This is a genomic window from Brachybacterium sp. AG952 (assembly GCF_004362645.1).
GTDB lineage: Bacteria > Actinomycetota > Actinomycetes > Actinomycetales > Dermabacteraceae > Brachybacterium > Brachybacterium conglomeratum.
In genome coordinates this window covers 1-56,566 of the sequence record NZ_SNXV01000003.1, presented here as the reverse complement: position 1 = coordinate 56,566, position 56,566 = coordinate 1, and the positions used below count along the sequence as shown (strand labels likewise).

50 protein-coding genes (1 of these 50 cut by a window edge) are annotated in these 56,566 nt (G+C 72.6%); 15 read left to right on the top strand and 35 right to left on the bottom strand.

Annotation, left to right across the window (positions count from 1 at the left end):
• From DEU31_RS08490 to DEU31_RS08480, 3 genes are all read right to left on the bottom strand, one after another.
• Positions 1-577, bottom strand: the 5' portion of a protein-coding gene (locus DEU31_RS08490; RefSeq protein ID WP_133676816.1) for an ATP-dependent Clp protease proteolytic subunit. 89 nt of this gene lie to the left of the window's left edge; 577 of the gene's 666 nt are visible here — the first part of the coding sequence; it begins with the start codon at positions 575-577; the stop codon falls past the left edge of the window.
• Between the two features lie 153 nt (positions 578-730).
• Positions 731-1,771, bottom strand: a complete 1,041-nt coding sequence (locus tag DEU31_RS08485; RefSeq protein WP_243733786.1) for a DUF4037 domain-containing protein — start codon at positions 1,769-1,771, stop codon at positions 731-733.
• Positions 1,772-2,016: 245 nt separating this feature from the next.
• Positions 2,017-3,408, bottom strand: coding sequence for a glycine--tRNA ligase (locus tag DEU31_RS08480; protein ID WP_133676814.1), 1,392 nt, complete (start codon positions 3,406-3,408; stop codon positions 2,017-2,019).
• Positions 3,409-3,558: 150 nt separating this feature from the next.
• Here DEU31_RS08480 and DEU31_RS08475 point away from each other — a divergent pair, with 150 nt between their 5' ends.
• The 5 genes from DEU31_RS08475 to DEU31_RS08455 are packed head-to-tail and all read left to right on the top strand — an operon-like array spanning position 3,559 to position 7,368.
• The gene (locus DEU31_RS08475; RefSeq protein ID WP_133676813.1) at positions 3,559-4,548 is read left to right on the top strand and encodes a metal ABC transporter substrate-binding protein; all 990 of its coding nucleotides are present in this window, start codon (positions 3,559-3,561) and stop codon (positions 4,546-4,548) included.
• A complete protein-coding gene (locus tag DEU31_RS08470; protein ID WP_166649447.1) occupies positions 4,545-5,321 on the top strand; it encodes a metal ABC transporter ATP-binding protein in 777 nt (258 codons plus the stop codon). Before DEU31_RS08475 ends, DEU31_RS08470 begins: the two co-directional genes overlap by 4 nt.
• Positions 5,318-6,241 (top strand): metal ABC transporter permease, encoded by a 924-nt coding sequence (locus DEU31_RS08465; RefSeq protein ID WP_133676812.1) that lies wholly within the window; start codon positions 5,318-5,320, stop codon positions 6,239-6,241. The genes DEU31_RS08470 and DEU31_RS08465 overlap by 4 nt, the downstream gene beginning before the upstream one ends.
• A 57-nt stretch (positions 6,242-6,298) precedes the next feature.
• Positions 6,299-6,745 (top strand): transcriptional repressor, encoded by a 447-nt coding sequence (locus tag DEU31_RS08460; protein WP_133676811.1) that lies wholly within the window; start codon positions 6,299-6,301, stop codon positions 6,743-6,745.
• Positions 6,742-7,368: a VTT domain-containing protein gene (locus DEU31_RS08455; RefSeq protein ID WP_133676810.1), complete on the top strand. Its 627-nt coding sequence runs from the start codon at positions 6,742-6,744 to the stop codon at positions 7,366-7,368. The genes DEU31_RS08460 and DEU31_RS08455 overlap by 4 nt, the downstream gene beginning before the upstream one ends.
• Here DEU31_RS08455 and DEU31_RS08450 read toward each other — a convergent pair.
• Positions 7,350-8,168 (bottom strand): isoprenyl transferase, encoded by an 819-nt coding sequence (locus DEU31_RS08450; protein WP_133676809.1) that lies wholly within the window; start codon positions 8,166-8,168, stop codon positions 7,350-7,352. The genes DEU31_RS08455 and DEU31_RS08450 overlap by 19 nt on opposite strands.
• Before the next feature lie 59 nt (positions 8,169-8,227).
• Complete coding sequence (recO, locus tag DEU31_RS08445) at positions 8,228-8,962, bottom strand: DNA repair protein RecO (protein ID WP_053915678.1); 735 nt, start codon at positions 8,960-8,962, stop codon at positions 8,228-8,230.
• 275 nt (positions 8,963-9,237) lie between these two features.
• Between recO and DEU31_RS08440 the strand changes: the two genes are divergently transcribed.
• Positions 9,238-9,957, top strand: coding sequence for an EcsC family protein (locus DEU31_RS08440; protein WP_133676808.1), 720 nt, complete (start codon positions 9,238-9,240; stop codon positions 9,955-9,957).
• Positions 9,958-10,035: 78 nt separating this feature from the next.
• Here the strand turns inward: DEU31_RS08440 and DEU31_RS08435 are convergent, their stop codons facing one another.
• The 3 genes from DEU31_RS08435 to DEU31_RS08425 all read right to left on the bottom strand — a co-directional run bounded on the left by DEU31_RS08435 (position 10,036) and on the right by DEU31_RS08425 (position 14,140).
• Positions 10,036-10,800: a methyltransferase domain-containing protein gene (locus tag DEU31_RS08435; protein WP_133676807.1), complete on the bottom strand. Its 765-nt coding sequence runs from the start codon at positions 10,798-10,800 to the stop codon at positions 10,036-10,038.
• Positions 10,801-10,844: 44 nt separating this feature from the next.
• The gene (locus DEU31_RS08430; protein ID WP_133676806.1) at positions 10,845-13,100 is read right to left on the bottom strand and encodes a M28 family peptidase; all 2,256 of its coding nucleotides are present in this window, start codon (positions 13,098-13,100) and stop codon (positions 10,845-10,847) included.
• 113 nt (positions 13,101-13,213) lie between these two features.
• Positions 13,214-14,140 (bottom strand): LysR family transcriptional regulator, encoded by a 927-nt coding sequence (locus DEU31_RS08425; protein ID WP_010551684.1) that lies wholly within the window; start codon positions 14,138-14,140, stop codon positions 13,214-13,216.
• Positions 14,141-14,231: 91 nt separating this feature from the next.
• Between DEU31_RS08425 and DEU31_RS08420 the strand changes: the two genes are divergently transcribed.
• Positions 14,232-15,278: an EamA family transporter gene (locus DEU31_RS08420; RefSeq protein WP_133676805.1), complete on the top strand. Its 1,047-nt coding sequence runs from the start codon at positions 14,232-14,234 to the stop codon at positions 15,276-15,278.
• Between the two features lie 195 nt (positions 15,279-15,473).
• Here the strand turns inward: DEU31_RS08420 and leuA are convergent, their stop codons facing one another.
• From leuA to DEU31_RS08380, 8 genes are all read right to left on the bottom strand, one after another.
• Positions 15,474-17,291, bottom strand: a complete 1,818-nt coding sequence (leuA, locus tag DEU31_RS08415) for a 2-isopropylmalate synthase (RefSeq protein WP_133676804.1) — start codon at positions 17,289-17,291, stop codon at positions 15,474-15,476.
• A 272-nt stretch (positions 17,292-17,563) separates the two neighbouring features.
• Positions 17,564-18,001: a PKD domain-containing protein gene (locus DEU31_RS08410; RefSeq protein ID WP_243733785.1), complete on the bottom strand. Its 438-nt coding sequence runs from the start codon at positions 17,999-18,001 to the stop codon at positions 17,564-17,566.
• A 673-nt stretch (positions 18,002-18,674) separates the two neighbouring features.
• Positions 18,675-19,226, bottom strand: coding sequence for a DUF6318 family protein (locus DEU31_RS08405; protein ID WP_243733784.1), 552 nt, complete (start codon positions 19,224-19,226; stop codon positions 18,675-18,677).
• Positions 19,227-19,407: 181 nt separating this feature from the next.
• Complete coding sequence (era, locus tag DEU31_RS08400; RefSeq protein ID WP_166649446.1) at positions 19,408-20,397, bottom strand: GTPase Era; 990 nt, start codon at positions 20,395-20,397, stop codon at positions 19,408-19,410.
• The gene (locus DEU31_RS08395; protein WP_133676802.1) at positions 20,387-21,727 is read right to left on the bottom strand and encodes a hemolysin family protein; all 1,341 of its coding nucleotides are present in this window, start codon (positions 21,725-21,727) and stop codon (positions 20,387-20,389) included. The genes era and DEU31_RS08395 overlap by 11 nt, the downstream gene beginning before the upstream one ends.
• Positions 21,728-21,843: 116 nt before the next feature.
• Complete coding sequence (gene ybeY / locus DEU31_RS08390; protein WP_053915668.1) at positions 21,844-22,305, bottom strand: rRNA maturation RNase YbeY; 462 nt, start codon at positions 22,303-22,305, stop codon at positions 21,844-21,846.
• 2 nt (positions 22,306-22,307) lie between these two features.
• Positions 22,308-23,354 (bottom strand): PhoH family protein, encoded by a 1,047-nt coding sequence (locus DEU31_RS08385; protein WP_133676801.1) that lies wholly within the window; start codon positions 23,352-23,354, stop codon positions 22,308-22,310.
• Positions 23,351-23,725: a histidine triad nucleotide-binding protein gene (locus DEU31_RS08380; protein ID WP_010551692.1), complete on the bottom strand. Its 375-nt coding sequence runs from the start codon at positions 23,723-23,725 to the stop codon at positions 23,351-23,353. Before DEU31_RS08380 ends, DEU31_RS08385 begins: the two co-directional genes overlap by 4 nt.
• Positions 23,726-23,802: 77 nt before the next feature.
• Here DEU31_RS08380 and DEU31_RS08375 point away from each other — a divergent pair, with 77 nt between their 5' ends.
• Complete coding sequence (locus DEU31_RS08375) at positions 23,803-24,345, top strand: NAD(P)H-dependent oxidoreductase (RefSeq protein WP_133676800.1); 543 nt, start codon at positions 23,803-23,805, stop codon at positions 24,343-24,345.
• A gap of 81 nt (positions 24,346-24,426) precedes the next feature.
• Here DEU31_RS08375 and DEU31_RS08370 read toward each other — a convergent pair whose 3' ends face one another.
• From DEU31_RS08370 to hrcA, 3 genes are all read right to left on the bottom strand, one after another.
• Complete coding sequence (locus DEU31_RS08370) at positions 24,427-25,215, bottom strand: 16S rRNA (uracil(1498)-N(3))-methyltransferase (RefSeq protein ID WP_133676799.1); 789 nt, start codon at positions 25,213-25,215, stop codon at positions 24,427-24,429.
• A gap of 13 nt (positions 25,216-25,228) precedes the next feature.
• Positions 25,229-26,350, bottom strand: coding sequence for a molecular chaperone DnaJ (gene dnaJ / locus DEU31_RS08365; protein ID WP_126985360.1), 1,122 nt, complete (start codon positions 26,348-26,350; stop codon positions 25,229-25,231).
• Positions 26,351-26,420: 70 nt separating this feature from the next.
• The gene (hrcA, locus tag DEU31_RS08360; protein ID WP_166649445.1) at positions 26,421-27,422 is read right to left on the bottom strand and encodes a heat-inducible transcriptional repressor HrcA; all 1,002 of its coding nucleotides are present in this window, start codon (positions 27,420-27,422) and stop codon (positions 26,421-26,423) included.
• A 143-nt stretch (positions 27,423-27,565) separates the two neighbouring features.
• On the opposite strand from hrcA, the gene DEU31_RS08355 reads away from it, so the two are divergent.
• Positions 27,566-28,462 (top strand): DUF3097 domain-containing protein, encoded by an 897-nt coding sequence (locus DEU31_RS08355; RefSeq protein WP_166649444.1) that lies wholly within the window; start codon positions 27,566-27,568, stop codon positions 28,460-28,462.
• A 215-nt stretch (positions 28,463-28,677) separates the two neighbouring features.
• Positions 28,678-29,601, top strand: a complete 924-nt coding sequence (locus DEU31_RS08350) for a DUF4870 domain-containing protein (RefSeq protein ID WP_010551698.1) — start codon at positions 28,678-28,680, stop codon at positions 29,599-29,601.
• 198 nt (positions 29,602-29,799) lie between these two features.
• Here DEU31_RS08350 and DEU31_RS08345 read toward each other — a convergent pair whose 3' ends face one another.
• The 7 genes from DEU31_RS08345 to DEU31_RS08315 form a co-directional block, all read right to left on the bottom strand.
• Positions 29,800-30,186, bottom strand: a complete 387-nt coding sequence (locus DEU31_RS08345; protein ID WP_133676796.1) for a DUF1801 domain-containing protein — start codon at positions 30,184-30,186, stop codon at positions 29,800-29,802.
• Positions 30,187-30,313: 127 nt separating this feature from the next.
• Positions 30,314-31,471, bottom strand: coding sequence for a radical SAM family heme chaperone HemW (gene hemW, locus DEU31_RS08340; RefSeq protein ID WP_133676795.1), 1,158 nt, complete (start codon positions 31,469-31,471; stop codon positions 30,314-30,316).
• Entirely contained in the window at positions 31,468-32,253 is a 786-nt protein-coding gene (locus tag DEU31_RS08335; RefSeq protein ID WP_010551701.1) for an MOSC domain-containing protein, read from the bottom strand. Before DEU31_RS08335 ends, hemW begins: the two co-directional genes overlap by 4 nt.
• Positions 32,250-34,136 (bottom strand): translation elongation factor 4, encoded by a 1,887-nt coding sequence (gene lepA, locus DEU31_RS08330; protein WP_133676794.1) that lies wholly within the window; start codon positions 34,134-34,136, stop codon positions 32,250-32,252. Before lepA ends, DEU31_RS08335 begins: the two co-directional genes overlap by 4 nt.
• Before the next feature lie 175 nt (positions 34,137-34,311).
• Positions 34,312-34,974: a M23 family metallopeptidase gene (locus DEU31_RS08325; RefSeq protein ID WP_239639375.1), complete on the bottom strand. Its 663-nt coding sequence runs from the start codon at positions 34,972-34,974 to the stop codon at positions 34,312-34,314.
• 18 nt (positions 34,975-34,992) lie between these two features.
• On the bottom strand, positions 34,993-35,910 hold the full coding sequence (locus tag DEU31_RS08320; protein ID WP_243733783.1) for an alpha-E domain-containing protein: 918 nt from the start codon (positions 35,908-35,910) through the stop codon (positions 34,993-34,995).
• On the bottom strand, positions 35,897-37,483 hold the full coding sequence (locus DEU31_RS08315) for a circularly permuted type 2 ATP-grasp protein (RefSeq protein WP_239639382.1): 1,587 nt from the start codon (positions 37,481-37,483) through the stop codon (positions 35,897-35,899). The genes DEU31_RS08320 and DEU31_RS08315 overlap by 14 nt, the downstream gene beginning before the upstream one ends.
• A 116-nt stretch (positions 37,484-37,599) precedes the next feature.
• Here DEU31_RS08315 and DEU31_RS08310 point away from each other — a divergent pair, with 116 nt between their 5' ends.
• On the top strand, positions 37,600-38,235 hold the full coding sequence (locus DEU31_RS08310; RefSeq protein ID WP_133676793.1) for a type II toxin-antitoxin system PemK/MazF family toxin: 636 nt from the start codon (positions 37,600-37,602) through the stop codon (positions 38,233-38,235).
• A 361-nt stretch (positions 38,236-38,596) separates the two neighbouring features.
• Entirely contained in the window at positions 38,597-38,863 is a 267-nt protein-coding gene (rpsT, locus tag DEU31_RS08305) for a 30S ribosomal protein S20 (protein WP_010551707.1), read from the top strand.
• A 190-nt stretch (positions 38,864-39,053) separates the two neighbouring features.
• Here rpsT and holA read toward each other — a convergent pair whose 3' ends face one another.
• The 8 genes from holA to DEU31_RS08265 all read right to left on the bottom strand — a co-directional run bounded on the left by holA (position 39,054) and on the right by DEU31_RS08265 (position 50,005).
• On the bottom strand, positions 39,054-40,040 hold the full coding sequence (holA, locus tag DEU31_RS08300; protein WP_126985344.1) for a DNA polymerase III subunit delta: 987 nt from the start codon (positions 40,038-40,040) through the stop codon (positions 39,054-39,056).
• A gap of 64 nt (positions 40,041-40,104) precedes the next feature.
• The gene (locus DEU31_RS08295) at positions 40,105-42,471 is read right to left on the bottom strand and encodes a ComEC/Rec2 family competence protein (RefSeq protein ID WP_133676792.1); all 2,367 of its coding nucleotides are present in this window, start codon (positions 42,469-42,471) and stop codon (positions 40,105-40,107) included.
• 28 nt (positions 42,472-42,499) lie between these two features.
• Positions 42,500-43,387: a ComEA family DNA-binding protein gene (locus DEU31_RS08290; protein ID WP_133676791.1), complete on the bottom strand. Its 888-nt coding sequence runs from the start codon at positions 43,385-43,387 to the stop codon at positions 42,500-42,502.
• 102 nt (positions 43,388-43,489) lie between these two features.
• Positions 43,490-44,203 (bottom strand): vitamin K epoxide reductase family protein, encoded by a 714-nt coding sequence (locus tag DEU31_RS08285; RefSeq protein WP_166649443.1) that lies wholly within the window; start codon positions 44,201-44,203, stop codon positions 43,490-43,492.
• A 37-nt stretch (positions 44,204-44,240) separates the two neighbouring features.
• On the bottom strand, positions 44,241-45,233 hold the full coding sequence (locus tag DEU31_RS08280) for an NAD-dependent epimerase/dehydratase family protein (protein ID WP_133676790.1): 993 nt from the start codon (positions 45,231-45,233) through the stop codon (positions 44,241-44,243).
• Complete coding sequence (locus tag DEU31_RS08275; protein WP_133676789.1) at positions 45,230-47,899, bottom strand: alpha/beta fold hydrolase; 2,670 nt, start codon at positions 47,897-47,899, stop codon at positions 45,230-45,232. Before DEU31_RS08275 ends, DEU31_RS08280 begins: the two co-directional genes overlap by 4 nt.
• Positions 47,893-48,924: a 3-oxoacyl-ACP synthase III gene (locus DEU31_RS08270; protein ID WP_010551714.1), complete on the bottom strand. Its 1,032-nt coding sequence runs from the start codon at positions 48,922-48,924 to the stop codon at positions 47,893-47,895. Before DEU31_RS08270 ends, DEU31_RS08275 begins: the two co-directional genes overlap by 7 nt.
• Before the next feature lie 115 nt (positions 48,925-49,039).
• The gene (locus DEU31_RS08265; protein WP_133676788.1) at positions 49,040-50,005 is read right to left on the bottom strand and encodes a sugar phosphate isomerase/epimerase; all 966 of its coding nucleotides are present in this window, start codon (positions 50,003-50,005) and stop codon (positions 49,040-49,042) included.
• Positions 50,006-50,068: 63 nt separating this feature from the next.
• Here DEU31_RS08265 and DEU31_RS08260 point away from each other — a divergent pair, with 63 nt between their 5' ends.
• Together DEU31_RS08260 and DEU31_RS08255 are read left to right on the top strand one after the other, a co-directional pair.
• The gene (locus DEU31_RS08260) at positions 50,069-51,343 is read left to right on the top strand and encodes a GNAT family N-acetyltransferase (protein WP_133676787.1); all 1,275 of its coding nucleotides are present in this window, start codon (positions 50,069-50,071) and stop codon (positions 51,341-51,343) included.
• A gap of 77 nt (positions 51,344-51,420) precedes the next feature.
• Positions 51,421-52,038, top strand: a complete 618-nt coding sequence (locus tag DEU31_RS08255) for a thymidine kinase (protein ID WP_133676786.1) — start codon at positions 51,421-51,423, stop codon at positions 52,036-52,038.
• A 51-nt stretch (positions 52,039-52,089) separates the two neighbouring features.
• On the opposite strand, the gene DEU31_RS08250 is transcribed toward DEU31_RS08255, so the two are convergent.
• Positions 52,090-52,494 carry a hypothetical protein gene (locus DEU31_RS08250; RefSeq protein WP_133676785.1) on the bottom strand — a complete coding sequence of 135 codons (405 nt, stop codon included), beginning with the start codon at positions 52,492-52,494 and terminating at the stop codon, positions 52,090-52,092.
• Positions 52,495-52,777: 283 nt separating this feature from the next.
• Between DEU31_RS08250 and DEU31_RS08245 the strand changes: the two genes are divergently transcribed.
• A complete protein-coding gene (locus DEU31_RS08245) occupies positions 52,778-56,368 on the top strand; it encodes a proline dehydrogenase family protein (RefSeq protein ID WP_133677039.1) in 3,591 nt (1,196 codons plus the stop codon).
• Positions 56,369-56,566: the final 198 nt, after the last annotated feature.

Here is a 56,566-nt window from a genome sequence, read left to right as displayed (position 1 = left end):
CGGCGAAGCCGTAGTCCACGGCGCCCTCGGCGTCCCAGATGCGGTCGCGCTCGGAGTCACGGGCGATCCGCTCCTCGCTCTGCCCGGTCCGCTCCGCGGTGAGGCGGATCAGCAGGTCGCGGTTGCGGCGCAGGTCCTCGGCCTGCAGCTCGATGTCGGCGGCGCTGCCGCCGAACCCGGCCGAGCCCTGGTGCATGAGCACCTGGCCGTGCGGGAGCACGTACCTCTTGCCGGGTGTGCCCTGGGTGAGGAGGTACTGCCCGGCGCTGTAGGCCATGCCGAGCGCGACTGTGCGCACGTCGCAGGGGACCAGGTCCATCAGGTCGCCGATCGCGAGCATCGCCGGGACCAGCCCGCCGGGCGAGTTGATCAGCAGGGTGATGTCGGCGGCGGGGTCCTCGGCCGCGAGCAGGAGCAGCTGGGCGGCCAGCGACGATCCGTTGTCCTGCTCGAGCTCTCGGTCCAGCAGCAGCACGCGCTGATGCAGCAGCCGGGTCGCGGTGAGGGCGGCGAGGGGCTGCGGGGCGGTGGGGTCGGAGGTGTCGAGTCGGGGCGGTGGGGCGGTGTGCGTGGTCATGGCCCCAGCCTGCGCCGCCGCGGTCCCGTCCGGGTCGTTCTCCGCCGCGTGCTGATCAGCCCGCGACTGATCAGCGCAGGACTGTTCAGCGCAGGACGGAGAAGCCGGGGTGCCCCGCGGAGGAGGGTGCGGGCGGAGCGGGGCAGCGGGTGCTCACCCGCCGACCAGCCGCCTGCGCAGCACGGGGTCGACGAGCACGCTCACGTGGTCGCTGATCTGCTCGGCGGTGCCGATGCCGGGGCGCAGCGCGCGCACCGCAGGGTCGGTGATCTCCTCGACCAGCAGCTCCGGGAGCCCGCGCAGCCCCACATGGGGGCGGTCGAAGAAGGGCTCGGTCGCGGGGTCCAGGGTGGGCAGGCCGACCTGTCCCTGCAGCGCGGCGATCTGCTCGACCAGCGCGGCGAGGGCGCCCTGCCGGGTGCGCCAGTCCTGTGCCCGCAGCACCGCGAGCACGGAGCGGCGCAGGGCATCGCCGTCCGGCAGCGCGGCCGCCGAGCGGGCGAGCCACTTCCCGTAGGGCACCCAGCGCCGGTGCAGCAGGTGGGCGAGATGGAGCAGGGTGCGCACGTGTCGCGCGGCGATCACGGCGGAGCCGTCCTCGTCGCCGCGCAGCCCGGCCCGGCCCACGTCGGCGAGCTCCTGGCCGATGCGGGTCCAGTCCGCGCCGATCGCGTACCTGCGCACGTCCTCCGGGTACGTGCGCAGCCGCTCCCGGATCGCGGTGATCGCCCCGGTGCCGTCGTGGAACACGGGCCCGGCGGTCACCTCGAGCGCCGCCTGCCCGGTCAGCTGCAGCCAGTCCACCAGGTCGAGCGGCGCGGCGCCGTCGAGGCGCTGCGGGGCGATCCCCACCCGTGAGGCGGCGAAGTCCGCGGCCGAGGCGACCTCAACGCGCTGGCGTACCACCGGCTCCCAGGTCGTCGCGAAGCGCACGGGATGGCCGCGCCACTGCGTCGGCAGCTCCCGCTCGAGGAGCGCGTCGACCTCACCCGCGGCGCCGTCCTCGACGAGCAGCGTGAGCCGGAGACCCCAGTCGTGGTCGCGCGACTGCGCGTCGTCGAACCCGAGCACGTCCGATCCCGAGCCCAGCCGCGCCGCGGCGTACGGGAGACCGGACAGCCGGCGCTCCAGCAGCGGCGCCACCACCTCCCGGTGGTAGGCGGCGGACAGCTCGAGGCCGGAGGTGCTGCTCATGCGGAGCACTCTGCCATCCCCGCGGCGCGACGTGTCACGGACGGGCGCGAGGCGGCACGACATGGCGATACAGCCATCTCATGTCGCCACGCGCCCGTCGGCGACGCTCCGCGGCCTCGGACCCGCCCGGCCCCGGACACCCGCGGTCATGGACACCCGCGGTCCCGGACACCCGCCGGCTCGCCGGGACGAGGACGGGGCCGACGGGGAGATCCCCGTCGGCCCCGTCGGCCGTGCTGTGCGGCTCAGCCGCCGATCAGGCGCGCGGCGAGGTAGGACTCGACCTGGTCGAGCGCCACGCGCTCCTGGGTCATGGTGTCGCGCTCGCGGATCGTGACGGCCTGGTCCTCGGCGGTCTCGAAGTCGACGGTGATGCAGAACGGGGTGCCGATCTCGTCCTGGCGGCGGTAGCGGCGGCCGATCGCCTGGGTCACGTCCATCTCGACGTTCCAGTGCCTGCGCAGCGTCTCGGCGAGCTTCTCGGCGCGCGGCACCAGGTCCTCGCTCTTGGACAGCGGCAGCACCGCGGCCTTGACCGGGGCGAGGCGCGGGTCCAGGCCGAGCACGGTGCGCTTGTCGACCCCGCCCTTGGCGTTGGGGGCCTCGTCCTCGCGATAGGCGTCGACGAGGAAGGCCATCATCGAGCGGGTCAGGCCGAAGCTCGGCTCGATGACGTAGGGCGTGTAGCGCTCGTTCGCGGCCTGGTCGAAGTACTGCATCTTCGTGCCGGAGGCCTCGGTGTGGCTGCTGAGGTCGAAGTCGGTGCGGTTGGCGACGCCCATCAGCTCGCCCCACTCGCTGCCCTGGAAGCCGAAGCGGTACTCGAAGTCGATGGTGCCGGCCGAGTAGTGGGCGCGCTCGTCCTCGGGCACGTCGAAGCGGCGGAGGTTCTCCTCCTTGATGCCGAGGTCCACGAACCAGTTCCAGCACGCCTCCACCCAGGCCGAGAAGTGCTCGTCGGCCTCGGCCGGCGGGGTGAAGTACTCGATCTCCATCTGCTCGAACTCGCGGGTGCGGAAGATGAAGTTGCCGGGGGTGATCTCGTTGCGGAACGCCTTGCCGATCTGGCCGATGCCGAAGGGCGGCTTCTGCCGGGTGGCGGTGACGACGTTGAGGAAGTTGACGAAGATGCCCTGCGCGGTCTCGGGGCGCAGGAAGTGCAGGCCCGCCTCGGTGGAGACGGGGCCGAGGTAGGTCTTCACCAGGCCGGAGAACTGCTGCGGCTCGGTGAACTCGCCGCGCGTGCCGCAGTTGGGGCAGGCGATCTCCGCCATGCCGCCCTCGGGTACGCGGCCCTTCTTGGCCTCGAAGGCCTCGATCAGGTGGTCCTCGCGGAAGCGGTTGTGGCAGCTGCGGCACTCCACCAGCGGGTCGACGAAGGTCGCCACGTGACCGGAGGCCTCCCACACCCGCTTGGGGAGGATGATCGAGGAGTCCAGGCCCACCATGTCCCCGCGGGACTGGACGAAGGTCCGCCACCACTGGCGCTTGATGTTCTCCTTGAGCTCCACGCCCAGGGGGCCGTAGTCCCAGGCGGAGCGGGAGCCTCCGTAGATCTCACCGGCCTGGAACACGAAGCCGCGCTTCTTGGCGAGAGCGATGACGTTGTCCAGCGTGCTGGCGGGGGCCTTGGCCACGGGGAGACTCCTGGTGACGGTGCGATCGGATCGCTCCCAGCATAGTCGTCGGCCCAGGACGCCGCTCACGTGTGAGCGTCCCCACGAGCACCGGCTCCGCACGGCCTCCCGACTTGCACCCCGGCACACCCATTGGTGAGAATGATTGTCATGTCGCATGCCTCTCCCCTTCGCCGCCGCACCCTCCTGTCCGCCCTCGGCCTCGGCGCCGGTGCGGCGCTCCTGGCCGCCTGCGGGGAGGGCACGGCCGCCGACGGAGACGGCCTGTCGGTCGTCACCTCGGCCTACGCGCTGAGCTTCCTGGTCACACGGATCGGCGGCGAGCACGTCGCCCTCACGGACCTCACCACACCGGGGGCCGACGCCCACGGCCTCGAGCTGTCCGTGAAGCAGACCATGCTCGTCGAAGAGGCCGACCTGGTGCTGCAGATCCCCGGCTTCCAGACCGCGCTCGACGACGCCATCGCCTCCCAGGACGGCGACAACGTGCTCGACGTCTCCTCCGTGATCACGCTCCTGCCCGCCGATGCCGGCAGCGCAAAGGAGGGGCACGCCGGGGAGAGCGAGGAGGAGCACGCCGAGCACGCCGAGGAGGGCGACTCCCACGAGGGCCACGACCACGGCCCGAACGACCCCCACTTCTGGCACGACCCGCTGCGGATGGCGGATCTGGGCGACGCGATCGCCGCGCGCCTGGGCGAGCTCTCCCCCGAGCACGCCGAGGAGTTCACCTCCGCCGCGGCCACGGTGCGCGAGGAGCTCGAGCAGCTCGACGCCGAGCTGACCTCCGCCTTCGAGGAGGTGACCGACGAGCGACGCACCTTCATCACCAGCCACGCCGCCTACACCTATCTCGCCGACCGCTACGACCTGCACCAGGTGGGGATCTCCGGGATCGACCCGGAGACCGAGCCGTCCCCGCAGCGGCTGCTCGCCCTCGAGACCGTGGTCCGCGACGAGGAGGTCACCACGATCTTCTTCGAGGCGACCGCCTCGCCGAAGGTCGCCCAGACCCTCGCCGACAACCTCGGCATCGACAGCGCCGAGCTGGACAACCTCGAGACCCAGCAGTCCCCGGAGGCGGACTACCCTGCCGTCATGAGAAGCAACTGCACCGCCCTCGCGGAGAGCTGGGCGTGAGCGCCGGGGACGGAGCCGGGGACGGACCGGTCGTCGAGATCGTCGGCGCGAGCGTCTCCCGCGCCGGCCAGCGGGTCCTGCACGACATCGACCTGAGCATCGAGCGCGGCGAGCTCGTCGCGCTGCTCGGCGCGAACGGCTCGGGCAAGTCGACCCTGCTGCGCGCCGCGGTCGGGGTGCTGCCGCTCGAGAGCGGCACGGCGCACCTGCTGGGCCGCCCGGTCTCCCAGGGCCGCGCCCACGACGGCCTCGGCTACGTCCCCCAGGAGTCGGCCGAGACCGGCTCGATCCCGGCCACCGCGCGGGAGACCGTCGCCAGCGGCCTGCTCAGCGCCCGCCGCTGGTGGCCGAGCGCCCGCGACCCCCGGGTCGACGCCGCGCTCGAGGCGGTCGGGATGGCGGACCTCGCCGGCCGGCCGATCACCCGCATGTCCGGCGGGCAGCGCCGACGCGTGATGATCGCCCGGGCCCTGGTGCGCGATCCCGAGCTGCTCGTGCTCGACGAGCCGTTCTCCGGGGTGGACGTCCCCACCCAGCAGCTGATCGCCGAGCTCTTCCGGGAGCTCTCCGCCCGCGGCACCACCCTGCTCGTGGTCCTGCACGAGACCGGTCCGCTGACCGACGACATCAGCCGCGCCGTGGTCCTGGACCACGGCCGCATGGTCCACGACGGCCCCGTGAGCGAGCGCCCGCACCTGGACCCCGGGCACGGACACCCCGAGGACGCCGCCCCGCTCGACGAATGCCTGGGACAGGAGATCCACCCCGCATGATCTCGATGCTGGACATCCTCACCTCCGACCTGCTGCGCTACCCGCTGATCATCGCAGTGCTCATCGGGCTCACCGCCCCGGTGGTCGGCACCTATCTGGTGCAGAAGCGGCTCTCCCTGCTCGGCGACGGCCTCGGGCACGTCGCGCTGACGGGCGTGGCCGTCGGCTGGCTGGTCGGCGCCTGGCTCGCCGCGACCCCCGCGGACCTGCTCGCGATCCCGGGGGCGCTGGCCGCCTCCGTGATCGGCGCCGTGCTGATCGAGTACGTGCGCGAGATCAGCCACACCAGCCGCGACGTGGCGCTGGCGATCCTCTTCTACGGCGGCATCGCCGGCGGCGTGGTCATCATCCAGCTCGCCGGCGGCACCTCCCAGAACCTGATGGGCTATCTCTTCGGCTCCCTCTCGACCGTGACCCGGCTGGACACCGTGATCGCGCTCGTGCTCGCCGTGGTCGTGCTCGCGATCGGGGTGGGGCTCTCCGGTCTGCTCGCGGCCGTCACGGCCGACGACGAGTTCGCCCGCGCCGCGGGGCTGCCGGTGCGGACCGTCAACGTCCTCATCGCCGTGATGGCGGCGCTGACGGTGACGCTGTCGATGCGGATCGTGGGCGCCCTGATGGTCTCGGCGCTGATGATCGTGCCGGTCGCGGCCGCGCAGCATCTGGTGGTCGGCTTCGCCCGCACGATGCGCACCGCCATGGTCATCGCGGTGCTGTGCGCCGTCGGCGGCCTGGTGATCACGGTCTACGTCGACCTCCCGCCGGGCGGCGTGATCGTGCTGCTGACGATCGCGGTGTACGTGGCCGCGCTCGTCGTCCGCTCGCTGCTCGCGGCACGCCGCAGCCGGCCGGCCGGCGGCCCCGGGCCCACGGCCGCGGACGCCGCCCCGGTGGCGGCGCGTGGTCCCTCTCAGCGGTGATGGTGGTCCCTCCCACCAGAGATGGAGGTCCCGCACCAGGTGGGGGACAATGAGGGCATGCAGAGGAACACCCGCCAGCGCGCCGCGATCCTGGAGACGCTCTCCCGGCAGGTGGACTTCCGCAGCGCCCAGCAGATCCACGAGCAGATGCGGGCCGACGGCGAGACCGTCGGCCTCGCCACCGTGTACCGCAACCTGCAGGCGCTCTCCCGCGCCGGGCGGCTGGACGTGCTCGTGGCGGGGGACGGGGAGTCCCTCTACCGGCAGTGCGAGGACACCGGCCACCACCATCACCTGGTGTGCCGGGAGTGCGGCCGCACCGTCGAGTTCCTCGCCCCGAGGCTCGAGGCGTCCATGACGGCGATCGCCCGCGAGCACGGCTTCACCGAGGTGGACCACACCCTCGAGGTCTTCGGGCTGTGCGAGGAGCACTCGAGCACCGCCGAGCCCTCGGAGCACGAGGACGATCCCGAGGAGCCGGAGGACGAGGCGGCCGCGCGATGATGGACTGGGTCCAGTCGCTGCCGCTACTGCCGGCGATCGCGTTCCTGTACGTGGTCATCTGGGCGCGCGCCGGCGGCACCTATCTCGTCGGCCGCGGGGCGCGGAAGGCCGCGAACCGCGGCCGGGTGAAGAAGCTGCTGGAGTCGACCTCCGTGCAGCGCGCGACCGAGCTCGTCAACCGCTGGGGTGCCTGGGTCGTGGCGCTGAGCTTCCTGACCGTCGGCTTCCAGACCGCCGCGAACGCCGCCGCGGGCCTGACCGCCATGCCTGCCCGCCGCTACCTGCCCGCCCTCGCCGTCGGCGGCCTGGCCTGGGCGATCATCTACGCGACCGTCGGCCTGGTGGCCGTGGCGGGCTGGTTCGAGCTGTTCCTCGTCTCCCCCGCCGGCGCCGTCGCCGTGCTCGCCCTGCTGGTGCTGCTGGTGGCCCTCGTGCTGCACCACCGTCGCCGCACGGGCGCCCGGGCCGCCCTGCTCGCGACCCTCGCCGAGAGCGAGGTCGGGACCGAGGCCTCGCCCGAGGCCGAGGGCGACCGGCCGACTGCGACGGAGCCGGTCTCCGCTCCGGCTCGGCCCGCGAAGACCGCCGCGGCCGAGCGGGTCGCTCAGAGCCCTGCGGACTGAGCCTCCGACGCATCGGGGGCGTCGACCGCTCCCCCGTAGCGCCGATCGCGCCGCGCGTACTCCGTGATCGCCCGCCACAGCACGCGGCGGTCCACGTCGGGCCACAGCTCGGGGACGAACACGAGCTCGGCGTAGGCGGCCTGCCAGAGCAGGAAGTTGGAGGTGCGCTGCTCGCCGCTGGTGCGCAGGAACAGGTCCACCTCGGGCATGTCGGGGTCGACGAGATGGCGCTGGATCGTCTTCTCGCTGATCCCGGAGCCCTTGAGCCGCCCTGCCCGCGCCTCCTCGGCGATCTCGCGCACCGCGTCGACGATCTCGGCGCGACCGCCGTAGTTCACGCACATGTACAGCGTCATGCGGGTGTTGTCGCGGGTACGCTCCTCGGCCTCCTTGAGCTCCCGGATCACCGAGCCCCAGAGGCGCTGCTCACGGCCGATCCACACGATCCGCACGCCCCAGGAGTCCAGGGTGTCGCGCTGGCGGCGCAGCACGGAGCGGGAGAAGCCCATCAGGAAGCGCACCTCCTCCGGGGACCGCTTCCAGTTCTCGGTGGAGAAGGCGTAGGCGCTCAGGTGCGTCACGCCGATCTGGAGGGCGCCGGCGACGACGTCCAGCAGCGCCGCCTCCCCGGCCTCGTGCCCTGCCGTGCGGGGCAGGCCCTGACGGTTCGCCCAGCGGCCGTTGCCGTCCATCACCACCGCGACATGGCGAGGGATCGTGGGGGCCGGCAGCTGCGGGGGCAGTGCGCCGCTGGGATGGGCGAACGGCTCCTGGTACCCGTGACGGGATGCACCGGGCATTCGGGGTCCTCCTGGATCGTGCGGGATCGTGCGGGCCGTGGACCCGCCCGGGATGGGGATCAGCGTTCGACGTAGTGCAGGGAGCGGACCGAGCGCTCGAGATGCCAGGTCACCGTGTCCGCGATGAGGCGACCCGCCTCCTGCTGCACGGTCTCCTCCGCATCGGTCACATTCTCCCAGTCCCCGGCGAGCAGGAAGATCATGTGCTCGATCGTGGACTGGCGCACCGCGATGGCGCCCGGCCGACGGCAGGGTGTGCAGACCAGGCCACCCGCACGCACGTCGAAGGCGTGGTGGGGGCCGTCGGCCCCGCAGGAGGCGCACACGCGCAGCTCGGGCGCCCAGCCGGAGACGGCCAGGGTGCGCAGCAGGAAGGAGTCGAGCACGAGCGGCGGGGCGATGCGGCCCTCGGCCATGGCGCGCAGCGCGCCGACGAGCATGAGGAATCCGCGCTGGTTGGGATCGACCATCTCGTCGGTGAGGCGGTCGGTGGTCTCGAGCATGGCGCTGGCGGCGGCGAAGCGGGAGTAGTCCGCGGTGATGCCGACGGCGAAGGCCTCGATCGTGACGACCTGGGTGACGGTGTGGAGGTTCCGCCCGGCGTGCAGCTGCACGTCGACCAGCGTGAACGGCTCCAGCCGCGCGCCGAAGCGGCTGCCGGTGCGGCGCACGCCCTTGGCGACGGCGCGGACCTTGCCGTGCCGCCGCGTGAGCAGCGTGATGATGCGGTCCGCCTCGCCCAGCGGGTGGGTGCGCAGGACGATCGCATCGTCACGGTAGAGCTTGCTGGCCATGGTGCTCCGAGACTACGCCGCGGGCACGACGCATTCGCGGAGGCGACGGCCGAGGCGGACGGGACCTCGCTCACGCCGGGCCGCGCGGAGCTCTCACCGGACGGCGCCGCGCTCTCGCCGGGCGGGGCCACCCCGTGGCCCGCGCCCGTCGGACTCCCCCACCATGTGGTCCGCCGGCACGCCCGGGCAGTCGCGGCACGGCATGATGGGCCTCGTGCCGCACCCGCCGCGGGCGCGGCACCGACCGCCGGACACCGACGACCAGGAGGACGCCCATGGGGATCTTCGGCATGCTGCGCCGCGACGACACCGCGAAGAGCACCGCCCGCGACGCGATGCGCGAGGCCCGCACCGAGAAGGCGGAGGCGAGCCCGAACGGCGCCGTGCAGCGCATGATCGACACCGTCCGCGACATCGGGCTGGACGGGAAGCTCGCCTATTCCTCCGCCGCCGACGTCGCGAGGAAGGCGCAGCGCGGCCGGGCCCGGAAGCGGCCGGAGAAGGCGGTGCGCCGGATCGTCCGCAGGCACCGCCGGGGCGTCACCGCCGGCGGCTTCCTCACCGGGCTCGGGGGCGTGGTGACCCTGCCGGTCCTGCTGCCCACCAACGTGATGGAGTTCTACATCCAGGCCACCCGCATGGTCGGCGCGATCGCCGTCGTGCGCGGCTACGACCTGGACGACGAGGAGGTGCGCGTGCGGGTGCTCGCGACGCTGCTCGGCGAGGAGTCCGGGGACGTGCTGAGGAACATCGGCCTGAGCCCTGTCGCCGGCGCTGCCGCCCGCGGGGTGGCGGGGAGGCTCCCCGCGTCCCCGCACTCGGCCGTGGTCTCCGCGGTCGGCGGTCGGCTCATCCGGCGCTTCGGCCTGCGCTCGGCGCGCCTGTTCGGCAAGGCGATCCCGGGCCTCGGCGGCGTGCTCGGCGCGCTCTCGGACCGCAAGCAGCTGAACCGGATCGCTGAGGCCGCGAGGAAGGGCTTCCCGCAGGTCGGCTGAGCCGAGTCGTGGCCGCGCGCCGGCGGGGTCGCGGCCGCGACGGCCGGCCGCTCGGTGCGCCCGCTCGTCTGCCGCCGCTCAGCCCCGGCGGCCGACGGCGAAGACGCGGCGGAAGGGCAGCACCACGCCGCGTCCGTCGTCCGGATACGCGCGGCGCAGCCGGGCCTTGAACTCCTCCTCGAAGCGCGGCCGGAGGTCCTCGGGCAGCGCCTGCAGGGTGGGGCGCGCGCCGGTGCCGGCGACCCAGTCGAAGACGGGGTCCGGGCCGTGGAGGACATGGAGGTAGGTGGTCTCCCAGGCGTCGACCTCGAGGCCCGCGTGCTGCAGTGCCCGCAGGTAGGTCGCGGCGTCGTGCGAGGAGGGTGAGGCGATGCCCTGCACGTGCGGCGCGAAGGGCTCCTCGGCGGCGAGCTCGCGTCGGATCGTGTGGCTGGGCTCCTCGAAGTTGCCCGGCACCTGCATCGCCAGCCGGCCGCCCGGTGCGAGCATCCCCGCCAGGCGCGGCAGCAGCTCCAGGTGCCCGTCTACCCACTGCAGCGCGGCGTTGCTGACCAGCACGTCGACCTCGCCGGGCGGCTTCCAGGTGCGCAGGTCCGCGTGCACGGCGGTGAGGCCCGGGATCTCGGCGGCGCGGGCGATCATCTCGGGGCTCGAGTCGACGGCGAGCACCTCCGCCTCCGGCCAGCGCTCGGCGAGCAGTCGCGTCAGCGTGCCCGGGCCGGCGCCGAGGTCGACCACTCGCCGCGGCGACCCGGCGCCGAGGCGGGCGGTGAGGTCGAGGAAGGGCCGGGCGCGCTCGTCGCCGTAGCGGAGGTACTGCTCGGGGCTCCAGGTGTGGGCCATCGGGATCCTTCCCTCGACATATATCTTGACGTCAAGATATCAGCTCAGGGGGTGACGGTCCGCGAGATCTCCACTCTCGGCTGCACCAGGGAGACACCGGGCCCCGGCGTCACCCAGCCGTCGGCCAGTGCCGGCGAGTAGACGGTCTCGACCACCTCCACGCTCGCTCCGTCGGGCACCTCGGCCTCGATCACGACCTCGTGGCCCGCGGGGACCCCGACGATCCGGAGGGTGCGCAGGCCCTGCGCGCCCGCGGAGCCGTCGTCGCTCAGCGGCTCCCCGTCGACGGTGACCCCGGAGAACTCTCCCTCCGCGAGCTCCATGCGGAACTCGGCTCCGGGCCGCGCCGAGGTCAGACGGATCCGTGTGCTGGTCGTCCCCTCCCCTGCGGGCTCCACCTCGACCTGCGGCCCCTCGACCACCGAGGTGCCCTCGGTGCCGTCGAGGGACCGGCCCCACTCGGTCACGCCGTCGCTCTCCCAGCGCGTGTGCCCGGTCTCCGCGTCGACGGCGGCGACCACCCGCTCCTGCACGGGCTCGCCCGCGGCGCGGGTGAGCGCGATGCCGCCGATCGCGAGGCCGATGGCGAGGACCGCCGGCAGCACGGGGATCAGGAGCCGGTGCGGCCGCCGCGCGGTGCCCGAGGCCTCCCCCTGCGGCGCGATCAGCAGCGGCGCGGCGGCGGCGAGGGCCAGCGCGGTGGTCGCGGCGAGCGCTCCGACCGAGGAGGCGATCCCGAACTCGCCGAGGGCATGGACCTGGGTGCCCACGAGCCATCCCGTCGGCAGCAGGGCGGCCGCCCTCACCACGAGCGAGGGGACCGGGGGAAGCAGCGTGCCGAGCAGGATGCCGATGCCCGCCGCAGCGGCCGGGAGCACCATGGAGCTCGCGAAGGCCGGCCAGAGCACGGCGACCGCCGCGATCAGCAGCAGCGCGAGCATCCCCGTCCCGGCCAGCAGCGCGTCCCGACCTATCAGGAGGCGACCGAGCAGCCAGGCCGCCGCCATCACCGTGGCGCCGGCGAGCAGCTCCGCGCCGAGGAAGGGCAGCGCCACCACCGGCTCCTTCATCGTCTGCGAGAGGATGTCGGGGCTCGCGGCCGCGGTGGCGCTCCACAGTCCGTATCCGGCGGCGCCCGCGAGGGCGATCGCGAGCAGGGCGAGGAGCGCGCCGAAGGAGGTGCCGAGCAGGGTGAGCCGTCCGCGTCGGCGCAGCACGGCCGCCGTCGCCGCGAGGGCGAGCGGAGCGGCGAGGCCGAGGCCCTGCACGAGCCAGGGCGGCATCACGAGGATCCCCCACGGCATGGTCGTCTGCACCGGGCGGTCCTCGCCCGCGTCCTCGAGCGCGGCGAGGTCCTGCGCGCCGAGCTCCCTCGTGAGGGAGAGGGTCAGCTCGCCGAAGTGCTGGAGCGAGCCGGGATCGAGGTGCTCGGCGTCGTCCTGAGGGCTGTGATACGCCCACGCCTCGCCGATCAGGGCGACGTCCAGTCCCCACCAGCCTCCCTCGTCGCGGTAGACCGTGAAGTCGGTGTCGTTGGGGATGACCCCGAACAGCGCATCGGTGAACGATTCGTACTCGGGACGGGGCATCACCGGGAGCGTCCCGTGCATGGGACCGGCGGTGCGGGCCACGAGGGGCCTGCCGGAGATGCCGCGCGCCTCGTGGTTGACGACGACCACCGGCTCCCTCAGCTCCTCACCGGCCCCGTCGACGTACGCCTGCGCGCCGAGCAGGCCGGTCTCCTCCCCGTCGACCAGCAGGATCACCAGGTCGTTGCGCAGCGCCTCGGGACCGAGCGCCCGCACCGTCTCGAGGATCACCGCGAGTCCGACCCCCGCGTCCGCGGCGCCGGGCGCGTGGGGGACGGAGTCGATGTGCGTGGCCAGCACGAGGGTGCCCGTCGGGTCGCTGCCGGGGCGGGTCGCGACGAGGTTGCGCACGTATCCCGCCGAGCCGGTGCCCTCCGCTGCGCGTCGGCCGATCCCCTCCGAGGAGGTGACCTCGAAGCCCGCCCCGGCGAGCTGCTCGGCGAGGTGGTCGTGGGCGGCGGCGTTGGCCTCCGTCCCCACCGGGCGCGGCTCCTGCACCAGCGGAGCGGCGGCCGCGGCGGCGCGCTCGGCGCTGAACACCTCGTCCGGGGCGGTCGCCGGCTGCGGTGCGCTGGTGCCGCGGGAGAGGAGGCCGCCGACGACCGCCAGCAGCAGCACGAGCAGCAGGATCGGCCCCGCCGATCGGGGGCCGCTCCCGCGGCCGGGCGGGGAAGGATCTGGGGTGACGTCGTCGTCCAGGGTGCTCGACATGGGTCCTGTCTACGCGGCCGAGGACGATGACGGAAGTCGTTCAGGTTTGTATCCGCCGAAGGGAGGAGCGGCGGGGCGACGGTGCGGCGAGCAGCGTGCCTCCCGCCCGACGCTCAGGACCCGAGACGCTCCAGTCCGGGGAGGTCGCCGAGCGCGTCGGCCGCCTCGAGCAGCGCGGCCCGGAAGGCGAGCAGGGAGGGATGCTCGCGCGCCCCCGCGCGCGCCGCGGTGTAGAGGCCCCGGTGGGGGTCGCCGGGCAGCCGCAGCACCCGGGTACCGCCGAGGTGCTCGGCGGCGATCAGACCGGGCACGAAAGCCGCGGCATGGCCGGAGCGGACCAGGTGCACCTGCAGGAGCGGATCGGGGGTGTCGAAGCGGACCCACGGCTCGATCCCCGCCGAGCGGAGGTAGGTGCGCTCCCACGCCCCGGTGCGGGTGTCCTCCGGGTCGAGCGCCCAGGGCATCTCGGCGAGGTCCTGCAGGCGTCGCGCCCCGGAGGCGGGACCGTGGTCGGGCAGCACCAGCAGCAGCGGGTCCTGCAGGAGGTCCTCCCGGTCGGTGCCGCGACGGACGACCTGCTGGCCGCCGGGATAGTCCTCGCCGAGGATCACCTCGAACCGGTGCGCGAGCAGCCCCTCGTAGGCCTCCTCGACCTCGCGCTGGGCGATCTCGATCCGCAGGTCGGGGTGACGCTGCTCCAGCACGCTCACCGCCACGGGCGCGAGCGCGATCAGCGGCGTCTGGAAGGAGGCGACCCGGAGCACTCCCCCAGCCTCGCCCTGGGCGCTGACGAGCTCGGCCTCCGCCGTCTCCATCAGTCCCAGCATCTCCTCGGCCCGACGGGCCAGCCGGGCGCCGGCGTCTGTGAGGACGACGCGGCGTCCGGCCTGCTCGAACAGGGTGACCTTGGACTCCCTCTCCAGCTGGGACAGCTGCTGCGAGACGGCCGACGGCGACATCGAATGCTCCCGTGCGATCGCCGACATCGTCTCCAGCCTGCGCAGTTCCCGCAGGAGGAAGAGCCGGTGCAGGTTCAGCATGAGCATCCTTCCCGATCGGCCATGTCTGCTTCACGGTACACGTCGAGAACATTCGCTGGACCCGACAGGACAGCGGGGGCAGAGTGGAGTCGTGACCACCTCTTCCACCTCCTCGACCACGGCGACCGCAGGCGTCGGCGGCGGCGCCCACTCCGGCGGCGTGCCGATGACGCCGATCCTGTTCATCCTCGGCTCGTGCATCTCGCTCCAGTTCGGAGCGGCCCTGGCCACGCAGCTCTTCCCGGCGATCGGCTCCTGGGGCACGACGGCGCTGCGCCTGGGCCTCGCCGCGGCCGTGCTGATCGTGATCGTGCGCCCGAAGATCCATCGCTTCACGCGGCAGCAGTGGCTGGGGGTGGCCGCCTTCGGCGTGGCGGTCGGCGGCATGAACGGAGCCTTCTACGCCTCGATCGACAGGATCCCGCTGGGCACGGCGGTGGCGATCGAGTTCCTCGGACCGCTCGTGCTCTCCGCGCTGCTGTCCACGCGCCGCACCGATCTGCTGTGGGTGCTGCTCGCGCTGGGAGGCGTGAGCCTGTTCGGGTTCGAGTCCCTCACCGGTGCGGCCTCCCTGGACGTGCTCGGCGTCGTCTTCGCTTTGGTCGCGGCGGTGTTCTGGGCGCTCTACGTGCTCGCCAGCGCGCATGTGGGACGCATCGTGCCCGGACAGGACGGCCTCGCCGTCGCCATGCTGATCGGGGCCCTGGCCGTGCTGCCGCTCGGCGCGCCGGGCGCCGTGGCCGGCATCGCCGAGCCGCGCCTGCTGCTGATCGCGCTGGGCACCGCGCTGCTCGCCTCCGTGCTGCCGTACACGCTTGAGCTCTCCGCGCTGCGCCGCCTGCCCCGTCACGTCTTCGGCATCATGCTGAGCCTCGAGCCGGTGGTCGCGCTGTTCGCGGGCGTGCTCCTGCTGAGCCAGGAGATCACTCCGCTCCGCGTCGCGGCGGCGGTGTTGGTGGTCGTCGCGAGCGCCGGCGTCACCCTCACCGCGCGCTCCCGCCCCGCCGGGGAGCCGCAGCCGATCGACGAGGCACCGGGCTGGGAGCTGCCCACGCCCACCCATGCGACGCTGACCGGCGAGATGCCGATCCTCACCGAGGACGACCTGCGCGAGGACGGCGACGCGTCGACGCGCTGAGCGGCAGCGCTGCTGACCTCACTGGTTGATCGACGATCCGTACCACTCCCCCGGAGTTGATCGACGGGAGGTACCACCGAAGTGGTACCTCCCGTCGATCTCGTCGGCCGCATCGGGGATCCATCCCGCCCGGTTGTGCGGGTCGCGTCCCCGATGCCGCGGCGCAGGGCGCATCCGCCCCCTGCACCGGACCGCTCAGGCCCGGGAGCGGGCGTTGCGGTTCAGCGCGGAGGTGATCGCCTCGAGGGAGGCGCGGGTGATCGAGCCGTCGATGCCGACGCCCCAGAAGATGCGGTCGTCGATCTCGCACTCGATGTAGGAGGCGGCGAGGGAGTCGTCGCCCTCGGTCAGGGCGTGCTCGGCGTAGTCGAGGATCCGCACGTCGATCTTCCGCTCGGCCAGCGCCTTGACGAAGCCGTCCAGCGGGCCGTTGCCGATGCCGGTGATCTCGTGCTCCTCGCCGTCGACGACGAGGGTGACGGTGATGCGGTCGGCGCCGTCGCCCGCGGACTCCTGGCGCACGTCGCGGAAGCTGTAGCGGCCCCAGCGACGCGAGTCGTCCTTCGCCGGCAGGTACTCGTCGGAGAACACGTCCCACAGCGCCTCGGCGCTGACCTCGCCGCCGTCGGAGTCGGTCCTCTGCTGGACGATGCCGGAGAACTCGATCTGCAGGCGGCGCGGGAGGTCCAGCCCGTGCTCGGTGCGCAGCAGGTAGGCCATGCCGCCCTTGCCGGACTGCGAGTTCACGCGGATGACGGCCTCGTAGGAGCGGCCGAGGTCCTTGGGGTCCACGGGCAGGTAGGGCACGCGCCAGACCATGTCGTCGACGGCCTTGCCGGCCTTCTCGGCGTCGGCCTCCATGCGCTCCAGGCCCTTCTTGATGGCGTCCTGGTGGGAGCCCGAGAAGGCGGTGAACACGAGGTCGCCGCCGTAGGGGCTGCGCTCGGGGACGGGCATCTGGTTGCAGTGCTCGACGGTGCGGCGCACCTCGTCGAGGTCGGAGAAGTCGATCTGCGGGTCGACTCCCTGACTGAACAGGTTCAGCCCCAGCGTCACGAGGTCGACGTTGCCGGTGCGCTCGCCGTTGCCGAACAGGCAGCCCTCGATGCGGTCGGCGCCGGCCATGTAGCCGAGCTCGGCGGCGGCCACGCCGGTGCCGCGGTCGTTGTGGGGGTGCAGGGACAGGACGATCGAGTCGCGGCGATCGAGGTGGCGGTGCATCCACTCGATGGAGTCGGCGTAGACGTTCGGGGTGGCCATCTCGACGGTCGCCGGCAGGTTGATGATCATCTTGTTCTGCGGCGTGGGCTTGATGACGTCGATGACGGAGTTGCACACACGCAGGGCGTACTCGAGCTCGGTGCCGGTGTAGGACTCCGGGGAGTACTGGTAGGTGACGGCCGTGTCCGGGATCGTCTCCTCGTACTTCTTGCACAGCAGCGCGCCCTGCACGGCGATGTCGAGCACGGCGTCCTCGTCGGCGCGGAAGACGACGTCGCGCTGCACGACCGAGGTGGAGTTGTAGAGGTGGACGACGGCGCGCTTGGCGCCCGAGATCGCCTGGTAGGTGCGCTCGATGAGGTGCTCACGGGACTGGGTGAGGACCTGGATCGACACGTCCTCCGGGATGCGGTCCTCCTCGATGAGGGTGCGCACGAAGTCGTAGTCCGTCTTGGAGGCCGACGGGAAGCCGACCTCGATCTCCTTGTAGCCCATCTTCACCAGGAGCTCGAACATGCGCAGCTTGCGCTCGGAGTTCATGGGATCGATGAGGGCCTGGTTGCCGTCGCGCAGGTCGACCGCGCACCAGCGGGGGGCGCGGGTGATGCGGCGGGTGGGCCAGGTGCGGTCGGGGAGCTCGACCTGGATCTGCTCGTGGAAGGGCAGGTACTTGTGGGTCGGCATGCCCGAGGGCTGCTGGGGCGCGTCGCCCGTGGTGCCGACGACGGGGGTCGCAGGGTCGGCCTCGGCGGCGACGGTCGCGATGTTTGCGGTGCTCGTGGAGTCAGTCATCTTCAGGTCCTTCTCGCTGGGTTTGCCGGTCGCCGGACAGCACGTCAGCCGCGACAGGTTCCCGGCGGTTCAGGACCCGTCGCGGCGTCTAAGCAGGAGCAGCGATCCACGCACGATGGTCACGTTAGCACCGTCACGCAGGCCGCTCGGGGCGGCTCACGATGCGAACATGCGCGAGGTCGGCGCCCCTTTGCCGACGACTACCTCGCTCGTCCGCTTCGACGAACGCCCCGCTCTAGTCAGCGACCACCACGCGCGAGCCCCTCGCGGCCTCAGATCTCGCGATGGCGCGCGTCAGGATCCTTGGGACCTTCGGTCTCCGGAGAGCGCTCGGGCACCCACGGATCCTCGTCCTCGTCAGCGGGCACATCACCATTCACAAGTCGGGACTCGAGGGACTTCGAATAGATCGGGATCGACTCGGAGGCCACCTCGATCGTGCCGTCGATGTCCTGCCACTCCCCGCCATCCACCGAGAACTGGCCGGCGAAGGTCGTCGTCAGCGTGACGTCGTACCAGCCCTCCCCCGAGTACTTCGCCGACACCTCCTCCGACGGGTACGGCTTGCCCGGCTTGCTCGTGGTGATCGTGTTCCCGTCCCCGAGATCCCAGTGATATGAGGTCGGAATGGCGCGCACCGCCACCGGCGTGCCGAGCAGCTCCGTCTGAAGCGTCTGCACCTCGTGCTCCGCATGGAGCACATTTACCATCCCCACCGGCAACCAGCCGCGCTCCGGTCCTACAGTAGCTACCAAAGGCTTAACTGGAAGCTTTGCAAAATCGCTCTCAGTAACAATGATAACGATTGGTTCTGGTGCTGGCGCACCCGCGGGGGTCGAACTCGCCGCAGCTGCTCGAGGAGCTGACGCTGATGGAACTCGGCAGGAATAACCGCTGGACGTCTCCACACCCGACCTTGTGTCCTGCGTGATGGACTTGAACGTAACAGACCCTTTCTCGCGCCCACCCGACGACCGCGGAGTCGCATAAGCAACATCTCCGTCGTAACTATAGTCTGGAGCCGCCCTGCACGACCCTCGCGGCGCCCTACATACAGCGCCGTTACAGTTCATTTCATCCCCCGCATCCTGGACGCGGAACATACGAGTGATGAAATCTGGCACCGGCGCAGGCGGCGGATCCCCCTGGGACCCCTCATTAGGCCCAAAAGGCTTCTCCACAGGCTCAACGTCTTGCGAGTCTTCCGTCGGCGGACCATGAATATCCTTGTACGCCTTCGTATTTGACACCGCTGGACCTTCATCTTCAATCGAAGGATTGAGGGCAAAGGCTCCATCCCCACCTACCCAGTACGGCAAAAATAGCAGGCTCACGATCAGCGCAGTGCGGGACACAACAGGTCCTGATGTTTGACGTAGCACCCTACTCACCCTCGCGCGTCAAGTTAATTGCAACGACTTTCCAACGGTCGCCCTGCCAGTCCATGACGCTCACGGCAGTGTATTCAGCCCTTGGCTCTTCGCGCATTTCAGCACCCTCCCCGCTAGGCTCAGAATGCGCACCCAAAAAGAATACGTAGCCAACCTCATAGTCGTAGTCCTTGGAGTCATAGTATTTCGTGCCGACATCTTCGATTTGGGTGCGACTCCAATAAAGCCCCAACGATGCGTTAGAGGCAATTTCGGCACTATTGTCAGCACAGGTATTACAACTCTCTGCGGCACGAGATTCCAATTCCTCTACGTCCCCCGTCTGATATCCCCAGATCATCAGAGCCATGTAGTACCGGAACGCCTGCTCCGCCCCCTCGGGCGTGTTCTCATCCATCCCCGGATAGTCCGCAGGATCCGGCGCGGGCACGTCCGGCGCGGCGCTCGGTGAGGCCTCGTCGCCTCCACCATCGCTCGCGGCGCCGTCGTCCCCACCCCCATCACTCGATCCGGAGATGTCGATGCTGGGCGGCGGCGTGGTCACGGGACCGTCTCCGCCCTCACCGCATGCGGCGAGTCCGAGGAGGAGAGTGCAGGCTGCGGCGGCGCTGAGGAGGCGTCGAGGCATGGGTGGTGCCTTCCGGGGAGTGGGACGGATCACCGTTACCGTACTCAGCAGTCACCCAGGTCCGCCATCGATCCCCGGAAATGTGGACAACCTGCCGTCAGAAACCGAGGCGGCCCAGCTGCTTCGGATCCCGCTGCCATTCCTTCGCGACCTTGACCCGCAGGTCCAGGTGCACCTTCCGGCCCAGCAGCGCGTTGATCTCGCTGCGCGCCCGGGAGCCGACCTCCTTCAGTCGCGAGCCGCCGCGACCGATGATGATGCCCTTCTGGCTGTCGCGCTCCACGAACAGGGTCGCCCGCACCACGAGCCGCCCGGTGCCGGGCTCGACCGGGGTGAACGCATCGCCGTCGGGGTCGACCTCGACGACCTCCTCGACGACCACGGCGATCGAGTGCGGCAGCTCGTCGCGCACGCCCTCCAGCGCCGCCTCGCGGATCAGCTCGGAGATGCGGTCGTCGCGGGTCTCCTCGGTGAGCTGGTCGTCTGGGTAGAGCTGCGGGCCCTCGGGCAGCTGCCGGGTGACGACGTCCATGAGCACGTCGATCTGCTCGCCCTTCACGGCGGAGATCGGCACGATCTCGTCGAAGTCCATCAGCTGGTCGACGTTCATCAGGTGCTCGGCCAGTACGTCGCGCCCCACCAGGTCGATCTTGGTGACGATCGCGACCACGCGGGGTCCCCGTCGGCCGGTGCGCATCTCCACCAGGTCCTCAGCGATGAACCGGTCGCCGGGGCCGATCTTCTGGTCGGCGGGCAGGCAGAATCCCACCACGTCGACCTCGCCGAGGGTCTCGCGCACCAGGTCGTTCAGCCGCTCCCCGAGGAGCGTGCGGGGGCGGTGCACGCCCGGGGTGTCCACGAGGATGATCTGGGAGTCCTCACGGGTGACGATGCCGCGGATCGCACGCCGCGTGGTCTGCGGCTTGGTCGAGGTGATCGCGACCTTCTCCCCCACCAGCGCGTTGGTGAGGGTGGACTTGCCGACGTTGGGCCGGCCGACGAGGGCGACGAATCCCGCCCGGTGCTCACCGCCGCTCTCCGCTCCGGTGCCGTCGGCGGTGCCGGGCACCTGCTGCTCATCGCTCATGGTGATCCTCCTGGTCTCGGTCCTCGTCCTCGTCGTCGGCCGCCTTGCTCACCAGCACCGTGGAGAGCCGTTTACGTCGGCCGGCCGTGCGCTCCGCCTCGAGGTCGAGGCCGAGGGCGGTGGCGGTGCTGCCGGGGATCGGCACCCGCCCGGTGGTCTTGGCGAGCAGCCCGCCGACGGAGTCGATGTCGTCGTCGTCGATGTCGAGGTCGAACAGCTCCCCCACCTCGGACAGGCTCGCGCGGGCGGGCACCCGGTAGCGGCCGCCGCCCAGGTCCTCGATCTCGGGCTCGCGCCGATCGTGCTCGTCGGCGATCTCGCCGACGATCTCCTCGAGGACGTCCTCGATGGTGACGATGCCGGCCACTCCCCCGTACTCGTCCACCAGCACGGTGATGTGCACATGGCTGGTCTGCATCTGGCGCAGCACCTCGTCGGCCGGGACGAACTCGGGCGCGAACCGGGCCGGGCGCATCACCTCGCTCACGGGCCGCTGCGGGCGCGGGTCCCAGGGTGAGTGGATCGCGCGCATCACGTCCTTGACGTAGAGCATGCCGCGCAGGTCGTCGACGTTCTCGCCGATCACGGGGATCCGGGAGAAGCCTGAGCGAACGAACAGCCGCATCGCCTTCTCGGCGCTGGAATCGGCGGTGATGGTGACCATGTCGGGGCGGGGCACCATCAGCTCTCGCACCATCGTGCCGCGCAGGTCGAAGACGCCCTGGATCATGTCGCGCTCGCCGTCGCGGACGTGCTCGTCCTCGAGGGCGCGGTCGACGTTGCGGCGAGCCTTCTCGGCGCGCTCCTCGGGATCCTCCTGACTGCCGGCGCGGGCGGCGAGGGACGCGCCGAGGTTCGCGAGCGCGCTCGCGGGCACCCACAGCACCCACCGCATCACGGCGACGAGGCCGCGGGAGGAGATGAGCACCGATTCGGCGCGGCGTCGGCCGATGGTGCGCGGGGAGATCGCGAGCATCAGCAGCGCCATCAGCCCGGCGATGAGCAGCGTGGCCAGCAGGGGCAGCACCCATCCCTCACCGGGTCGCAGCTCGGCATGGGCGGAGAAGCAGATCGCGGCGATCGCCGTGACCATGACGGTCTCGCCGAGCACGCGGCCCAGGGAGACGGAGGCGAGGGTGCGGCCGGAGTCCGCGTGCTGGTGGAGGACCCGCTCACGGGTGGCGGCGGGCTGGTCCGCGACCGCCTTCTCGAGCGTGCCGCGGCTGACGGCGAGCTGGGCGGCGTCGACCGCGGTGAGCACCGCCGAGACGATCCCGCCGACGAGCGCGAGCGGGACGAGCACGAGCAGGGCGAGGCTGAGCGCGCTCACGGGCGCCCTCCTCGGGTCGACGGACGCGGGACGAGGGCCGCACCGCGCGGGTCCGACCGGGTGGTGTTCGGAGCGGCGCGGTGCCCGGGAGGTTGATCAGGCTGGGACATCGCGGCTCAGGCGCTCGGCCGCGAGGCGAGGAAGGTGAGCAGGAGCTTGCGCTGGAGATCGAACATCACCGTGCGCTCGTCCTCCTCCATGTGGTCGTAGCCCAGCAGGTGGAGGATCGAGTGGACGGTCAGCAGCAGCATCTCCTCGGCGGCGCTGTGCCCGGACTCGGCGGCCTGCTTCGCGGCGACGCTCGGGCACAGCACCACATCGCCCAGCAGTCCCTCCGGGGCGGGGTGCTCGGGGGTGCCGGGGGTGAGCTCGTCCATCGGGAAGCTCATCACGTCGGTGGGGCCGGGCAGGTCCAGCCACTGCACGTGCAGCTTCTCCATCGCCTCCTCGTCCACGAAGATGATCGACATCTCGGTGGCGGGGTGGAGGTGCATCGCCTCGAAGACGAAGCGGCTCAGCTCCACGAACTCGCGCTCGTCGACGACGGCGGTGGTCTCGTTGCGGATCTCGATGGTCATGCTCAGTTCCCCTTGCTGCTGCGGTGGCGGGAGTCGCGGGTGCCGCCGGGTCGGATCTCCCAGCGCCCGTACGCCTCGACGATGTCGCTGACCAGCCGGTGGCGCACCACGTCCCGGGAGGAGAGGCGACAGAAGGAGATGTCGTCGATGCCGGAGAGGACGTTCTCGACCACGCGCAGGCCGCTCTGGTGCCCGCCGGGGAGGTCGACCTGGGTGACGTCGCCGGTGACGACCATGGTGGAGTTGAAGCCGAGGCGGGTGAGGAACATCTTCATCTGCTCGGGCGTCGTGTTCTGCGCCTCGTCGAGGATGATGAAGGCGTCGTTGAGGGTGCGGCCGCGCATGTACGCCAGGGGCGCGACCTCGATGGTGCCGGCGCCCATCAGGCGCGGGATCGACTCGGGGTCGAGCATGTCGTGCAGCGCGTCGTAGAGCGGGCGCAGGTAGGGGTCGATCTTCTCGTTCAGCGAGCCGGGAAGGAAGCCGAGCCGCTCTCCGGCCTCGACCGCGGGGCGGGTGAGGATGATGCGGTTGATCTGCTTGGAGAGCAGCTTCTGCACCGCCATCGCGACGGCGAGATAGGTCTTGCCGGTGCCGGCCGGGCCGATCCCGAAGGTGATCGTGGAGCTCTCGATCGCCTCGATGTAGCTCTTCTGCCCCATGGTCTTGGGGCGGATGGTGCGGCCTCGCGACGAGAGGATCGTGCGGGAGAGCACCTCCTCGAGCTTCCTGCCGCTCGCCCGGTCGTCGCCGAAGAGGTTCGCGGCGCGCTGCACGGCCTCGGCGGTGACGGGCTGGCCGGTGCCGGCCAGCTCGATGAGGGAGCGCATGATGTGCTCGCCGCGGCGCAGTGCGTCGTCGGTGCCGCGCAGGGTCACCTGGTGTCCGCGCACGTGCACGTCGGTGTCGGGGACGGCGTCCTCGAGGGCGGCCAGCGCCTGGTCGTTCTCCCCGAGCACCTGGAAGGGGCTGAGATGGTCGGGGATCGCCAGCTTCCGCTCGCGCACCTCGGGGGCGCGTCCGGGAGCCGGGCTGAGGGGGTCTGTCACAGTTCTCCTTCTGCGAGCGTCCCGCCCGCGAGGACGTGCGCGTGCACGTGGAAGACGGTCTGTCCGGCGCTCGCGCCGGTGTTGAAGACGAGGCGGAAGTCGCCGTCGGCCTGCTCGGCGGCGACCTTCGCGGCGACGGTGGCGGTGTGGGCGAGGAGCGCGGGGTCCTCGGCGAGCTCGGTCACGTCGCGGCGGTGCTCGCGCGGGACCACCAGGACGTGGACGGGCGCCTGCGGATGGAGGTCCTTGAAGGCGATGACCTTCTCGTCCTCGTGGACACGATCCGAGGGGATCTCCCCGGCGAGGATCCGGCAGAAGATGCAGTCGGGATCGTGACGCAGTGTGTCGTTGCGGTTGACGCTCGTACCCATGGTCGCGAGTCTACGGGAGCGACGAACACCACCCCTCCTTGGGGAAGCCCCCGGAAGTATGAGAAGTTTAAAGGACTATGACGAAGCTCGGAATCCTCCTCAGCAGTGCCCGCCCCAACCGCGTCGGCGAGAAGGTGGCCCAGTGGGTCAGCGCCTCGGCCGACGGCCGCTTCGAGATCGACCTCATCGACCTGCGCGAGGTCGCTCTGCCCTCCTTCGACGAGCCCTCCTCGCCGAAGTCCGGCGCCGAGAAGACCACCGACCACGGCCGTTCCTGGGCCGAGCGCATCGCCGCGCTCGACGCGATCGTGATCCTCACCCCGCAGTACAACGGCGCCTACCCGGGCGGCCTGAAGAACGCGATCGACTTCCTGTTCCACGAGTGGGAGAACCTGCCCACGATCCTGGTCGGCTACGGCTGGGGCGCCGCGAACGAGGTGCTGCCCCTGCTGGAGACCCTGATGGGCCGCGTGGGCGCCGACGTCGTCGGCTCCGTGGGCCTCGGCTTCCGCGAGGACCTCTCCGTCGAGGGCGAGCTGTTCGTCACCGAGGAGAAGGCCGCAGCGCTGGAGACCGCACTGGCCACGCTCGAGACGAAGGTGCTCTCCCCGGTCGGCTGATAACCGCTCCCTCACGTCGCAGGACCCCGCCGGCGCCGAGCGTCTGCGGGGTCCTGTCGTCGGCGGGGTCCGCCGGTGGGCTCAGCCCCAGCGGCCGACGAGTGCGCTGAGCACCGCGAGGGCTGCGGGGCCGGCGGTGGAGGAGCGAAGAACCTCAGGGCCCAGCAGCACGGTCCGGGCACCGGCCTCGCGCAGGGCGGCCAGCTCGGACTCGTCGATCCCGCCCTCGGGGCCGACGACCACGACGATCTCCTCGACCCCGGCCTCGCTCGCTCCGCGCAGCTCCTCGGCGAGGCTCATCACGCCGACGGACTCCTGCTCGTGCAGCACCAGCACGAGCGTCCCGTCGGCCGCGCGGGCGCGCAGGTCCTCGACGAGCGCGCTCGTGGTCAGCGGGGCGTCGACGGCGGGAATGCCGGGCCGACGGCACTGCTTGACGGCGGCGCGGGCGGTGCCCTCCCACTTCGCGCGGCCCTTGGCGAGCTTCTCCCCCCGCCACACGGAGACGGAGCGCTTCGCGATCCACGGGACGATGCGGTCGACGCCGAGCTCGGTCGCGGACTCGACGGCCTGCTCGTCGCGACCGCCGGTGGCGAGGGCCTGCACCAGCGCGAGACGGGGCAGACGCTGCACGGCCGGGGACGGGTCCGCAAGAAGGCGCAGGTCGAGCGCCTCCTTGCGGGCGCCGGTGACCTCGGCGAGGACCTGTCGGCCGGGGGCGTCGGTGAGGAGCAGCTGCTCCCCTACCCCGATCCGGGCGACCTTGGCCGCGTGGCGACCCTCGTCGCCGGCGAGCTCGAGCTGGTCTCCCTCACGGGCGGCGGCGAGGGCCTCGTCGAGGATCAGGAAGCCGGGCGGGGTGGTGGGCACTGGCTCTCCCGTCTCAGAGGTTCAGGCGCTCGCGGAGCTTCGCGAACGGTCCGCCGTGGTTCTTCGGGCGGGTGGCCTCGTCGCCGCGGAGGGCGGCGAAGCGCTCGAGCAGCTCGCGCTCCTCGTCGGTGAGCGCGCTGGGCACGTCCACGTCCAGGACCACGCGGATGTCGCCGCGGCGCTCGCGGCGCAGCGGGGTCACGCCGAGGCCCTTGAGGAGGATCTCCTCGCCGGGCTGAGCGCCGGGGCGGATGTCGAGCTCCTGCTCCCCGTCGAAGGTCTCCAGCGGGATCGTCGCGCCGAGCGCGGCGGTGGTCATCGGCACGGAGATCGTGGTGACCAGGTCGTCGCCGGAGCGGTCGAACATCTCGTGGTCCTTGACGGACAGCTCCACGAAGAGGTCGCCGGAGGGGCCGCCGGCCTCGCCGGTCTCACCCTCGCCGCGCAGCTGGATGCGGGTGCCGTTCTCGACGCCGGAGGGGATGCGCACGGTGACGGTGCGCTCGGTGGCGGTGCGTCCGTGGCCGGAGCAGCCGGTGCAGGGGCTCTCGATCACGTCGCCGTGGCCCTCGCAGGTGGGGCAGGGCGCCATGGTGACCATCTGGCCCAGCAGCGACTGCTGGACGCGCTGGACGTGGCCGGAGCCGTTGCAGGCGGTGCAGCGGGTGGGGCTGGTGCCCGGCTCGGCGCAGGAGCCGGAGCAGCGCTCGCACAGCACGGCGGTGCGGAAGGTGACCTCCTGCTCGGTGCCGAAGACGACGTCGCGCAGCTCGATCTTCACCCGGCGCAGCACGTCGCCTCCGCGGCGCTGGCGCGGGACGGGCCCCTGGTTGCGCCCGCGCATCCCGGAGGCCCCGGCGAACATGTCGAAGATGTCGTTGAAGTCGAAGCCGGCGCCGCCGCCGCCGGGGAAGCCGCCCATGCCCGGGCCGCCGCCCATGTCGTACTGGCGGCGCTTGTCCGCATGGGAGAGGGTCTCGTACGCCTGGGAGACCTTCTTGAACTTCTCCGCCGCCTCCGGGTCCGGGTTGACGTCCGGGTGGAGGGTGCGGGCGAGCTTGCGGTACGCCTTCTTGATCTCCTCGGTCGAGGCGTCGCGGGAGACGCCGAGCAGCTCGTAGTAGTCGTCGTTCACAGGCGTGGGTCCTTCACAGGGGTCGGAGGTCGGTGACGGCCGGCGACGGGCGCGGGGCCCGCCGGCGCGGTCATTCGAGGAATCGGGAGACGTAGCGGGCGATCGCCTGGACGGTCGAGATCCCGGCCGCGTAGTCCATGCGGCTGGGGCCGAGGATCGCGAGGTGGGAGCCGGCGCCGTAGCCCGCGCCGACGAGCGCGGCCTGGTGCAGCGCCCGGTCGTGGAGCTCGGTGCCGATCCGCACCTGCACGTCCCCCGGGGAGACGTGCATCTCGGTGAACAGGCGCAGCAGCACCAGCTGCTCCTCGAGGACGTCCAGCAGCGGCTCGACGTCGCGGGCGAAGTCCTCGGCGGAGCGGGCGATGTTCGCGGTGCCCGCCATCATGATGCGGTCCTCGGCGCGGGTCGCGGCCAGCGCGGTGAGCGCCTCGGCCACCTCCGCGGCGGCGGGCCGCTCGGGGACGGGCAGGGACTCGAGGTAGTCCGTCAGCGGCGCGGCGAGGTCGGTGACCTCCCGGCCGGCGACGGCGCGGTTGAGCTGGTCGCGCAGCGCCGCGTAGTACTCGGCGGGGCGGCCGGCGATGACGGGGACGGTGCGCTGGTCCACCCGCCCCGACTCGGTGATCAGCACGACCAGCAGCAGCGAGTCCGCGACCTTCACGAGCTCGACGTGGCGGATGCGGGCCTGGCGCCGGGCCGGGTACTGCACCATCGCGACCTGCTGGGTGAGCTGGGCGAGGAGGCGCACGGTGCGGGCCAGGAGCTCCTCGACGTCCCCCGCGTCCTCGAGCAGGGTGCGGATCGCCCGCTTCTCGGCGGCGGAGAGGGGCTTGACCATCGCGACGTGGTCGACGAAGGCGCGATATCCCTTGTCGGTGGGGACGCGGCCAGCGGAGGTGTGGGGCTGGTGGATCAGCCCCTCCTCCTCGAGGACGGACATGTCGTTGCGGACGGTCGCCGCGGAGACGCCGAGCTCGTGCCGCTCCAGCAGCGACTTCGAGCCGACGGGCTCGCGCGTGGAGACGTAGTCCTCGACGATGGCGCCGAGGATCTGGAGCTTGCGGTCGTCCATGTCGTGCACCTCCTGCCGCGCGGTCCGGCACCGGGGCGTCCCGGTGCCCGGGTCTCCCTGGACATTGGCACTCTCCCATGCCAAGTGCCAATCGTACGCGTCTGCGGCGTGCTTCGCAGGGAGGCGTTCGCCACGGGGCTACAGTGTCCGCCGTGTCCACCCCGCCTGCTCGCTTCCCCGACCGGTACGGCGCCGATGTGCTCTCCTCCGGTCCGCCCGCCCATCACCGCCGCCGCCCCGTCGGCCGCGAGGTCCCCGCGCAGCGCGACCTCGTCGTCGAGGAGGCCTCGACCGGCTTCACCGGCGCGATCACGCGCGTGGAGAAGACGGCCGGGGAGCTGATCGTCGAGCTGGAGGACGGCCGCGGCCGACGCCGCACCTTCCCGCTCGGGCCGGGCTTCATGATCGACGGCCAGCCCGTCGTCCTCACCCGCCCGCAGGCGGCGCAGAAGGCGCCTGTCCGCAAGCGCTCCGCCTCCGGCTCGGTGTACGTCGAGGGGGCGAAGGCCCGCACCGCGCGTGCGTCGCGGATCTGGGTCGAGGGCACCCATGACGCGGAGCTGGTGCAGAAGGTGTGGGGCCACGACCTGCGGATCGAGGGCATCGTCGTCGAGCAGCTCGAGGGCGCCGACAACCTCGCCGAGCGCGTGCGCGAGTTCGGCCCCTCCCCCGGCCGCCGGCTCGGGATCCTGGTGGACCACCTGGTGAAGGGGTCGAAGGAGTCCCGCATCGCGGCCGAGGTGATGGCCCTGCCGGGCGCTCGTGGGAACGTCACCGTGCTCGGCCACCCCTACGTCGACGTATGGCAGGCCGTGAAGCCCGCGCGCGTGGGACTGAAGGAGTGGCCGCGCATCCCCAGGGGGACGGACATCAAGGTCGGCTCCCTCGCCGCGCTCGGCTGGCCCCACGAGGACAAGGCCGACATCGGCCTGGGCTGGAAGCGGATCCTCTCCACGGTCCGCTCCTACGCCGATGTCGAGCCGACGCTCTCGGGGCGCATCGAGGAGCTCATCGACTTCGTCACCGTCGACCAGGGGTGACTCCGCCGCGGCACGGGACGTCGTCGCGGGCCGTCGACGCCGCCCGACGGTGCGGGCACGCGGTCCGGGTCGGCGGCCCTCGGGAGCCCACCAGGGGGATATCCCCCAGCGGATGCGGCGGACCGCCGCGCTGACCGCGGGGTCCCCGGCTCGTTAGGGTGAACCCGTCACCCGAGACGACGGCCCCCGCGCCGACCGAGACGAAGAAGGATCCCATGAGCCAGACTCCGCATCCGCACGACCCGTACGGCACCGAGCCCGGCACCCCCGCCTCCGACTCGCTGCCCGAGCAGCCTGCCGAGCGCCCGGCCTCGGACCACCTCGACATCGACGCCCCTGCCGCCCCCGCGCCGCAGGAGCAGGGCAGCGCGACCTCGGACCCGGCAGAGCATCCCTACGATCCGTTTGCGCAGTCCGCTCCCAGCGCGCAGCCGGCCCCCGCCGCGCAGCATGATCCGTTCGCGCAGCAGGACCCCTACGCGCAGCCGGGCTCCGCTCAGCAGGCGGATCCCTACGGGCAGTCCGCGAGCTCGGCCGCTCCGGCCGCGGCGCCGGCCTCCCCCTACGGGGCGCCCTCGCCGTCCCAGCCCTCCGCGCAGCCGGCCCATGCCCAGCAGCCGTACGGGCAGCAGCAGGCTCCGCATGCCCAGCAGCACGCTCCCTACGCCGCCCACGGACAGACCTCAGCCGGAGGAACCATGAACCCCGACCAGGCCCCCGCCCACGTCAAGGGCGTCTTCGACGGCCCGCTGATCGGTCAGCCCACCACCGAGTCCGACACGAAGCTGTGGGCGATGTTCGCGCAGCTCTCGGCGATCGTCGGCTATGTGATCGGCGCCGGCTTCCTCGGCTGGCTCGGCCCGCTGATCATCTTCCTGGTCTACAAGGACCGCAACCGCTTCGTCCGCTACAACGCGGCGGAGGCGCTGAACGCGGCGATCGCGACCCTGATCGTGGAGATCGCGCTCGCCATCGTCTTCACGATCATCACGGTCATCACCCTCGGCTTCGGCTCGGTGCTCTTCGCCCTCATCGGCGTCCCGGCGCTGGTCCACGTCGTCTTCGCCATCATCGGCGCGGTGAAGGCCTACCAGGGCGAGTGGTGGAACTACCCCGTCAACATCCGCCTCGTGAAGTGATCCGCGTCCGCAGCAGCTGAGTCACGGCCGACGGCCGGACGCAGGAGCCCCCGGGAGTCGCTCCCGGGGGCTCCTGCATGTCGGTGCGCGGGCGGCCGATGCCGCGCGCCGGAACCGGATGCCGCGCGCCCGGGCCGGACGCGGTGGGCCAGGACTCGACACCGCGCGCAGGGTCCTGCCGCACGGCGCCGCGGCCCGTCACATCCAGTTCACGCCGTCCTGCTCGAACTCGGTGAGGCGGTGGCGCGCCATGCGCCGCAGCAGGTCCTTCGGCATCGGCGTGTCGTAGGGGAGCTTCACGCTGCCCTTGCCGGTCTCGAGCCCCTCGAGCTCGTCGGCGAAGGCCTCCTTCGCGCTCGGGGTGACGGTGAAGTTCGCGTGCGCCTTGTGGGCGCTGACGACGAGCAGGATCGTGCCGCGGGAGTGGACGAAGGCGGGGCTGCCCCATTTGATCGCCTCGGTCGCCTCGGGCAGCTCCTCGCGCACCAGGTTCCGCAGCTCGGCGAGCCGGGTGCGGGCCGGGTCCTCGAGGGCGGCGAGGTACTCGTCGATCGTCGCCGGGCGGGATCCTGTCGGTGGCGTCATGCGGACAGTGTGCACCTCGGTGATCCGTGGGACCAGTGGATCGACGACGAGAGAGCACGGCTGCCGGGGCAGAGAGCAGGAGGAGGTTCGGGCTCGGTCGTCGAGATCGTTCCGCGGCCGACGGGTCTCAGGGCACGAGGTCGCGGATCACCGCGTCGGCGAGCAGACGCCCTTCCCTGGTGAGGACCGCGCGGCCTGCGGCGAGGGCGTCGGGATCGAGGTGGCCCCGATCGCGGTGCACCTCGAGCATCGAGCGGTTCTGCTCGGGCACGACGTCGACGGCGAGGCCGTCGGCGATCCGCAGCTCGAGCATGATGCGCTCGACGAGCCGGTCCTCGGCGGCGACCTGCTCGCTGTCCGCGACGGGCAGTTCGCCGGAGGCGAGCATGCGCGCGTAGCGGCTGGGATGCTTCACGTTCCAGGAGCGCAGTCCGTCGCGGTGGCGGTGGACGCCGGGTCCGATCCCCCACCAGTCCCCGCCCTTCCAGTAGGCGAGGTTGTGGCGGGAGCGGTGCTCGGGGGTGCGGGCGAAGTTGGAGACCTCGTACCAGGTCAGGCCCGCCTCGCACGTGAGGTCGTCGACGAGCTCGTACTTGTCGGCCATGTCGTCGGGGTCGGGCGCCTCGATCTCGCCGCGGCGCAGCTGCCGGGCCATGGCGGTGTTGCCCTCGATGATCAGCGAGTAGGCGGAGAGGTGGTCGACCTCGCAGGCCAGGGCCGCGCGCACGGAGGTCTCGACGTCGGCGACGGTCTCCCCCGGCGTGCCGTAGATGAGGTCCAGGCTCACCTGCAGCCCGGCGTCCTTCGCCCACTGGACCACCTGCGGCACCCGGTCGGGGTCATGGGTGCGGTCCAGGGTCGCGAGCACCGACGGGATCGCGGACTGCATGCCGATCGAGACGCGGGTGATCCCGCCGTCGGCCAGGCGCGAGAGCGAGGCGCGGGTGACCGAGTCGGGGTTCGCCTCGGTGGTGACCTCGGCGTCGTCCGCGAGCGGGATCAGGGAGCGCAGGTGGTCGAGCATCCGCACGAGGTCGTCGGCGGGCAGGAGGGTGGGGGTCCCGCCGCCGAAGAAGACGGTGGAGATCTCCTCGTACTCGTACCCGGCCGCGCGGTCCGCCGCGAGGGTCAGGTCCATCTCGGCCATCGCGTTGTCCGCGTACTCGGCCTGGGACCCGCCGCCGCCCAGCTCGGCGTTCGTGTAGGTGTTGAAGTCGCAGTACCCGCAGCGCACGGCGCAGAACGGAACGTGGATGTAGGCGGAGAGGTCCTTCACGACCGTCACAGCCCGAGACCGAGACCGAGGCCCCGTCCGGTGGAGCGCAGCCGCTCCGGGAAGTCCTCGCGCTCGCCCGCTCTGGCGAGCGTCTTCTGCGCGGCGCCGACGAGGGTCTCGTACAGCACGGTGCCGCTCGCCTCCGCCCAGTCGAGCAGGGCGCGGGCCTGCGCGGCGTCCAGTCCCCGGAAGGCGTCGGCGATCGTCACGCCGTGGTCCGGCCGCTCGAGCACCTCGATCGCGTCGCCGGCGCGCACCTCGCCCTCGACGAGCACGCGGAAATAGGCGCCGGCCCGGCCCTGGTCGGTGAAGGCGCGGCCCCAGCGGCGGTCCCCCATCCAGGCGGCGAAGGTGCCGCAGGGGTTGCGGGGGCAGGTCGCCTCGAGCTCTGCGCCGCCGATCCGCCAGCGCTCCCCGATCACCGTGTGGTCGGTGTCCTGGCCGACGGTGGCGAGGTTCTCGCCGAAGAACCCGTCGGGCAGCTCGTGGCCGAGCGCGGAGGCGTAGGCCTCGCGCACCTCCCGGGAGTAGGCGTAGACGGCCTTGAAGATCCCGCCGTGGTGCTCACGGTCGCCCTGCACGTCGCCGAGCACGCCGTGGGTGAGGAGCGTGACGGGCCCGTCGGCCGGGCGCTTGTCGATCCCGCTCATGAGGGAGCGCTCGCGCACCTCGAAGAGCTGGGCGACCGTGCACACCGCGCCGAGCCGGCCGCCGCCGGGTTCGAAGGCGACCTCGAGCGGGTCGAGGCGGCGCGGGGCGGTCTCGGGCAGCGGGCCGGGCGCGGTGCTCACTTCTTCTTCTTCTTCTCGTCCTTCGAGGGCTCGGAGGCGTCGGAGGAGAGCGCGGCGATGAAGGCCTCCTGCGGCACCTCGACGGAGCCGATGTTCTTCATGCGCTTCTTGCCCTCCTTCTGCTTCTCCAGCAGCTTGCGCTTGCGGGAGATGTCGCCGCCGTAGCACTTGGACAGCACGTCCTTGCGCATGGCGCGGATGTTCTCGCGGGCGATGATGCGCGAGCCGATCGCGGCCTGGATCGGGACCTCGAACTGCTGGCGGGGGATGAGGTTCTTGAGCTTGCCGGACATGTCCACGCCGTAGGAGTAGGCCTTGTCGCGGTGCACGATCGCGCTGAACGCGTCGACCGGCTCGCCCTGCAGGAGGATGTCGACCTTGACCAGGTCCGCGGTCTGCTCGCCGGAGACGTCGTAGTCCAGCGAGGCGTAGCCGCGGGTCTTGGACTTCAGCTGGTCGAAGAAGTCGAAGACGATCTCGGCCAGCGGCAGGGTGTAGCGCAGCTCGACGCGGTCCTCGCTGAGGTAGTCCATGCCGCCGAGGGTGCCGCGCTTGGACTGGCACAGTTCCATGACCGCGCCGATGAACTCGCTGGGCACGAGGATCGTCGCCGAGGCGACGGGCTCGCTGATCTGGTTCACCTTCCCCTCGGGGAAGTCGGAGGGGTTCAGCACCTCGATCTCGGTGCCGTCCTCCATCACGACCTGGTAGACCACGGAGGGGGCGGTGGAGATGAGGTCGAGGTCGAACTCGCGCTCGAGTCGCTCGCGGATGATCTCCAGGTGCAGCAGGCCCAGGAAGCCGACGCGGAAGCCGAAGCCGAGGGCGGTGGAGGTCTCCGGCTCGTAGACGAGCGCGGCGTCGTTGAGCTTGAGCTTGTCCAGCGCATCGCGCAGCACGGGATAGTCGGAGCCGTCGATCGGGAACAGGCCCGAGTAGACCATCGGCTTGGGATCGGCGTAGCCGGCCAGCGGATCGGTCGCGCCGCGCACCGAGGTGGTGATCGTGTCGCCCACCTTGGACTGGCGCACGTCCTTCACGCCGGTGATGAGATAGCCGACCTCGCCGGCGCCGATGCCCTGGGTGGGGTGCGGCTCCGGGGAGCTCACGCCGATCTCGAGCAGCTCGTGGTGGGCGCCGGTGGACATCATGTCGATCCGGTCGCGGGCCTTGAGGAAGCCGTCGACGACGCGCACGTAGGTGACGACGCCGCGGTAGGTGTCGTAGACGGAGTCGAAGATCATCGCGCGGCAGGGGGCGTCGACCTGTCCCTCGGGGGCGGGCAGGGTGCGCACCACGTGGTCGAGCAGCTCGGGCACGCCCACGCCGGTCTTCCCGGACACGCGCAGCACCTCCTCGGGGTCCACGCCGACGAGCTGGCCGATCTCGGCCGCGTACTTCTCGGGCTCGGCGCCGGGCAGGTCGATCTTGTTGAGCACCGGGATGATGGTCAGGTCGTGCTCCATCGCGAGGTACAGGTTCGCGAGCGTCTGCGCCTCGATGCCCTGCGCGGCGTCGACCAGCAGGATCGCCCCCTCGCAGGCGGCGAGGGAGCGGGAGACCTCGTAGGTGAAGTCCACGTGCCCGGGGGTGTCGATCATGTTCAGGGCGTAGTTGACGCCCTCGACCTGCCAAGGCATGCGCACGGCCTGGCTCTTCACGGTGATGCCGCGCTCGCGCTCGATGTCCATCCGGTCGAGGTACTGGGCGCGCATGGCGCGCTCCTCGACGATCCCGGTGATCTGCAGCATCCGGTCGGCCAGCGTCGACTTGCCGTGGTCGATGTGGGCGATGATGCAGAAGTTGCGGAGCCGCTCCTGGGGCGTCGACGCGGGAGCGATGTCCCGTGCCTCATCGGCAGCGATCCTCGGGGTCACCGGCATTCGTCCTCTCGTCGATGGTGTGCCGGGCGCGCATGCGCCGGGCATCGGTCCATGGTCTCATGTGCCGCACGCGCCGCGGCGTCCCGCGGGCGGCCGACGGGCCGACGTCACAGCGAGGCCGACGGGATCACCGGGCCGGGCGCCCGTCCCGGAGGAGGGCACCGGGCCGGGACGATCACCGCCCGTCGGCCTCCCCCGCGCCCGCCAGGCGCCGCCCGGCCCGCGGCACACCACCGGGGAAGGTGAGGGGCAGCGCCGCGGCCGTGCCGGGGTCGCGGCCGTCCATCGCCTGCACGTGCACGTGCGGCTCCATGCTGTTGCCGGAGTTCCCGCACCGGGCGAGCACCTCCCCCGCCGCGACCCGCTGTCCGATGCCCACGGCGATGCTGCCCTGCTGCAGATGGCACAGGACCACGAACGCCGCCCGGCCGCCGCGGGCGACCTCGAGGACGACGTGGTTCCCGGCGAGTCCCTGCCAGCCCCGGCGCAGTCGACGCCGCTGCGTGAGCGCGTAGAGCACCGACGGCAGACCGCGATGGGCGCGATGGTCGGCTTCCCCGTCGTGGACGTGCCGGACGGTCCCGTCGGCCGGGGCCAGCACCTCCAGGCCGAAGCCGGCGAAGTGCTCCGGCGGCTCGGGCAGCAGGAACGACATCGGCGTGAACGGCGCCGTCCGGCCCCGGTCGTCGAGGGGCACCAGGTCGATCGCGCACGTCGAGGCGCCCAGCGTCGTCCCGTGGCTCGGGACGCGGTCCGCCGGGCTGTTGCGCACCAGCGCCGCCCCGCGCAGCGGGCTCACGAGCCCCAGCGGGCCCCTCTCCCCTCTCGCCGCGCTCACCCCTGCTCCCCGGCGGGCTCAGGCGGCGGGGTGGAAGTAGGTGGTGCCCAGCGATCTCGTGACGGCGCCGGTGACGCGCTGGAGCTGCTCCATCTCGTCCTCGAAGTCCTCGGTGATGTCCTCGAGCTGGCGGAAGCGCAGGCTCGCGAGCGCGCGGCCGACGATCCTGCGGCCCGGCTCGGCGGTGCCGAGGCGGTCGAAGCTGTTGCCGTGGAGCTTGGCGAGGGTCTCGAGCGCCTCGTCGATCTCGCTGAGGCAGTACGCGGCCGAGCGCGGGAAGATCGAGTCCAGCAGCAGGAACTCGATCGCGCCGGAGACGCGCACGCGGCCGCGATAGGAGCGGATGTACGCCTCGTGCGCGCTGCAGGAGCGCAGCAGCAGCACGGTCGCCGCGTCGGAGGTGTCGGAGAGGTCGTGGGCCTGGAGGTTGCGGGCGAGCATGTCGACCCGCTCCAGCAGCTGGCCCACGCGCAGGAACAGCCATGCCTCGTCACGGGTCATCGACGCGTCCAGCAGGCCGTTGACCATGGCGCAGCGGTCCTTGGCGAACTGGAAGGCGCCGTGCATGCGGGAGGGCCGCACGCCGCGCGGCATGCCGAGGGTGGCGGTGTTCAGCGACTCCCACACCTCCGTGGACAGCGCCTCGCGCACGCCGCGGGCGTTCTCCCGCGCGGCCTGGAGGGCGCCGGCGACGGAGGAGGGGTTCGCCCGGTCGGTGACCAGGCGCTCCAGCACCCGCTGCACCGTCAGGTCCTCGGCCGGCACGTCGGTGGCGCCGAAGATCCCGTACACGCCCGCGCAGGAATCGACGGGGTCGAGGGAGGCGTCCTCGGTGATCGACTGGAGCGACACGCCGAGGATGCGCGCGGTCTGGTCGGCCCGCTCCACGTAGCGGCCGATCCAGAACATCGCGTCGGCGATCCTACTGAGCATCATGGCGGTCCTCCTCCTCGTCGTCGGCCTCGATGATCGGGATGGCGGAGGTGACCGGGTCCGGCTCGACCTCCCGCTCCTCGCCGTGCTCCTCGCGGGGGTCGTCGAACTGGTCGCGCTTGTCGTCGGTCGGGTCCTCGATCCCCTCCTCGTCCTGGTCGGCGAGACCCGAGGCGGCGGCGCCGGGACGGCCGGCGGCGAGCACCCAGGTGTCCTTCGAGCCGCCGCCGCGGGAGGAGTTCACGATCATCTCCCCGCGCGGCAGGGCGACGCGGGTGAGCCCGCCGGGCAGCACCCATACGTCGTCGCCGCTGTTCAGGGCGAAGGGGCGCAGGTCCACGTGGCGGGGCTCCGGGCCCTCCTCCACGAGGGTGGGGATGGTGGAGAGCTGGACGACGGGCTGGGCGATCCAGCCGCGCGGATCGGCGCGCAGCCGCTTCCGCAGCGCGTCGAGCTCCTCGCGCGCGGCGGTGGGGCCGATGACGATGCCCTTGCCGCCGGAGCCGTCCACCGGCTTGACCACGAGCTCCTCGAGCCGGTCGAGCACCTCGACGAGGGAGTCGGGCTCCTCGAGCCGCCAGGTGTCGACGTTGGGGAGGATCGGCTCCTCGGAGAGGTAGTAGCGGATCAGGTCCGGGACGTAGGTGTAGGTCAGCTTGTCGTCGGCGATGCCGTTGCCGATGGCGTTGGCGACCACGACGTTGCCGGCGAGGACGGAGCGGACCAGGCCCGGCACGCCCAGCATCGAGTCGGGGCGGAACACCTCGGGGTCGAGGAAGTCGTCGTCGGTGCGCTTGTAGATGACGTCCACGCGGCGCAGTCCCGCGGTGGTGCGCATGTAGATGCGATCGCCCCGCTCGACGAGGTCCGAGGCCTCCACGAGGTCGACGCCCATCGTGCGGGCGACCAGCGAGTGCTCGAAGTAGGCGCTGTTGTAGCGGCCGGGGGTCAGCACCACCACGGTCGCCTCCTCGCCGGCGGTGTCCGGGGCGGCGGCCTGCAGCGCGGCCAGCAGCCGGCCGGGGTACTCGCCGACGCGGCGCACGGGCCGGTCCGCGAACAGCTCGGGGAAGCCCTGGGCCATGGCGCGGCGGTTCGAGAGCACATAGCTGACGCCGCTGGGGGTGCGGACGTTGTCCTCGAGCACCCGGAAGCCGCCGTCCCCGTCGCGGACCAGGTCGATGCCGGAGACGTGGATGCGCACCCCGTTCGCCGGCCGGTAGCCGCGCACCGCGTCGACCACGTAGGTCGAGGAGGTGACGAGCTCCTCGGGGATCACGCCGTCGGCGATGGCGCTGCGGTCGCAGTAGAGGTCGTCGAGGAAGGCCTCCAGGGCGCGGACGCGCTGGGAGACCCCGGAGGAGACCCGGGCCCATTCGTCGGCGTCGATCACCCGCGGGATCGCGTCGATCGGGAAGGGTCGCTCCTCCCCCGCGTAGTCGAAGGTGACGCCCTGGTCGAGATAGCTGCGGGCGAGGGACTCGGAGCGGGAGCGGAACTCCTCCGGTCCCAGCCCGGCCAGCGCGTCATGCAGCGCCCGATAGGTGGGGTGCAGGGTGCCGTCGGCGGCGAACATCTCGTCACCGTCCGCTCCGGTGCGGGCGCTGCGGAACAGCGAGGTGTCTGACATGCCTACCATTCTCACACCGACCTCCATCCCCTCGTGGGCGCTCCGCCCAGGAAGCGAGAACCATGTCGCTGCTCTCCCGGCTCGGCTCCGTCGCCCGCTCCCTCGCCCGCAATCCCTCGGTGCGCCGCGGCGCACGGGACCTCGGGCGCGCCGCGATCCGTTCCGTGCAGGAGCAGCGCGGCGGGTCCAGGCAGGGCTCCGGGCAGCACGACGGTGCTCGTCCCGAGCCCGACGGTCGCGGGCAGGCGGCGGACGGCGTGCTCGCCGACCGCCGCCACGGCGCGCCGCTCGAGCTGGTCTACGCCCCGCGGGGCGACGACCGTCCCGATCCGGGCGAGGTCGCGTGGGCGTGGGTCCACTACGAGGAGGACCTCTCCCAGGGCAAGGACCGTCCGGTCCTCGTGATCGCCGAGGAGGACGCCTCCGCCGGCGGCGCCGACGGGACGGGGACCGTGCTGGTGGCCCTGATGCTCACCTCCCGCGACCGCACCGAGCCCGGCGCGACCCGCACCGATGAGCACGGGGCCACCTGGGTGGACATCGGCGCCGGGGACTGGGACCGGCAGGGCCGCCCCTCGGAGGTCCGGGCGGACCGCCTGCTGCGCCTGGCCCCGGGGTCGGTGCGACGCGAGGGTGGGCGGCTGGACCGCGAGCGCTACGACCGGGTCGCGGAGGCGGTGCGCGCCGTCGCGCTGTGAGCGGCCGCCTCGCCGCCGGAGGTCGCGCGGGCTCTGCCCTCCGGGTGCGCGCCCTGTGCGGGCGCCGAGGAGCAGGTGGGGCGCGCATCGCGGATCGGGAGACACGGCGCACATGAGCACCGGTCCGGTGACTGTCCTCTGTTAGGATCGCTCCTTGTATGTGTGACATACCGTTCGGTGTGCGCAGGGGTGTCCTCCCGAAGTGTCTCAGGGGACGGGCGGTTCGTGCGACCCGGGCGAGTACCCGTGGCAGCGACTCCGGTACCGACGTCTCCAGGCGAATCCCCACCGCCGTCCCCGTCGGCTCCGTTCCTCGGCAGTCCGGGATGATCCACCTCAGCAACACTGGAGAAGAGTCTTCGTGGCAAACATCAAGTCCCAGATCAAGCGCAACAAGACGAACGAGAAGGCTCGTCTGCGCAACCGCGCCGTCAAGTCGGAGCTCAAGACCTACACCCGCAAGGTGAAGGCCGCTGTCTCGACCGGCGATGCCGACGTCGCGACCGAGGCGCTGAAGTCCGCTTCGCGCAAGCTCGACAAGGCCGTCTCCAAGGGCGTCATCCACAAGAACCAGGCCGCGAACCGCAAGTCCGGTCTCGCCAAGCTGGTCGCCGGCGTCGCCAAGTGATCGTCGGTCCCTGACGGACCCCGCCCCTCCGGGGCATGAGGAGCCCGGTGCGCAGCGATGCGCACCGGGCTCCTTCATGTCCGGGGCGAGTGCTGCGGGAGCGGGTGCCTGCATCGGTCGTGGAGGCCGGGGCCGACGGTCGCGAGCGGCGGGGCCGACGGGGACGGGCGGCGAGGCCCGGCAGTCGCTCTCAGCGGGCGCGGCGCGCCCGGCAGATCTCCATCACCATGCGCTGCACCGACCACTGCGGGTCGCGGCCGGCGCCCTTGACCTCGTGGTCCGCGCGGGCCACGGCCTCGATCGCCCGGGCCAGGGAGCGGTCGTTCCAGCTCTTCGCCTCCCGGGAGAGGTTGCGCAGCATCCAGTCGGGCATGCCGAGGCTGCGCGGGGTCGCGTTCGGTGCGGACACCTTCGCCAGCGAGCGGACCTTCGAGGCGATCGCGGCGACGATCGGGACGGGGTCGGCGCCGGCGAGCTGAGCCTGCTGGAGCAGCTGCAGCGCGTCCTGCTCCTTGCCCGCGATCGCGGCGTCGGCGACGGCGAAGGCGGTGGACTCCACACGGCCGGAGGTCAGCGCGTGCACCTCGGCGACGGTCACCTGGGCGGGCTGCTCGCCCGGGTCGGGGGTGGTGTCCTCGATCAGCTGGCGACTGATCGCCGCGAGCTCGGCGAGGTCGGTGCCGAAGGCGTCGACGAGGGCGACCAGCGCGTCGGGCTGGATGCGACGGCGGGCACGGGCGAACTCCGCGGCGACGAAGGCCTGCTTGTCGGCGGCGCGCTTGACGGGGCTCGCGTCCACGCGCGGCACTCCCGCCTTCTTCAGGGCGTCCAGGAGCTTCTTGCCGCGGTTGCCGCCGCGGTGGACGAGCACGAGGGTGACGTCCTGCTCGGGGGTCTTCACGTAGTCGAGCAGCTCGAGCACGAGGGAGTCCGGGGCGGACTGCAGCTCGGGGACGACCACGAGGCGCGGCTCGCCGAACAGGGAGGGGCTCGCGACCTGCGCCAGGGCGCCGGGGCCGAGGGCCTCGCCGGAGAGGTCGTGGACCTCCACGGAGGGGTCGGCCTCCTTGGCCAGTGCGCGCAGGCGCTGCACGGCCCGGTCGGCGATCAGGCCCTCCGTGCCGTGGACGAGCACGATCGGTGCGAGGGCGACGCTGTGCCACTCGACATCGCTCACGGGAGCTCCTCACTGCTCAGGGGACTGCACGATCCTAGCGGTCCGGGCCGACGCCCCGGTGCCGCTACCGCGCTGGCGCGACGCTCCGCGGCGCGGCGTCCTCGCCCGTGGGGAGCACGACGGTGCCGTGGACGTCGGTGCGCAGCACCTGGGCACCGGTGCCGCGGACGAGGTCCAGCAGCTCGTCGGTGGGATGACCGAAGGTGTTCTCCCGCCCCACCGGGACCAGCGCCAGGTCGGGGTCGAGCTGCTCGTAGAGCGGAGCGTGCTGGAAGCGGGAGCCGTGGTGGGCGACCTTGACTATGTCCGCCGGGCCCGGCTCGGTCGCGGCGAGCTGCTCCTGCGCGGCGGGTTCGAGGTCGCCGAGGGTGACCAGGCGCGTCCCGTCGGCCCAGCGCGCCTCGAGCGCGATCGAGCAGTCGTTCGCGGCGTCCCCCTCCCCGGATCCCCGCTCGGCGGCGCTGGCCCGTTCGGCGGCCTCGGCCGAGTCGGGCCACAGCACCGTCAGGGCGAGTCCGTCCTGCTCCCAGCCGGTGCCGGTGGTCGCGACCTCGACGGGCACTCCCGGGACGATGTCGGCCGCGGCGGCCGGCAGCGGGCAGACCCATTGCTGCGCCGGGGTGCGCGCCCCGGTCAGGGCGTCCCTCCCGCCGGTGTGGTCGGCGTGCGGGTGGGTGAGCACCAGCAGGTCGATATCCTGCACCTGCAGCAGGTCGAGGCAGGCGCTCAGCGCTGCCGGGTCGGGGCCGGTGTCCACCAGGACCGTCGGCCCGTCCCGGGCCGCGCCGGCGGGGCGCAGCAGCAGCGCATCGCCCTGGCCGACCGCGCACAGGGCGAGGCTCCAGCCGGGGGTGCTGCGCACCGGCAGCATCCGCCCGATGCCGGGGGCGAGCGCGATGACGAGAACCACTGCGGTGGCCCAGCGGACGGCGGGACGGCGCCTCCCCGCGACGGCGAGGCCCGCGAGGAGGAGCACGGCGATCGCGCCGAGCACGCCCGTGGTCCCGTCGGGCACGGCGATGCGGGAGCCGGGCAGGTCGTCGGCGGTGCGGGCGATGAGGAGCACCAGATGGGCCCCTCCTGCGGCGATCCCGTACAGCACCGCGGCCCCGCCGGGCCAGAGCACCCCGAGCACCAGCGCGACGAGGCCCAGCACGGTCGAGGGGCCGACGAGCGGCCCGACGAGCATGTTCACGGGCACGGCCCAGACGGAGACCTCGGGGGTCAGCAGGATCAGCACAGGCGTGCAGGCGGCCTGGGCGACGAGCGGCACGGCGAGCACGAGCGCAGCCGTCCGGCCGAGCCGTCCGCCGCTCATCTGCTCGAGCGCGCGGGCGAGCGGCGGTGCCGCGAGCAGGATCGCCGCGGTCGCGAGGGCGGAGAGTAGGAAGCCGATCGAGGCGGCGGTGACGGGGTCGAGCACGGACCACAGCGCGACGGTGAGGGCGAGCGCGGCGACCGGGGAGGCGCGCACGCCGGCGAACCGTGCGGCCAGCAGTGGTGCGGCCATGGTCGCGGCGCGCTGCACGCTCGGCTCGTCGCCGACCAGCCACACGTACCCCGCGACCACGCCGGCCGCGATCAGCAGGCGGGGACGGCGGCGCACACCGGCGAGCAGCAGCGGGCCCAGCACGGCGGCGAGGACGAGGGCGATGTTCGCTCCGCTGACGGCCACCAGATGCGAGATCCCGGCGCGGCGCATGATCTCCTCGGTCTGCTCCCCCATGCCGCTGGTGTCCCCGGTGGTCATCCCGCGAACGAGCGCGGCCTCGTCCGGAGGGAGATGAGCGGTGGCGTCGCGGGCGATCTGCCGCAGGCGGTGCCGGGTCTCCTGGCCCGGCCCGACACCGCCCGACGCCTCCTGCGCGGGACCGACCTCCGTGGCGCGCAGGACCAGCAGCGAGGCATCGCCCGAGACCCGCCCCCGCGCATGGACGGGCTCCCCGTCGCGGATCCGGGCGAGTCCCTCCGCAGCCTCGCCGTCGGCGCGCACGAGCACGGGCACGGCGGCGGTGAGCTGCTCCTGCGTCCGTCCGATCCGTGCCGGACCCGGCTCGGTGCGGGCCATCATCTGCAGACCGGTGCGGGACCATTCCGGGCCGCCGCTCGGCGGTGCGGGGTCGCCTCCCGCGATCACGGTGAGCTCGACGACGAGCCCGTCGGCGGCGGCCTCGCCGAGCACCTCGGCGGTGCCGTCGTGGCGGTGGAGCGCAGGGACCAGGAGCAGTCCGGCCAGGAGCACCAGTGCGAGGTGGGCGAGGATGGTGCGCGCGCCGCGTGCGGGCCCGAGCAGGGTCAGGGCGGTCAGGGCGAGGGAGACCAGCACGGCCCCGGCGGCGATCGCAGCGGCGCCGCCTGCGGTCACTCCGAGCACCGCGAGCGCCCAGACGCAGGTCGCGCCGGGCAGCAGGCGCAGGTCCGCGCGGGTCATGTCCGCTCCTCGCTCCGGGGAGGCGTGCTCACACCGTCGCCCTGTCGCGCATCTTCTCGAGGGTCGCAGGGCCGATCCCGGAGACCTCCTCGAGCTGGTCGACGCTCTCGAAGCGCCCGTTCTGCTCGCGGTGGTCCACGATGCGCTGCGCGATCGCGGGGCCGACGCCGGGCAGCTCGTCGAGCTCGGCGACGCTCGCGGTGTTCAGGTCGATCAGTCCGCCGTCCGCTCCCCCACCGCCCGCCGCCCCGTCACCGGCACCGGCGTCGCCCGCGGGCGGAGCGTCCGCGGCGGGCGCCGGGGCGGCGACGGCCGGCGGCTCCTCCCCGGGGACGGGCACGTGGATCTGCTCGCCGTCGACGACGGGGCGGGCGAGGTTCACGGCGGCGAGCTCCGCCTCACCGGTCGCGCCGCCGGCGGCGTGCAGCGCGTCGTCGACCCGGGCGCCGGGCGGGAGGCGGACCACGCCGGGAGAGGTGACGGCGCCGGAGACGTGGACGACGAGCTCGGTCGGGGCGGAGGAGGCGGGGGCGGCGGGGTCCCCCGAGGACTCGGCTCCGCCCCCGGTCGTCCCGTCGCCTCCCTCGAGGTCGCCGTCATCGTCGGCGCCCTCGGCCCCGTCCGACCCCGCGCCGTCGGCGCCGCCCTCCGGGCCGGCCGCCTCGCCCTCCGCGACCGTCACTCCGGCAGGCTCCTCCTGCGGGATCGCCGAGCCGGTGCCGGAGAGGTGGATGACCCCGGCGCCGATCAGCACCAGCACCGCGATGCCGATCAGCGCGGAGGCCGGCGGGGCGGGGAAGGGCAGGCGGCGTCGCGGCCGCTCGGCGGCGTGGTCGCGTCGGCGGATCAGCGGCTGCCCGGTGCGGCGATGCCGCGCCGCAGTGCCGCGCTCCTCGGTCCCAGGTGGTGCTCCCATGCCCGCGAACCTAGGCGCGCGAGGCAGGCGCCGTTGGAGCCCGCTGCCGCCCTGGGGACGGCGGGGCGCTGTGGAGGAACGGTCAGGTCCCCCGGTCCGGGATCAGTCGAGGCCGAGCACGACCAGCCACTGCCGCCAGAACGCGGCGGCGATCACGACGACGACCAGCAGATACCACAGCACGGTCAGCAGCACCCAGCGGCGCAGCAGTCCTGCGAGCGGGGCGGGCGGCTTCAGATCGCCGTGCTCGATCGTGCGGGCCAGGGTCGCGAAGAACATCGGCGCGGTGACGGTCCAGATCACCATGCACCAGGGGCACAGCGCACGGATCACGAAGATCGCGGAGATCGCGAGGAAGTGGATGTAGCCGAAGGCGAACGTCATCCCGCCGAGCCTCGCCCAGCGGAACCAGGTGGGCAGCTGCGTGCCGGAGACCATCAGCGCACCGGCCGCGGCCATGATCGCGAATCCGGCGAGTCCGATCGCCATGTTCGGGATGCCCAGCGCCGAGGACTGCCAGGTCATCATCACGTTGCCGCAGGAGATGAAGGGGTTCACGTCGCAGCCGAGGCTCGCCCCGGGGTTCGCGAGCAGGAACTCCTTGCCGACCTGCAGCTCGAGGGAGGCGATCCAGCCGATGATCCCGCCCAGCAGCAGCACCAGGCCGGCCAGGCGGCTGCTCGCCCGCGGGCGGGAGGCCCGTTCGGCCGCGAGCTCGGCGTCGATCTCGGCGCGCAGCGCGGCGTCGTCGGCAGGGGCAGGCTCCGGCGTGGAGGCCGCCCCGATGGCGGACGTGTCGGTGTTCTTCTCGCTCATGGGCTCGGCTTCCGTGCGATGTGACGGGCTGGAGGATTCAGACGACGGGATGCTCGCGGAACCACTCCGCGAGGCGGGCGTTGCCCTCGTCCATGCTCACACGCGGCGTCCACTGCAGCATCTCGCGCGTGCGGCGCTGGTCGAACCAGTGCGCGGTGGACATCTGCTCGGCGAGGAACTCGGTCATCGGCGGCTCGTCGTGGCCCGGGCGCTTCTCCCACACCCGCTCGATGAGCCGCCCGGCGAGGCGGGCCACGCTGCCGGGGACGCGCAGGGTCGGGGCGGGCACGCCCGCGGCCTCGCACCAGCCGGCGAAGACGTCGCGGACGGTCCGCGGCTCGCCGTTGGAGATCACGAAGCTCTGCCCGTGCACGTCCGCGATCCGGTCGTGCGCGGCGACGATCGCGTCGGCGGCGTTGGTGACGTAGGTGGTGTCGATCAGGGCCATGCCCTCGTCCAGCAGCGGCAGGCGGCCGCTCGCGGCGCGGTCGACGATCCGCCCGACGAGCTGGGTGTCCCCCGGCCCCCACACGATGTGGGGGCGGATCGAGGTCACGGAGATCCCGTCGTCCCCGTCGGCGTCCATCGCGAGCAGCTCGGCGGCCGCCTTGGTGCGGGCGTAGGGGCCGCGGGCCCGTTCCGGATCGGCGGGGGTCGCGTCCAGGCCCACGATCGCGCGGCCCAGGTGCGCGGCCGACGGGGTGGAGACGTTCACGAGGGTGCCGCCGCCGTTCGCGCGCAGCGCGTCGAGCACGTTCTCGGTGCCGCCGATGTTGATCGCCCGGTACTCGCTCTCGGGACCGGAGATCGACACCTTCGCCGCGAGGTGGACGACCGCGTCCGCGCCCTGCACGGCGCGGCGCACCTCGTCGGCCTCGGTCAGGGAGCCGCAGACGTCCTCGACGCCGTCGATCCCGGCGGGACGGCGCTGGAAGGCGCGGACCGTGGCGCCGCGGTCGCGCAGGGCGGTCGCGACCGCGCCGCCGAGCATGCCCGAGGCGCCGGTGACCAGAACGGTCGGGGCGCTCACAGAGCCTCCGCCCGCTCGCCCCGCAGGGTCTGCTCGGACCAGCGCGACAGCGCCGCGCGGTCGATCTTCGAGTTGTGGCGGATGTCGGTGGGCAGCGCCCGGGTCTCGAACACGGCCACGACCTCGACGCCGGCGCGCTCGCGCACGGCACGGCGCACGGCCTCGGAGAGGGAGGGGGCGGCGGGCTTCGGGCGCGCCGCCTTCCCGGGCCGGTGGCCGTCCTCGGTCTCGAGGATCACGACGACCTGCTGGGTGCCGCGGGGGCCGACGACGGCCGCGCCGGCACGGCGCACGGTCGGCACCGCCTCGGCGGCCTCCTCGACCTGGACGGGGGTGAACAGCCCGTCGGCCGTGGCCAGGACGTGCGCGGCACGGCCCTCGACCCACAGCCGTCCGGCCGTGTCGAGGTGGCCGACGTCGCCGGTGGCATGCCAGCCCTCGAAGCGCATGGAGGTGTGCGTGGTGCCCCAGAGCATGAGGTAGCGGTCGCGCACGTGCGGGGCGCGCACGAGGATCTCGCCGGTCACGCCGGCCTCCTCGGTGATCTCGCCGGTCGTGCGGCCCTCCTCGTCCATCACCGCGACCGCGATCTGCACGCGCGGGACGGGGGTGCCGACGCAGACGCCGGAGCCGGGGCCCGCCGCTTCGATGCCCTCGAGGTCGATCGCGGCGACGGCCAGGCACTCGGTCATGCCGTAGGGGGTCAGCGCCTTCGCCTCCGGCATGATCTCCGCCAGCCCCTGCAGCAGGTGCGAGGGGATCGGGGCGCCGGCGGAGAAGAAGCTCGCGGCGCCGGCCATCGCGGCGCGACCGGCCTCGTCGAGCTCTCCCGCGGTGTCCAGGATGTTCCGCAGCGCGGCGGGGGCGGTGAACACGGCGGGGCGGCCGAGCGCGCCGATCGCGGCGGCCAGCGCCGGGGCGGTGAGCTCTCCGGGACGGGTGATGTCCATGTCCGGCACCACCGTCGGAGCGCCGAGGGCGGGGCCCAGCAGCGCGAAGGTCGCGAAGCCGGCGACCAGACCCCGCTCGGGAGCGAGGTCGAGGGTGTCGCCGACGGCGGCGAACATGGCGCTGAGCTGGCGATGCGTCATGACCGCGCCCTTGGCGGGGCCGGTCGAGCCGGAGGTGAACAGCACCGCCGCGTCGGAGTCGGGGTCCGGGTGGGCCACGTCCAGCGGGGCGCCGAGCTCGCGCTGGAGGGCGCCGGAGCGGGCGAGCTCCGCGATCGACGTCTCGACGCCGAGGGCGGCGCGGTCCACGGTGGGCAGCTGCTCGACGCTGATCCGTCGGCCGGGCCAGCCCATCGCGCGGGCGCCGACGAGAGCCTTCGGGATGCCGATCAGCCAGTCGATGTGGGAGCCGATCACGGCGCGGGTCAGGCCCTGGGTGCCGAGGCCCGCGTCGGCGACCACGGCCACCGCACCGATCCGGAAGCAGGCGTAGAGCACGCCGGTGAGGTCGGCGCCGGGGGTGATCAGCAGGCTGACCCGGTCGCCGGGGCGGACCCCGTGGCCGAGCAGGCCCGCGGCGATGTCCTCGACGCGGCGGTGCAGCAGCGACCAGGAGATCTCCCGCGTGCCGCCGTCCTCCTCGGCGCCTAGCTCGACCACGGCCGGCCGATGGGCGTGCACCGGGTCCGCGGCCAGGCGCGCGACCGGCTCGCCGATCGGGGCGGCGGGCACCTGCTCGGCGGCGTAGGAGGAGACGGGGCGCCGGGCCGGGGCCTCGGTGCGGGGCGTGCCTGCGGCGGAGAAGGTCGCCTCGAGCCACTGGGCGACGAGCCCGGCGACGTCCGCGTCCTCCCACACCAGGTGGGAGGCGCCCTCGAAGCGGTGCACGTCCGCGTGCGGGACGCGCTGGATCAGATCGCGCAGGAAGCGGTCCGAGAAGGTGATGTCGCGCGGGCCCCAGGCGAAGAGCGTGGGGACCTGGAGGTGGGTGAGCCCCTCGGCGACACGGTCGAGGGTGGCGCGGGAGGGGTGGTCCGCGGCGGCGGGGATGTCGGCGACGAACTGGTCGATGCCGCGGCGGCGCGAGCGGGAGCGGTAGGGCGCGAGATAGGCGTCCTGGATCTCCGTGGGCAGCGACGGCTTCGACAGCGACAGGGTGGTGCGCAGGAAGGCGTCGGTCAGCGAGGTCGAGGCGGTGCGGAAGCCGGGGGTGGTCGCGAGCTGCAGCGCCTTCGGCAGCGCCTCCTCGATCCGCTGGTGCACGCCGGTGTTGGTGAGGATCATGCCGACCACGTCGTGGCGGTTGTCCAGCGCCCAGCCGGTCGAGATCAGCCCGCCCCAGTCGTGGCCGACGGTGACGACCGGCCCGTGCAGCGACAGCGCGTCGGTCAGCAGGGAGAGGTCGGTGATGCGGTCCTGGTAGCGGCGGGTCACGCCGGTGCGCTCGGAATACCCCATCTCGAGCTGGTCCACGGCGATGAGCCGCCAGGGGATGTCCTCGCGCACCAGGGAGCGGAACAGGAAGGACCAGGTGGGGTTGCCGTGGACGGCCAGCAGGGTGCCGTGCGGGGTGATGCCGCGCTCGGCGAGCCAGGGGCCGGAGTCCAACAGATGCCACCGGCGCAGCTCGCCGGTGTGGTCGCGGACCTGCTCGGTGCGGTGCAGCACCGGGTCCAGGCCCGGCACGTCGGGGATCTCGGGGGTGCTCTTCACCACTGGACCTCCATCATCGCCGTGTTCAGTCCGGAGCCGACGCCCATCAGCAGCACCCGCTGGCCGCGTTCGATGTCGTCCTGGATGTGCGCGAGGGTCATCGGGACCGCCTCCGCGGCGATGTTCCCCCAGTCCGGGAAGGTGACGGGGATGCGCTCCATCCCCACCCCGGTGATCTTCGAGAAGTTGCGGGTGTAGACCATCGAGACCTGGTGCGGGATGACGTAGTCGACGCCCTTGAAGTCGAGCCCGGAGGCGTTGGCGGCCTTCCAGGTGTCCACGATCAGGTTGATGCCGTTCTCGAGCAGGCCGTTGGAGTCCGTCCGCATGTCCTCCATGTTCGCCACGCACAGCTCGTGGTGCTCGGTGCCCGAGCGCGCCTGGGTGACCTTCAGCCGGTGACCCTCGGGGTGCTCGTCGGCCGGGCCCAGCACGGCGGCCGCGGCGCCGGAGCCGAGGGTGAGCGAGGCGAACTGGTTGTTGAAATCGGCGCGGGTCGAGCCCTTGGTGTTCAGGCGCTCGATCGTGCCGCGCTGGACGTCCTCGACGTCCTCCGCGCCGACGATCAGCGCATACTTCACCTGGCCGGAGTCGATCATGCCGGCGGCCATGGTCATGGCGTTGACGAAGCCGAGGCAGGCGTTGGTGATGTCGAAGTTCATGCAGGCCGCCGGCAGGCCGAGCGAGTGATGGATGCCCGTGGAGACCGCGGGCTCGAGGTGACGGCGGGAGACGGAGGCGTTGATCAGCAGGCCCACCTGGTCGCGCATGATCCCGGCCTTGGCCATCGCGCGCTCGGCGGCGAGCACGACGCCCTGCTTCCAGCCGTTCTCGCGGTCGCGCCACCACTTGCGCTCGTAGACGCCGGCGACGCGCTGCAGCACGCCCTTGGGCAGGCGCAGCCGCTTGCGGGCCGGGGCCAGCATCTCGTCGATCTCGTCCGAGGTCACCGTCACCTGCGGCAGAGTCCCCTCGACCGCCAGCAGGCTCGTGTTCGAGTGGACGATCCCTGTGTTGCCGTTCCCCATCTGCCTGCGCTACCTCGTCGTTCGATCAGTTCGTGTGCTTGTCGTCGATGCATGGCGGCCGCGCGGAGCCCGGCACATGCCTCTGCCATCCTCCCACCGGAGCCTGGGGAGTCCCTCAGGGGGTGGCGGATCCCACGTCCCCGTCCTCGAGGTGGTGACCGAGGTGGTGGCGGGCGAAGGCGAGGGACTGACGCAGCGTGCGCTCGCGCGCGACGGGGTCGCGGCTGGTGGTGACCTCCAGCAGCACCGAGCCTTCCCAGCCGCGGTTGGCGAGGCGCCGCAGCACCTCCGCACAGGGCTGGTTGCCCTCGCCGGGCGGCAGGTGCTCGTCCTTGGTCGTGTTGCCGGACCCGTCGGCGAGGTGGAGGTGGGTGAGCCTGTCGCCGAGCCGCTCGATCATCTCCAGCGCGTCGTCCCCGGCGGTCGCGGCGTGGGAGAGGTCGACGGTGACATGGGCGTAGTCCTCGTCGGTCGGGTCGTGGTCGGGGAGGTAGTTCAGCACCTCGCGCACCCCGAGCCGCCAGGGGTACATGTTCTCGACCGCGATCGCGATGCCGTGCTCGTCCTCGAGGCGGGCGACGCCCTCGACGAAGCCGCGCGCGTACTTGCCCTGCCACCGGAACGGCGGATGGGCGACGATCGTCGGGACGTCCAGCGCCTTCGCGATCTCGATCGTGCGCTCGATCTTCACCCAGGCGTCACGACCCCACAGCCCCTGCAGGAAGAACAGCGTCGGGGCGTGGAGGGAGAGGATCGGCAGGCCGTAGCGGCGGGAGTACTCCGCCAGCAGGTCCGGGTCCTGGCTGTCGCGCGGATAGGAGACCATCACCTCCATGCCGTCGTAGCCGATCTCGGCGGCGAGGCGGAACGCCTCCTCCACCCCCGAGGGGAACACGGAGGAGGTGGACAGGCCCACGGGGATGCGGCGGCGCGGCGACTGCTCGCTGCGCGGATCCCCGGCGGACAGACGACGGGACAGCGCCTCGCGCGCCCCGCGCTGCGCGCTGTTGGGGCGGGTGAACGGCTTGCGGCCCCCGTTCGTGGACGGGTTCTCCGACTCGCTGTCGCGGCGTGGACTCACGGCACCTCCTGGGCTGTCTCGCGAGGCAAGTATGCACCGTCGCGCGCCCCTAGACTCGTCCGCATGCCGGTCCGAGTACTCACCCCGACGGACGCCCTCGCCTACAGGCTGCTCACCTCCAGCGCCTTCGGCGGGTCCGTCGATCCCGATGACCCCGCCGCCTCCGCGCCCCTCTCCCCCGGTCAGACCGCGCTCGGGATCGACTCGGCGGCGCTGCCCGGCGGAGCCGAGGGGGTGCTCGCCGCGGCCGCGCGGATCCGGCACGACGAGATCTCCCTCGGCGGCGGCCGGGTGCGCTGCGGCGGCATCGCCGGGCTCGCGGTCCATCCCGCGCATCGCGGCGACGGGCTGTTCGCCGAGCTGCTCGCTGCGGTGCTCGCCCGCTGCGACGAGGAGTCCCTGCCGGTCTCGATGCTCTATCCCTCGAACCCCGAGATCTACCGCCGCCACGGCTATCAGGTGGTCGCGCGCGTCGAGACGCTCGAGGTGCCGCTGGTGGACCTGCAGCGCCTGCGGTCCGTGCCCGGCCGGCGCACCGTCCCGGTCACCGCTGCGAGCATGCCGCGCGTGCGCGCCCTGTACGAGGAGCTCACGGCCGGGGACAACGCCATGCTGCGTCGCCAGGGGCCGCTGTTCCCGGACGGGCTCCCTGGCCACGGCTGGGAGGCCGTGCTGCTCGTCGGCGCGGACGGCCTGGATCGCGGCTACGCCTCCTGGACCCGGCGCAGGGGCGAGGGTCCCGGTCTCGAGGTCCACGAGGTGCTGGGGCGGGACCGGGAGGACCTCCGCGCCCTGCTGCGCGTAATCGGCTCCTGGTCGACGGTGACCGAGTCGGTGCGGCTGCGCGTGCGGACGGAGGATCCCGTGCTGGACGTGCTGCCCGGAGGCGGCGCCCGGCCCGCCGGCGGGCCGGTGCCGATCGTGATGATGAGGGTGGTCGACACCGCGGCCCTGCTCGAGGCGCGGCAGGCACCGGCCGGGCTCTCCGGCGCGCTGCGGCTCGAGATCACGGACGACACGGTCGCCGCAGGCACCTGCCGTGCCGCGGGACTCTTCGACGTGCACGTGGCCGACGGGCGCGTCCGCGCCGTCCCGGTCCCGGAGCGCGGGGCGGCATCGGCGGAGTCGTCGGCCGGGCCATCGGCCGCCCATTCACCCGAGGCGACCGCGGGAGCGGTCCTGCTCGACGTCCACGCGGCCTCGCTGCTGCTCGCCGGCGGCCGCTCCCTCGCCGACGCCCGTCGGACGGGACTACGCGCCGAGGCCGACGCGCCCGCCGAGGCGCTGCTCGACGCGCTGCTGGCCGGCCCCCGGCCGAGCGTGCTCGACGCGTTCTGAGCCCGCGCATCCCGCCCCTCCGCGCCTGACCCTGCGCCCCCTTCCCCGACCCACCGCGACCCCGGAGCACCCCACCCATGGCCAAGCTGCACTTCAAGTACGGAGCGATGAACTCCGGGAAGTCCGACACCCTGATCAAGACCGCCTACAACTACGACGAACGAGGGCTGGCGACCCTGACGGTCAAGCCCGCCCTGGACACCAAGGGCGAGGACCGGGTGGTGGCCCGCGGCGGGGCGAGCCGGCGCGTGGACGTGCTCGCCCATCCGGGCGAGGACCTGCGGGAGCGGGTCTCCCGGGCCGCCGACGAACGGGGCCTGCGGCCGCTGCACTGCGTCCTCGTGGACGAGTCCCAGTTCCTCGAGCCACTGCAGATCGACCAGCTCTTCCGCATCGCGAAACAGGACGCGATCTCGGTGATCTGCTACGGGCTGCGCACCGACTTCCGCACCACGACCTTCCCCGGGGCGCAGCGGCTGTTCGAGCTCGCGGACAACGTCGAGAAGCTGCCGACGATGTGCCGCTGCGGCGCGCAGGCCGAGTTCAACTGCCGGCGCATCGGCGAGCGGTTCGTGTTCGAGGGCGACCAGGTCGCGATCGACGACGGTGACCACGGCGTCGTCACCTATATGTCGCTGTGCGGGAACTGCTTCATGGACGAGCAGCGGCGCGCCGGCATCACCGTGCTGGGGTGAGGCCGGCGCGCCGCTGCGCGTCGGGGCGGTCCCGTCGGACCCGGGGCGCGCTCAGGAGCTGAGGGGCTTGTCCTCGCCCACCTCGGCGTCGCCGCCGGCGGCCGCGCTGCCGGCTGCGAGGTCCGTGTCGGCGGAGGCGTCCGCGACCTTCGCCGCGTCCTCGTCGAGGGTCGCGTCGGAGCTGTTCGAGAGGCGCTCCTTCGCGGCGCCGGCCGCGCCGACCACCGCTCCCTGGGCGGCGGAGGCGACCTCGGGGGCCTTGTCCTTGACGGTCCCGGCGGTGTCCTGCGCGACGCGGGTCGCGGTGTCCTTGGCCTGCGTCGCGCGGCGCTGGACCTCGGGATCGTCGGCGACCTGGCGGGCAGTGCGCTCGAGGGACTCGTAGGGGCCGCGGCCCGCACGGGACCCGATCACGAAGCCGATGCCGAGACCGGCCAGGAAAATGAACTTCTTCATCGATGCCTCCAGTGGCGTCCGGGTGGTGTGTGGTGCGGTGTGCTCCCGCATCGTGTCACAGTCGCCGGGGCGCTCGGAGGCGGATGCTGACCGGACGGTCCGCGCGGAGTCGTCCCGGAACCGTCCCGATCCGGTCACAGGATCTCCACGCCTGCGCGCCGCGCGGGCCCGCCGCGGGCCCGCCGAGGACCTACGATCGGGGTGACGGGCGATGGTGCCCGCGCCGTCGCCCCCGAGGGTCCGGCGAGATCCGTGATCGAGGAGAAGACCCGCGTTGTCCCCCGTGCCCCAGCCCTCCGACCGCGACGCCCTGCGCACGACCGCCCTCACCGCCGAGGACGTCGCCGCCCAGGTGCGCACCTGGGTGCAGGACGCCGCCGGACGCGAGGTCCCGGCCGCCGCCGGACTCCTCTCCGACCTGCTGCGCGATCCGAAGGGGCTCGACTTCACCCTGGCCTTCGTGGACCGGGTGATCCGCCCCGAGGACCCCCGCGCCGCGGCGGTCGAGCTGCGTCGCCTCGCCCAGGACCCGCCGGCCTTCCTCCCCGCCCCGCTGCGCCGCGTCGTCGGCCTCGGCGGCGCCGCCTCGCGCCTGGCGCCCTCGGTCGTGGTGCCCACCGCCCGCGCCGCCATGCGCAGGATGGTCTCCCATCTGATCCTCGACGCCCGCCCCGGGCCGCTGACCGCCTCCCTCTCCCGGCTCACGGCCGACGGGACGACGCTGAACATCAACCTGCTCGGCGAGGCCGTGCTCGGCGCGCAGGAGGCGGCGAGGCGCCTCGCGGGCGTGCACGAGATCGTCTCCCGGCCCGACGTCGACTACGTCTCGATCAAGGTGTCCTCGATCGTGGAGCACCTGCCGCTGTGGGGCGCGGCCGAGACCGTCGACCACGTGGTCGAGACGCTGCTGCCGATCTATCTCGACGCCGCCCGCACCGACTCCCCCACGTTCCTGAACCTCGACATGGAGGAGTACCGGGACCTCGAGCTGACCCTGGAGGTGTTCGAGACGCTCCTGGACCGTCCCGAGCTCGCCCAGCTCCACGCCGGGATCGTGCTGCAGGCCTATCTCCCCGATGCGCCGAGGGCGATGGCGCGGGTGCGCCGCTTCGCCGAGCGCCGGGTCGCGGACGGCGGCGCGCCGGTCAAGGTGCGGCTGGTCAAGGGGGCGAACCTCGCGATGGAGAAGGTCGACGCCTCGGTGCACGGCTGGCCGCAGGCCCCGCTGCCCTCGAAGCTGGAGACCGACGCGCAGTACAAGCGGATGCTGCTCGAGGCGATGGACCCGGGCCGGCTCGAGGCGGTGCACCTCGGCGTCGCCGGTCACAACCTCTTCGACGTCGCCTTCGCCCACCTGCTCATGGCCGAGCGCGGGATCCCCACCGGTCCCGGGCACGGCGTCGAGTTCGAGATGCTCGCGGGCATGGCCCCGGGGCAGCAGGCCGTGGTGCGGGAGGCGACCGGGACGATGCGCCTGTACGTCCCGATCGTCCACCCCCGCCACTTCGACGTGGCGGTCTCCTACCTGGTGCGTCGTCTGGAGGAGAACGCCTCCTCGGAGAACTTCCTCTCCGCGGCCTTCGACCTCGACTCCTCCGAGGAGCTGTTCGCCCGCGAGCAGGACCGTTTCACCCGTGCCCTCGACCTCGCCCGGAGCGAGGACGCCCCGGACACGCACCGGGTCCAGGACCGTGCGGCGGAGACCGGAGCGCGGCTCGAGCTGGGCAGCCTCGCGCTGCCCGCGGTGCCCGGCGCCTTCCACGGCACCCCGGACACCGATCTGTCCACAGCCGCGAACCAGGAGTGGGCAGCCGGCATCACCCATCGCATCCGCGGCTCGGAGCTCGGCGTCGAGGAGTCCCGTGCCGCGCGTCTGACCACCACGGACGAGGTCGAGACCACGGTGCAGGCGGCGCTCGCGGCGCAGCCGGCCTGGGCCGCGATGCCGGTCGAGAAGCGTGCCCTGGTGCTCCGCCGAGTCGCCGGCACCCTGGCCGCGCACCGCGCCGACCTGCTGGAGGTGATGGCCTCCGAGACCGGGAAGACCTTCGAGCAGGGCGATCCCGAGGTCAGCGAGGCGATCGACTTCGCGCTCTTCTACGCCGAGCAGGCCGAGCGCCTCGCCGCGCGCCGCGACCTCGCGCTGACCCCGCGCACCCTGACGCTGGTCACCCCGCCGTGGAACTTCCCCGTCGCGATCCCGACCGGCGGGGCCCTCGCCGCGCTGGTGACCGGCAGCGCCGTGATCATGAAGCCGGCCCCGCAGGCGCGACGCTGCGGCGCACTGCTGGGACGTCTCTTCCTCGAGGCCGGGGTGCCGGAGGGCGTGTTCACGCTCGTGGACGTGCCCGAGGACGAGGTGGGTCGCTCCCTCATCGCCCATCCCCGGCTCGACCAGCTGATCCTCACCGGCGCCTACGACACCGCCGCCCTGTTCGCGTCCTGGCGCCCCGATCTGCGGATCCTCGCCGAGACCAGCGGCAAGAACGCGATCGTCGTGACCCCGCAGGCGGATCTCGACCTCGCCGCCCGGGACGTGGCGCTGTCGGCCTTCGGCCATGCCGGGCAGAAGTGCTCCGCGGCGAGCCTCGTGATCACCGTCGGCTCCGTCTCCCGCTCCCGCCGCTTCAACGCGCAGCTCGCCGACGCGGTGCTGTCCCTCGAGGTCGGCGAGCCCGTCGACCCGACGGTGCGGATGGGGCCGATCATCGAGCCGCCCGGCGATAAGCTCGCCGCGGGCCTCACCGAGCTCGGGGAGGGCGAGACCTGGCTCGCCGAGCCGCGCCGGCTCGACGAGGAGGGACGGCTGTGGACGCCGGGCGTGCGGATCGGCGTGCGCGAGGGCTCCGCCTTCCACCGCACCGAGTACTTCGGGCCGGTCCTCGGCATCATGCACGCCGACACCCTCGAGGACGCCGTGCGGATGCAGAACGGCACCGATTACGGGCTCACCGCGGGGCTGCACTCCCTCGAGCCCTCCGAGATCGCCTGGTGGACCGAGCACGTCGAGGCCGGGAACCTCTACGTCAACCGGGGCATCACCGGCGCGATCGTGCAGCGACAGCCCTTCGGCGGCTGGAAGCGCTCCGCGATCGGACAGACCGCGAAGGCGGGCGGCCCGCACTACCTGCTGCACCTGCAGGACCTCGCCGACTCCGCCTCCGTGCCCTCCCGCGCCGAGGACCCGCAGGCCTGGCTCGAGGCGGCGCGCGCCTCCGACCGCGAGGAGATCGACGGGTTCTTCGCCCCGCGCGACGAGCAGGAGGTCCACGGCGAGATCAACCTGCTGCGCCACCTGCCGCTTCCGGTCATGGTGCGCGCGGCCGACGGGACGACGCCGGTGGAGCTCGAGCGGGTGCTGCACGCCGCCCGCATCGCCGGCGCCGAGGTCGAGGTCTCGGTCGCCGACGAGGCGCTGCTCCCGACCGCGCAGGCCGCGGGCGCCGGCGCCACGGCCCCCGCTGACGGGGGCCCCGGTGCCGAGGGCTCCGGTGACGGGGGCTCCGACTCCGAGGACTCCGGCACCGCCTCCTCGCGCAGGGCGAAGCCCGCTGCCACCGCCGCCGGCACGTCGACGTCGGTGCCCGTCACGGTCGTCCATGAGGACGCGGCGACCTTCGCCGCCCGTCTCGGCAGGCTCGCCCAGCGCCGCGTGCGCGTGATCGGCGAGGTCGACGACGCACTGCGGGCCGCGCACGCCCAGCGCGTGGAGGTCGCCCTGTTCACCGGTCCCGTGCTCGCCTCGGGTCGCGTCGAGCTGCTGACCTTCCTGCAGGAGCAGGCGATCAGCGCGACGAACCACCGCTACGGCAACCCGCTGCCGCACCCCCTGGACCTCACCGGCGGCAAGGGCTGGGCCCGCGGCCCCCGCTGACCCCACAGGCCCAGCCCCGTCCCGTCGGCCGGCCTGCCCCCGCCGGCCCGGCCGCCGCCCGGACGCCGGCACATCGAGTGGCAGGTTTCGATCGGTATCACTGAGGCCGCCTCAACGGGTGAGTGCGACTCCTGAGGAGGGAGTTGCTGATGTTGCCTGCGTCGTTTCGAGCGGAGGTCATCGAGGCAGTCATAGCCG

Bases quoted from the DNA above. Each gene is read 5' to 3' on its own strand.
- DEU31_RS08440 (WP_133676808.1), top strand. From the start codon at position 9,238: ATGGGGATCTTCGGCATGCTGCGCCGCGACGACACCGCGAAGAGCACC.
- DEU31_RS08430 (WP_133676806.1), bottom strand. From the start codon at position 13,100: ATGTCGAGCACCCTGGACGACGACGTCACCCCAGATCCTTCCCCGCCC.
- DEU31_RS08450 (WP_133676809.1), bottom strand. From the start codon at position 8,168: ATGCCCGGTGCATCCCGTCACGGGTACCAGGAGCCGTTCGCCCATCCC.
- DEU31_RS08290 (WP_133676791.1), bottom strand. From the start codon at position 43,387: ATGGGAGCACCACCTGGGACCGAGGAGCGCGGCACTGCGGCGCGGCAT.
- recO (WP_053915678.1), bottom strand. From the start codon at position 8,962: ATGGCCAGCAAGCTCTACCGTGACGATGCGATCGTCCTGCGCACCCAC.
- DEU31_RS08455 (WP_133676810.1), top strand. From the start codon at position 6,742: ATGATGGACTGGGTCCAGTCGCTGCCGCTACTGCCGGCGATCGCGTTC.
- DEU31_RS08425 (WP_010551684.1), bottom strand. From the start codon at position 14,140: ATGCTGAACCTGCACCGGCTCTTCCTCCTGCGGGAACTGCGCAGGCTG.
- DEU31_RS08255 (WP_133676786.1), top strand. From the start codon at position 51,421: ATGGCCAAGCTGCACTTCAAGTACGGAGCGATGAACTCCGGGAAGTCC.
- DEU31_RS08435 (WP_133676807.1), bottom strand. From the start codon at position 10,800: ATGGCCCACACCTGGAGCCCCGAGCAGTACCTCCGCTACGGCGACGAG.
- hrcA (WP_166649445.1), bottom strand. From the start codon at position 27,422: ATGGACGACCGCAAGCTCCAGATCCTCGGCGCCATCGTCGAGGACTAC.
- DEU31_RS08410 (WP_243733785.1), bottom strand. From the start codon at position 18,001: ATGGTAAATGTGCTCCATGCGGAGCACGAGGTGCAGACGCTTCAGACG.
- DEU31_RS08465 (WP_133676812.1), top strand. From the start codon at position 5,318: ATGATCTCGATGCTGGACATCCTCACCTCCGACCTGCTGCGCTACCCG.
- DEU31_RS08345 (WP_133676796.1), bottom strand. From the start codon at position 30,186: ATGACGCCACCGACAGGATCCCGCCCGGCGACGATCGACGAGTACCTC.
- DEU31_RS08320 (WP_243733783.1), bottom strand. From the start codon at position 35,910: ATGATGCTCAGTAGGATCGCCGACGCGATGTTCTGGATCGGCCGCTAC.
- lepA (WP_133676794.1), bottom strand. From the start codon at position 34,136: ATGCCGGTGACCCCGAGGATCGCTGCCGATGAGGCACGGGACATCGCT.
- DEU31_RS08295 (WP_133676792.1), bottom strand. From the start codon at position 42,471: ATGACCCGCGCGGACCTGCGCCTGCTGCCCGGCGCGACCTGCGTCTGG.
- DEU31_RS08285 (WP_166649443.1), bottom strand. From the start codon at position 44,203: ATGAGCGAGAAGAACACCGACACGTCCGCCATCGGGGCGGCCTCCACG.
- DEU31_RS08380 (WP_010551692.1), bottom strand. From the start codon at position 23,725: ATGGGTACGAGCGTCAACCGCAACGACACACTGCGTCACGATCCCGAC.
- DEU31_RS08460 (WP_133676811.1), top strand. From the start codon at position 6,299: ATGCAGAGGAACACCCGCCAGCGCGCCGCGATCCTGGAGACGCTCTCC.
- DEU31_RS08475 (WP_133676813.1), top strand. From the start codon at position 3,559: ATGTCGCATGCCTCTCCCCTTCGCCGCCGCACCCTCCTGTCCGCCCTC.
- DEU31_RS08375 (WP_133676800.1), top strand. From the start codon at position 23,803: ATGACGAAGCTCGGAATCCTCCTCAGCAGTGCCCGCCCCAACCGCGTC.
- DEU31_RS08260 (WP_133676787.1), top strand. From the start codon at position 50,069: ATGCCGGTCCGAGTACTCACCCCGACGGACGCCCTCGCCTACAGGCTG.
- leuA (WP_133676804.1), bottom strand. From the start codon at position 17,291: ATGACTGACTCCACGAGCACCGCAAACATCGCGACCGTCGCCGCCGAG.
- DEU31_RS08485 (WP_243733786.1), bottom strand. From the start codon at position 1,771: ATGAGCAGCACCTCCGGCCTCGAGCTGTCCGCCGCCTACCACCGGGAG.
- era (WP_166649446.1), bottom strand. From the start codon at position 20,397: ATGAGCGATGAGCAGCAGGTGCCCGGCACCGCCGACGGCACCGGAGCG.
- DEU31_RS08315 (WP_239639382.1), bottom strand. From the start codon at position 37,483: ATGTTCGCCGCCGACGGCACCCTGCACCCCACCTATCGGGCGCTGCAT.
- DEU31_RS08310 (WP_133676793.1), top strand. From the start codon at position 37,600: ATGTCGCTGCTCTCCCGGCTCGGCTCCGTCGCCCGCTCCCTCGCCCGC.
- DEU31_RS08350 (WP_010551698.1), top strand. From the start codon at position 28,678: ATGAGCCAGACTCCGCATCCGCACGACCCGTACGGCACCGAGCCCGGC.
- DEU31_RS08270 (WP_010551714.1), bottom strand. From the start codon at position 48,924: ATGGGGAACGGCAACACAGGGATCGTCCACTCGAACACGAGCCTGCTG.
- ybeY (WP_053915668.1), bottom strand. From the start codon at position 22,305: ATGACCATCGAGATCCGCAACGAGACCACCGCCGTCGTCGACGAGCGC.
- DEU31_RS08250 (WP_133676785.1), bottom strand. From the start codon at position 52,494: ATGAAGAAGTTCATTTTCCTGGCCGGTCTCGGCATCGGCTTCGTGATC.